Origin of the sequence: Methylobacterium mesophilicum (assembly GCF_022179445.1) — a bacterium.
Classification (GTDB): Bacteria; Pseudomonadota; Alphaproteobacteria; order Rhizobiales; family Beijerinckiaceae; genus Methylobacterium; species Methylobacterium mesophilicum.
The window spans coordinates 1-55,734 of sequence record NZ_BPQU01000031.1 but is presented as its reverse complement, the minus strand read 5'-3'; the positions used below and the strand labels follow the sequence as shown (position 1 = coordinate 55,734).

Below are 55,734 nucleotides of genomic sequence, written 5' to 3'. Positions count from 1 at the left end.
GCTACGAGACCTACGGGGTCGAGCGGGTGGAGGTGCTCAAGGGCGCGGCCTCGGTGCTCTACGGGCAGTCCCCGCCCGGCGGCCTCGTCAACTTCGTCAGCAAGAAGCCCCTCGACGTGCCCTACCGCGAGGTGCTGGTGCAGGGCGGCAGCTACGGGCGCCTCGTCGGCGCGTTCGACGTGACCGGCCCGGTGGATCCGGAGAAGACGGTGCTCTACCGCGTAGTCGGCCTCGGCCGGCTGTCGGATACGATCGTCGACCGCGTGAACGACGACCGCGCCTTCATCGCACCGAGCGTGACGTTCCGGCCCGATGCGGCGACGCAGCTCACGGTGCTCGGCTACTACATCAAGGACGATTCGAAGGCCCTGCAGTTCCTGCCCTCTCAGGGTACGCTCACCCCGAACCCTAATGGGCGCATCCGCCGCTCGACCTTCCTGGGCGAGCCGGGCTACGACGCTTTCCGCCGCGAGCAGTTCGGCATCGGCTACCAGTTCGAGCACCATTTCGACGAGGCGCTGACCTTCCGGCAGAACCTGCGCTATTCCGGCGTCAACGTCGACCTGCCGGTGGTGCGCGGCTTCGGCTTCCCGACCAACGCGGCCGGCGCGGTCACCGATTTCCGCAACGTCACCCGCCGGGCCGTGCGCTTCGACGACAACGTCAACGCGTTCACGATGGACAACCAACTCGTCCTGAACGCCGCGACGGGCCCGCTCGCCCACACCCTCCTGTTCGGCCTCGACGTGCGGACCTTCGATCTCGGCTTCGCCACGCGCAACACGTTGACCACCAGCCTGAACGTCTTCGCGCCGGTCTATCGCGGCGTCCAGCCGCTGCCGCCGATCAACGCCCGCATCCGCCAGAACCTGGAACAGGTCGGCGCCTACGTGCAGGACCAGATCCGGCTCGACCGCTGGGTGCTGCTGCTCAGCGGCCGGCACGACACCGTCACGAGCACGACGCTCCAGCAGGTCGGCAACACGCGCATCGAGCAGACCGACCGGGCGTTCACCTACCGCACCGGGCTGCTCTACGAGTTCGAGGCCGGGATCAGCCCGTACGTCAGCTATTCCACGCTGTTCCAGCCCGCGGTCGGCACCGGCTATAACGGCATCGTCCCGCCGACCGCGCTGGGCGCCGGTTCGACGCCGTTCCGGCCCACCACCGGCGACCAGATCGAGGGCGGCGTGAAGTACCAGCCCCCCGGCACCGCAAGCCTGTTCACCCTGGCCGGGTTCTCGATCGACCAGCAGAACGTGCTGGTGCCCACGACATCCGGGTTCCAGGCCCAAGTCGGCGGCGTCCGTGCCGAAGGGTTCGAGGCCGAGGCGAAGGTGACCGCCTTCGAGGGCTTCGACATCGCAGCCGCCTACAGCTACCTCGACGCGCGGATCACCCGGACCGGCACCGGTCCGACCGCGCCGCGGATCGGCGCGCGAATCCCGGTGACGCCCTACAACCAGGCCGCGCTGTTCGCGACCTACAGCGTCCCGGCCGGCCCGCTTCTGGGTCTGACCGTCGGCGGCGGCGTGCGCGTCTTCGGCGACCATTTCGGCGATCTGGCCAACACAATTCGCATCCCGTCCTACACCCTGTTCGACGCGACATTGCGCTACGACCTCGCCCGCCTGGACCCGGCCTGGGCGGGGGCGACCCTGGCGATCAACGCCACGAACCTGTTCGACAAAGTCTATGTCGGGACCTGCGATACCCTCGGATCCTGCTACTACGGCAATCCGCGCACCGTGCTGGCGAGCCTGAGCTACCGGTGGTAGGCGCCGCAGCGGTCGCCGGGATGCGCCGATGAGGGGGACCTTCCGGCAATCGATGGCCTGGCTGCATGCGTGGTCGGGCCTGGTGGTGGGCTGGGTGCTGTTCGCGGTGTTCGTCACCGGCACGGCCAGTTACTACCGGTCCGAGATCTCGCATTGGATGCGGCCCGAACTCCTCGCGACCGCTGAGCCCGAGGCGGACGCGCTGGCGCGAGCGGCCGACCTGGGCGTCCGCTACCTCGAACAGCACGCCGGCGACGCGACCGGCTGGTCGATCGGCATGCCGCGACCGGATTTCCCCGCGATCGAATTGTACTGGCGCTCGCGGCCGGGGCCGCCCACGGGACATGCCCTCCTGGATCCGGAGACCGGCGCGCCGGCCTCGGTGCGCGACACGCGCGGCGGCGACTTCCTCTACCGCTTCCACTTCGAGTTGAGCTTGCCACCCCTGTGGGGACGGTGGCTCGTCGGCGCCTGCGCGATGATCATGCTGATCGCGCTGATTTCGGGGATCGTCACCCATCGCCGCATCGTCACGGACTTCTTCACCTTCCGCCGGGACCGCTCGGCGCAGCGCGGATGGCTGGACGCGCACAACGTGGCGGGCGTGCTGGCGCTGCCCTTCCACCTGATGATCACCTACAGCGGATTGGGGACGCTGGCCCTGCTGTACATGCCCTGGGGCGTTACCACTGCGTATCGCGGCGACGCCCAGCGCTACTTCGCCGAATCCGGGCAGGTCCTGCCGTCCCAAGACCCGGCCGGCCGCCCGGCCGCGCTTCCGCCCCTCGGGCCGATCGTCCTGCGCGTTCTGGCCGAGAGTTCCCAGCCGCTGGAGCGGGTCACGGTCGCCCATCCGCGCGACGCGAACGCGACGGTGCTGGCGATCTTCGAGGAGCCGCACGGACTGGCCCATCTCCATCCGCAGGTCAGCATCGCGGCCGCCACGGGTGCAATCCGCGCGCGGACCCTCCCGGCGGAACCGGCGACCCGGACCCACGCGGTGATGGTCGGACTTCACGAAGCACACTTCGCCGACGCGATGGTGCGCGCGCTCTTCGTCCTGTCGGGCCTCCTGGGCTGCGCCACGATCGCCACGGGCCTCGTTCTCTGGACCGTGGCGCGGGCGCCGAAGCCGCGTGACGCGCGGTCCCTCGGCCTCCGTTTAGTCGAGGCCTTGAACGTCGGCACGATCGTCGGTTTGCCCGCGGCGATCGCCTGCTATCTCCTCGCCAACCGTCTGGTGCCGAGCGATCTCCCGGGTCGGGCCGTTTGGGAGGTCAGGCTGTTCTTCGCCGGTTGGTTCGCGATCGCGCTCATGGCCCTGCTGCGGCCGCGGGCCCGTCGATGGCACGAGGCGTTGACCTGTGCGGCCGCACTCTACCTCGCCGTGCCGACGGCCGACCTTTTATCCCGGGGGTGGGTCGCGTTCGCGAGCCAGGCGGCGTTCCTGTGGTTCGACGCCGCGATGCTGGCAACGGCAGCGGTTCTCGCGCTCGCGGCCTGCCGCACGGCCGGTCGCGCGACCATGCCGCAATCGCCGATCGCCCGGCCGGCGCCATCTAGGCCTTCATTGTCGTAGCTTTGGGCGCCTCCTTAGAAACAACGCAAAACATTGCGCTAGAAGTGTCGCACACCGTCCGTATGATCCGCGGGGGCGAAAGAGGTTTCTCATGGACAACGGATCGACGTTCATTCAGGCCTTCACCATTCTGTTCCGGGAGGGCCTGGAAGCGCTGCTGGTGATCGCGGCGCTGGCCGCCTTCATGAGGCGGGCCGATACCGCTCACAGGATCGCCCCGATCTATATCGGCGCCGGAGCCGCGGTGATGGCCAGTCTCGGCATGGCGTGGGTGTTCGAGACCTACTACGACGGCAACCACAACGATCTGATCGAGGCCGGCGTCATGCTGCTGGCCGCCGCCCTCATGTTCTACATGAGCGGTTGGCTGTTCCTGCGGCAGGATCCGAAGGCCTGGCAGGCCGATCTCAACCGGCTGGCTGGGCAAGCGCTCGGGGCCGGGACCGTGCTGTCCCTGGCCGGCATCGCCTTCCTGGCGGTATTCCGCGAGGGTGCGGAGACGGTGCTGTTCCTGCACGCCCTGGCCAGGACCGCCGGTGGCTGGGACGGGTCGCTCTTCGCCGGGCTCGGTGCGGCGGCGCTCGCCCTCGTGGTCCTTTTCGTGGCGATGCAGTGGCTCGCGCTGAAATTGCCCCTCCGGCCGATCTTCGTGCTGACGTCGGCCTTCCTGTTCCTGATGGGCCTGAAGCTCGTCGGGGCCGCGATCCAGGAATTTCAGGAGCAGGCGCTGGTCTCGGTGCACGATGACGGCGTCCCGTCCCTCGTCTCGGATCTCGGCTTCAACGGCAGTTGGGAAGCCCTGGGCGCCCAGGGTGCCGTCGTCCTGTTGGCGGTTGCCGGCCTGCTGTTCGTCCGGAGCCGGAAGACCGAGCCGGCGAACCGGATCAATCCGGCCGTCTCACGCTGAGGGCTCGTCGACGCGCGGTTCAGGTCGAAGGCGCAGGGAGACGATGCGGCCTGTCAGTACGCGTCGTCAGGCGACGAGTCGTGCCTCGATCAAGTCGATCTCACGGACGAGCCGTCGCAGAACCACGTCGTCGATGGCGCGGGAACGACGCAGGCGGTAGAGGGCCTGCCGCTCGGCCTCGATGCCGGCGAGGCGCAGGCGCTTCTCCGTGTGCGCCAACTGCTTGTTGCGGCTGAGATCCTTCCGGGGCTCCGCCGTGGGCGCCTCCAGACCTTCGTAACGGTCCATCGCCCGGGCGCCGGCCTCCACCGCGATGGAGGCGTCTTCGTGCTCCTCGACGAAGCGATGCTGCAGCGCCTCGATGGCCTTCACCGCGTCGTCGCGGGCCGCGGCGCGGGCGGCGTCCTCCTCGGTGTCGTGGCTGGGCTCGGGGGGAAGCCGAAGACCGCGCAAGAGCGGCGGCAGAATCGTACTCGCGAGGACGAGCGAGGTCAGGATTACCCCCATCGCCAGGAGGATGACGAGGTCGCGCCCCGGGAACGGAGTGTTGTCCTTGAGGGTGAGCGGCAGGGTCAGGATGCCCGCCAGGGTGATGGCGCCCTTCACGCCCGCAAGGGTCGTGGCGGCAACGAGGCGCCAGTTCGGCGCGTCCCACCCATCGCCCCGACGGCGCGCCTTCACGAGCACGAACTGAAGGGAGACCCAGACCCAGACGAACCGGATGGCCATCAGGCCCAACGTGATGGCCAGGATCCACGCGACGAGCCAGCCGGCCCCCTGGACGTCGGCCTGCTTGACGGCGTGCCCCAGGACCTCGGGCAGTTGCTCGCCGAGCAGCACGAAGATCGAACCGTTGGCAGCCAGCGCGACCGTGTCCCAGACGGCGGTCCGCCGAACCCGCGTCGCGCCCAGGCTGCGGCCCTGGATCTCGACATAGGTCATGGCGATGCCGGCCGCGACGGCGGCCAGGATACCGGAGGCATGGACGTGCTCGGCGGCGAGGTAGGCGCCGAAGGGCGTCAGCAGGCTGAACAGGATCTGGAGACCGGGATCCTCGCCCGTGCGGCGGCGGAGCAGGTCCTGCGCGCCCATGAGGACGAAGGTCGTCGCGGCGCCGATCGCGACGCCGCCGACGGCGAGCCAGACGAACGTGGTGGCGGCCTGCGGCAGCGAGAAGGTGCCCGTGAGGGCGGCGGCGATGGCAAAGCGCAGGCAGACGAGGCCGGTGGCGTCGTTGAGGAGGGCTTCGCCTTCGAGGATGTGCATCAGGCGGCGCGGCACTGGGGCCTGGGCCGCGATGGAGGACACCGCGATCGGGTCCGTCGGCGAGAGGACGGCGGCGAGCGCGAACGCCACGGCGAGGGGGATGCCGGGAATCAGCCCGTGGATCAGCATGCCGATACCCAGGACCGTCAGGGCCACGAGGCCGAGGGCCAGCGCAAGGATGGTCTTGCCATCCCGGAAGAGGTCGCGCTTGGGGATGCGCCACCCGTCGAGAAACAGGAGCGGCGGCAGGAAAACGAGGAAGAAGATCTCCGGGTCGAGGGCCGTGCTCGGGAGCGGGCCGAGTGCCAGGGCCACGCCGATCGCGATCTGGATCAGGGGCAACGGCAGGGGGAGCAATCGGCCGAGGGCGCCGCTGACCAGAACGGACAGCAGCAGGGCCAGTACGACGGTAACGCTTTCCATTCGCCTCGTTCTCGCAGGGCCGGCGGATTAGCACGACGCCCGACCATAGGGTTCGACCGCCTGATCGGTTCCGCGTTGTAGCGGTCGCCCCAGGATCGTGCGTGGACGCGGGCCTCTTATGTCCCTCGGATGACCGCTAAAGCCAGTGCCGCAGGCGGCATCCGCAGCGCGGTGCGAGACGCGGCCATAGGACCAGCTCTGGTCTATGAGGGGGCGGGCGCTTCCCGTTTGCCCGGCCTCGAACCAAATCAGCCGCCGGTGGCTATCTCGATCCGGCCTTGCTGCGCCCGATCCTGCCGCTCACGAGACCCGTCATTGACGGAAAGCGAGCGAGCAGCGGCTTATACGGAAACCGATGACTATTTTATTTCTCGATCGATAATTTCGCAAATGACGTAAATAAATTTCTGCCTCTACATCGAACGCCTATGCTTCGAAGAACAATAATCTTTTCTATAGAAACTGAAGTTTGCTCCGATAACGTCGGGGACCTGCCCTCGCCGAACGTCGCAACATTGCGGGTCGCGACGTTGGACGGGCTGGTCTGCTCGCAGGTCGGGCGGCGGATTTCAGCGCCCGGGGCCGCCCGCTTCGGCCCGGCTGTGGCCGGGCGCCAGGCTGCCACCCCGAAAGCCGAAGGCCATCAATGCAGGATCCACCCGATCAGACAGATCAACGCCGCGGACGCAGCGATGTAGCCACGCATCCGACTTTCCGCACAGGCAGACTGCGGATCGAAACCGTGCGGCGGCTCATGATCTCGGATGTCGTCGCTCAGGGACATGGTCAAAGCTAAGCCGTACTCCGTCTCGGTGGCGGCGAGGCCCAAGCCTGCATCCGCTCGATCCCGCTGCACACCCGGCCGGTGGATCCTGCCGTCCAAAGAGGACGGTCGAGATCCGATCCCGCTCGTCGCGGGCCTGCAAGGAAGATGCTCTGCGGAGCCATGATCGTGTCGATCCCGGCGCCGGCGGTCAAACGAAACGAACGCTTTTATTCGGCCGCTTCAGAGGACAGCGTTCTTCAGATCTCAGGCGGAACAAGCACGCCTTTGCTGAATCGACAGCCCCTCCGCAAAACCGGCTCTGAATTCACACGCCGGCCGGATCGTCCGGAACCGTCGCGGCCCGGGCGGGCGGGCGCGAGCCCAAGTGGTCCCGGAGCGTCCGGCCCTCGTACTCGCTGCGGAACAGGCCGCGGCGGCGCAACTCGGGGAGCACCAGCGCGATGAAGTCGTCGAGGCCCCCGGGCAGGGTCGCCGGCATGATGTTGAAGCCGTCGGCGCCCTTGGCCCGAAAGCGCTCCTCCATCTCGTCGGCGATCTGGGCGGGCGTTCCGACAATCTGCGAATGGCCCCGGGCTCCGGCGATCCGGAGGTAGAGCTGGCGCAGGGTCAGGCCCTCCCGGCGGGCGAGGTCGAACATCAGCTGCTGGCGCGACTTCGCGCCCTCGGCCTCGGGCAGTTCCGGCACGGGGCCATCGGGATCGTAGCCCGACAGGTCGAAGCCGCCGACCATGCGCTCCAGCAGGGCCAGGCCGACCATCGGGTCGATCAGGTCCTGAAGCGCGTCGAACTTCGCGCGCGCCTCCGCCTCGGTGCGGCCCACCACCGGGAACAGCCCCGGCATCACCTTGAGGTCGTCCCGGGCCCGGCCGAACCGGCCCATCCGCTCCTTCAGGTCGCCGTAGAACGCCACCGCCTCGTCGAGCGTCTGGTTGGCGGTGAACACGATCTCGGCGGTGCGCGCCGCCAGATCCTTCCCGGGCCCCGAGGAGCCCGCCTGGACGAGGACCGGCTGCCCCTGGGGCGTGCGCGAGATGTTGAGCGGTCCACGGACCTCGAAATGCTTGCCGCGGTGGTTCAGCGGCCGGAACCCGTCGGGCTTCGAGAACTGGCCGCAGGCGCGGTCGATGATCACCGCCCCGTCGTCCCAGGTGTTCCACAGGCCCAGGACGACGTCGACGAATTCCTCGGCCCGCTCGTAGCGGTCGGTGTGGCGGGCGATCTGGTCGGTGCCGAAGTTGGCGGCCTCGGCATCGGTCGTCGAGGTGACGAGGTTCCAGCCGGCCCGGCCGCCGCTGAGATGGTCGAGGGACGCGAAGCGCCGGGCGACGTTGTAGGGCTCGTTGAAGCTGGTCGAGGTGGTGGCGACCAGCCCGATCCGGCTCGTGACCGCCGCCAGCGCCGACAGCAGCGTCACCGGCTCGAAATGGGCCGAGCGGGCGGTGCGCTCGCTGGAGCGCAGGTTGCCGTCGCGGATGCCGGTGCCGTCCTCGAGGAACACGAGATCGAACTTCGCGGCCTCGGCCCGGCGCGCCCAGCCGACATAGCGTTCGAGATTGAGCCCGCCATCGGCTTCGCTCGACGGGTGGCGCCATCCGGCCACGTGATGCCCGGTGGCGTAGAAGAAGGCGCCGAGGCGAAGCGTATCCTGTGTCATCGGCCCATCGGGGTTGGAGGCGATGCGTTCTGGGGCAAAGGCGGCAAGGTCGCGCGCGGCGTCAGCGCTTCATGTCCCAATGCCGGCCCGTGAGCCGCTCGAACGTCGCGAACACGATCGTCTCGACGATGAGCCCGATCGCGATGTCCAGCAAGGGGCCGGCGCAGACCCGCTCGGTATAAGGCTCGTTGCGGTTCTGGTTGTATGATCCCGCGATGCGGTGGCGCGGGTCGATCCTGAACCGGTCTGGGTCGTTGGTCCAAGCTGAGAGATGGTTTGGAACGGGGTCTTCTTCGGGTTCAGGCCATGCGCGGCGGCAAGGGCGCGGCTATCGTCGTGCGACGCTTGGAACTCGGGTCGTCCTTCGACAGGCTCAGGATGAGGCGCGCGGCGCCGTTCGGGCGATGCCGTGGCGAACTCCAGCCACAGTGCGTCCTCCGCCTCACGCGTCAGCGTCCATGATGCACCATCACGCCGCGGGATGCAGCGCACACCGATGCCACGACAGGGTCCTCCGACCGGGGATGAAGCCTTTGCAAGTTCGTGCCTGTGAGGCACAGCCCCATGCTTCTCATGCAAGAGGCCTTGCCGTGACTGACGAACCCAAACGGTCACGCGACGGACCGCTGGATCGGGCCCTCGCCATACTGACCTTCGTGGCCGAGCAGAAGAAGGCGCTCTCGGCCGCGGAGATCGCCGATGCGCTCGCCCTGCCGATACCGACCGCGCATCGTCTCATCGGCAACCTCGAGGAACGCGGCCTCGTCCAGAAGGCCCTCGGCACCAAGCGGTATGTCGTCGGGAGCAAGCTGGTGACGCTGTCGGCCAAGACCATCGGCGCGGCGTTCCGGACCGTGCGCCGACACGCCGTCCTCAGCGCCGTGGCCGACCGCATCGGCGAGCAATGCGAGATCGGCGTCGTGCGCGACAACGCGGTGATCTACGTCGACAGCGTGCGATCCAAGCAGCATCAGGGATTGCAGTTCAACCCGGGCGATGCCGCCCCGCTCCACTGCACGTCGACCGGCAAGATCTACATGAGCCGGTTGCCCGCCAAGGATCGACACCGGTTGGCTCATGCGCTCCCGTTGGTCCGGTACACCCCGACGACGATCGCCGATCCCGACGCGCTGCTGGTGCAACTCGAAGAGACGCGGCGCCGCGGTTGGGCGAAGAGCAACCAGGAATTCGTGCTGGGGGTGGTGGGCTGCGCCGTGCCCATCGTCTCGCCGGATGGCGACCTGATCGCGTGCCTGGGCGTTTCGGTTCCGATGGCGCGCGTCGGCTTCGACGGGCTGGATGCCTTCATCGGGCCTCTGCAGAAGGCGGCGGCGCTCCTGTCCAGCACCATCCTGAGCGAGATCGAAGAATCAAGAGATTCTCATATTTCGGAATGAAAACTATCGGCGCTCGATGAAGTACCTCGACGCTGCGCGGCTGTCGTGTATCTTTGGCATACACAAGTTAGGCATACAGCTTTCAGACGAGGCCTATCAGGTCTCGCAGCGCTAACGGCACTTATACATTGATGATCTCGAAGCATTCGTCGGATCGGTCCGGCGCGCTGCTTTGGGACGCCCGTGCCGCCGGAGGGATGATGACCCAGCATTACGATGTCGCCGCCGTGCGGAAGGCGTTTCCGGCCGCCGAGTCGATCGTCTACCTCGACTCGGGCTTCCAGACGCCGCTCGCGCGCCCCGTGAAGGAAGCCTACGAGCGCTTCCTGCGCGAGGGCTACGAGACCGCCGGTCCCAAGCAGGTCTGGCTCAACCGGCTGGAGGAGACGCGCACCAAGCTCGCCCACTTCATCGGGGCGCGGCCCGAGGAGGTCGCCTTCACCAAGAACACCTCCGAGAGCATGAACATCGCCGCCAACGCGCTGCCGCTGCGCCCGGGCGACAAGGTCCTGCTGATCGATGGCGACCACCCCAACAACGCCTACGCCTTCCTCAACCTGGCAAAGAAGGGCGTCGAGGTCGCGTTCATCCCGATGACCGAGGTCATCGATGCCGAGAGCTTCCGGCCGCACATCGACGACAAGACCCGCGTCATCTCCATGTCGCAGGTGACCTTCCACGCCGGCCATCGCTTCGACGTCGAGAGCGTCGGCCGGCTGTGCAAGGAGAAGGGGCTCTACTTCGTGGTCGACGTGATGCAGGGCATCGGCGTCGTCCCGCTCGACGTGAAGGCGCTCAACGCCACCTTCGTCGGCTCGGGCACGCACAAGGGTCTGCTCACGCCCCAGGGGCTCGGCCTGCTGTGGTGGGACACGCGCCTGACCGAGCTGGAGCCGGCCTACATGGCGGCGATCAGCCTGGCCGCGCCGCCCGCGGACTTCATCGCCCGCCCGGACAACATGGCGCTCGCCCCCTCGGCGGGCCGGTTCGAGCTCGGCAACTTCAACCTGCCGGCGATCCAGGGGCTCGGAGCCGCCCTCGACCTGATCGCCTCCGTCGGCGTCGAGAAGATCCAGGCCCACTGCTTCGCGTTGGGCGACCACCTGATCGAGCAGCTCGACCAGCTCGGCATCGGCCTGGTCGGCCCGCGCGAGCGGCGGCACCGGGCCCCGCACATCTACGTGGTCGCCCTGCCTGCGGGCGAGTGGCTGGACTACCTCACCCAGAGCGGCATCCGCGTCTCGCCCGAGCGCGACGGCATCCGCGTCTCCCTCGGCATGTTCAACACCGCTGAGGATATCGACCGGCTGATCGAGGCCATCCGCGCCCGCAACGCGCCGTCGATGCAGGCCCGTACGGCGGTGCTGTCCACGCTCGGATAGGCCCCGAACCCCTCCCCGTATCGCTGACGGCGCCCGCGCCGCTAGGCCTCGCAAGACCCGCAACCGTCGAGAGGAGAAAACCGATGTCCCTGCAAGGCGCGTTCGTTCGACTATCCGGCGCGCTCGCGCTCGGTCTTGCCGCGACGGCCGCGTCGGCCGAGAGCCCGACGCTGGACAAGATCAAGCGCACGGGGACCATAACGCTCGGCTATCGCGAGGCCTCGATCCCGTTCTCGTACCTCGACGTCGATCAGAAGCCGGTCGGCTTCTCGATGGATCTGTGCGCGCAGGTCGTGGACAAGATCAAGACCGATCTCAAGCTCGACAACCTCGCGGTCAAGCTCCAGCCGGTGGATTCCGCCAACCGCATCCCGCTCATGCAGAACGGGACCATCGACATCGAGTGCGGCGGCACGTCCAGCAGCGCCGCCCGGCTCAAGCAGGTCGCCTTCACGGTCGCGACCTTCGTGTCCTCGGCCCGGTGGCTGACCAAGGTCTCGTCGGGCATCCACGACGTGAAGGGCCTCGACGGCAAGACCGTGGTGGTCACGCAGGGGTCGAACGCGGTGGGCTTCGCGTTCGGCATCAAGGCCAAGGGCGGCACCTTCACCGTCATCCAGGCCAAGGATCACGGCGAGTCGATGCTGGTGCTCCAGAGCGGGCGGGCCGCCGCCTTCATGGAGGACGACATCCTGCTCGCCAGCCTGAAGTCCCGCGCACCCGATCCGGCCGCCCTCACCTTCCTCCCGGAGACCTACGACCTGGTGGCCTACGGCCTGATGCTGCGCAGGGAGGATCCTGAGTTCAAGGCGCTCGCGGACGGCGTCCTCAAGGGCATGATGGCTTCGGGGGCCTTCGCCACGCTCTACGCCAAGTGGTTCGAGAGCCCGATCCCGCCCCGCGGCGAGAACCTGACCTTCCCGATGTCGGACGCCCTGAAGGAGCGCGTCGCGCACCCCAGCGACGCGATCGAGTTCTGACCGCGCGCCGAGCGTGCTCGTTCCGATGCGGGACGACGAATCCCGATCCGCATAGAGTTCAGTGCGATGCAGACCATCTTCTCGACAGACGGGCTGCCGCCGAAAGATCGGTTTCGCCATTGGCGGGATGTCTGCGAAGACCGTATCGTCCCGATGGAACAATCATGCCTCGGTGACGAAACGTTCGACGCGACGATCGACGGGGCAAGTTTCGGCGGCTTGGACTTCAGCAAGTTTTCGTTGCGCAATCTCAGAGCATCGACGACACCGCGAACGCTCCGGCACGAGAATCATCGGACCGATCATCTCTTCGTCAGCATGGTCCTGTCCGGTACCGTGCGCTCGGATCAGAACGATCGCTCGAGCACGGACAGGGCCGGCGACTTCGCGGTCCGTGATACGAACACGCCCTGGACGATCGAGCATAGCGGCCACAGCGAAGTGTTGGCCATCGCGATCCCCCGGCAGAGATTGGAGAGCGTGCTCGGCCCGGCCCGGATCTTCGCCGGCCTGACCGTCGACGGCGACCGGCCGGTCACGACCCTGGCCCGCTCGTTCCTGACCAACCTGCTGCACCAGGGCGATCGGCTGCCGGCTCACAGCGCCGAGCGCATGGTCGGGGTCGGGATCGATCTCATCGTCGCCTGCCTCGCCGAGCGCCTCGCACAGGAGGTGCCGCGACCGCTGCACGGGACGCTCGTGATCCAGCGCGCCAAGGCGTTCATCGAGGCCAACCTCGGCGACCCGACCCTCGATCCGCCCATGCTTGCGGCAGCCGTCGGCGTCTCGCTGCGGCGGCTGCAGGAGCTGTTCCACGAGCGCGGCCAGCACATCTCGGATTGGATCTGGCAAAAACGCCTGGAGGCGGCCGCCGCCCGCCTAGCCGATCCGGGTTGCACCCACCTGTCCATCGGCGCCCTGGCCTATGGCTGCGGCTTCGCCAACCAAGCCCACTTCGCCCGCCGCTTCAAGGCGCGCTACGGGATGGCTCCCAGCGAGCATCGTCACGCGGCACTGATGAACGCACGACCGGGTCCGACGGCGCCTGCAGCTGCGTCCCGCCGATCGTAGGTCCCTGGAACATCCACCTGCCGGCTCGTGGTCGGGCCGCGTCGAAGGACAGAATCAGACATGCTCGGACGTATTGGCGCGACCATCGCCACCACCCTGTCGGCGGTCATGGCCCTCGGCGGCGCGCCCGCCTCCGCGGCCGGACCGCAGGCGAAGCCGAGGATCCTGGTCCTGGCGACCGGTGGGACCATCGCGCAGACGACCGGCAAGGACTCCGTCCTGTCGGGCTCCGCGCTGGTCGCCGCGGTCCCGGGGCTGGATGCCGCCGCGGACGTCAGCGCCGAGCAGGTCGCGCAGGTCTCAAGCCCGGACATCACCGCCGAGGTCTGGCTGCGCCTGGCCCGTCGGATCGACGAGGTCCTGGCCTCCGGCGCCGCGGACGGCGTCGTGGTCACGCACGGAACCGACACGCTGGAGGAGACGGCGTATTTCCTCGACCTCGTCGTCAAGAGCGACAAGCCGGTCGTGGTGGTCGGGTCCATGCGTGGATCGGGGTCCGTCAGCGCCGACGGACCGGCGAACCTGGCCAACGCCGTGGCCATCGCCGCGGACCCCGCCGCCAAGGGGGCCGGCGTGCTGGTCACGCTGAACGACGGGATCTATGCCGCCCGAGACGTGACGAAGACCAACACCACCGGGTTGGACGCGTTCAAGGCGCCCGATGTCGGCCCCTTGGGCATCATGCAGGGGCGCAAGCCGCATTTCTACCGGACGACGACGCGACCGCACACCGCGGCGACGGAGTTCGACGTTTCCACGCTGCGCGCGTTGCCGCGTGTGGCGATCGTTTATTCCTACGTCGATGTCGGCCCCGCCCTCCTGAACGCGGCCATCGGGGACGGTGCCAAGGGCATCGTCTATGCCGGAACCGGCAACGGCAGCATCCCCAAGGCCGTGCAGCCGGCGGTCGAGGCCGGCGTGGGCAAGGGCGTGGTCGTCGTGCGTTCGTCCCGCGTCAACGGCGGCCTGGTCGAACGCAATGGCGAACACGACGACGACGCCCTCGGCACCGTGACGTCGGACACCTTGAACCCGCAGAAGGCCCGGGTCCTTCTGATGCTGGCGCTCACGAAAACGAGCGATGCCAAGCAGATACAGCAGATGTTCTCGCGATACTGAGTGCAAGCCGGCAAGCGAATGGATGGGACGGTGACGGCCTCGCATCCCGGAGCAAGATCCGTTCGATCGCTTGCCCGCACGCCCTGAGAATCGTCTGAGCGTCAGCCGGGCGCTTGCCGGCAGCCCCGCGGCGATCCACCGGGAGCTGCACGCGCTCGGCGTCCCGGTTTATGACACGGTCCGACCCGCCCTCTGCGGCTTGGCGCCCGGCGGTCGCCGGGCCGGAGCGTCGACCAGCCAGGACCCTCACGATGACCCGGCAAGCCCCCTCGATCCACGGACGGCCACTCGACACGTGGCTCTCCACCCATCCCCTGATCGGCGACCTGATCGCGGGCCGGGAAACCGCGTGGTTCAACCCCGCCATCGCCCCCGCCGCGACCGCGCTCGCCGATGCCGGGCTCACCCTGTCCGACGTCGAGGATGCGAGCGCGCGGTTGGCGCGCTTCGCTCCGCTGCTCGTCCGGTTCTTCCCGGACCTCGCCGCCACCGGGGGGATCATCGAGTCGGACCTCGTCGCTGTGCCCGCCTTCGCGGACGCCCTCCGTCGGCGCTACGGCTACGCGGGCGGCGGCCGGATTCTGCTGAAGAAGGACAGCCACCTGCCGGTCTCGGGCTCGATCAAGGCACGCGGCGGCATCTACGAAGTGCTCAAGCGGGCCGAGACCCTGGCCCTCGGAGCCGGGCTGATCACGACCGGCGACGACTACGCGGCGCTCGGCGGGGCAAGCGCGCGCGTCTTCTTCGCGGATTACAGCGTCGCGGTCGGCTCCACCGGCAATCTCGGCCTGTCGATCGGCATCATGAGCGCCAAGATCGGATTCCGGACCACGGTCCACATGTCGGCGGATGCACGGCAGTGGAAGAAGGACCGCCTGCGCGCCTCCGGTGTCACGGTGGTCGAGCATGCCGGCGATTACGGGGCCGCCGTGGCCCAGGGACGTGCCGAGGCCGAGGCCGATCCGAACTGCCATTTCGTCGACGACGAGCACTCCAAGGATCTGTTCCTGGGCTACGCGGTCGCCGGCCTGCGGCTGAGGCCGCAGCTCGCCGCCCTCGGCGTGCCGGTCGATGCGCAGCACCCGCTCTTCGTCCACCTGCCCTGCGGGGTCGGCGGCGGGCCCGGCGGGGTCGCGTTCGGGCTCAAGCTGGTGTTCGGCGATGCGGTCCGCTGCCTCTTCGCCGAGCCCACGCCCTCGCCCTGCATGCTGCTCGGCGTCTATACGGGCCTGCACGAGCAGATCGCGGTTCAGGATTTCGGCATCTCCAACGCGACCGTCGCGGACGGCCTGGCGGTGGGGCGGCCGTCGGGCTTCGTCGGCCGGGCGATGCAGCGCCTGGTGGATGGCTATTTCACGGTGGCCGACCAGGAATTGCTCGACCTCCTGGCCCTGCTCGAGGCCAGCGAAGGCCTCATGCTGGAGCCCTCCGCGGTCGCGGGCGCACCCGGCCCCTCCCGGATCGTGGCCGACGACGCCTACCGCGCCCGCCTGAACCTCGACCGCGACCGCCTGGAGGCGGCCACGCACATCGTCTGGGCCACGGGCGGCAGCATGGTCCCCCCGGAGGAGGCGCGCGCATACCTCCGGCGGGCCGACACTGGGGCGGCACGTTAGAGCGCTCTCCGACGAAGTGGCTCCGGTTCGTCGCAAGAGAGCGCGTCAAAACAAGAGCTTTGAGCCGTGCAGAGTGTCGCGATTCGCGACGCGCACAGGCGGTGTTGAGGCGATCGACCCGCTCCGACACCTACCGTGCGGCGGGCGCCGGCGCCGTCTCGCGCAGCCACGCGACCACGGCCTCGGTTCCCCCCTCAAGCCCGCGCCCCTCGGGCAGGATCAGCGAGAGCGGGGGACCGAGCAGGGCGGCCGTATCGATCGGCGCCAGCAGGCGCCCGTCGCCAAGGGGAACCTGCAAGAGGCTGCTGTGGCCGATCAGAATCCCGGCCTCCTCGATCGCCGCCTCCACGGCCATGCTGTAGAGCGAGAACGTCGATCCGCGGCGGGCGTCGACCCGCCGGTCGCCGGCATGCCTCAGCCATCGCGCCCAGTCGTTGCGCCACCGCGCGTCATGGAGCAGCGTCATGTCGGCAAGGTTCGCCAGATCCAGCCTGCGCCCAGCCAGGAGTTGGGGCGAGCAGACCGGAAACAACCGGTCCTCCACGAGCGTGTGGGCGGTGCAGTTGGGCAGGCTCCAGTCCACGAAGAACAGGCCGAAATCGAACAGGTCCCGCGTGAAATCGGGCGGGTTCTCCAGCGCGACCACCGAGAATTCGAGGTTCGGGAACGCCCTGCGCATCGCCCCGAGGCGCGGCGAGAGCCAGAGCTGCGCCACGCACGGGAGGGCCGCGATCTGGACCTCCTGCCGCTCGGCGTGCCGACGGAGGCCATGGGCCGCGCCGGCCAGGGCGTCGAACGCCTCGACCAGGCGCGGCAGCATCGCCCGGGCTTCGCTCGTGAGTTGCAGGCCCCGCGCCTTCCTGTGAAACAGCGGCCTGCCGACCCAATCCTCCAGTGCGCGAACCTGCTGCGCGATCGCGGCCGCGGTGACGCAGAGTTCGTCGGCCGCGCCGACGAAGCCCTCGTGGCGGGCGGCCGCCTCGAAGGCACGCAGCGCGTTCAGCGACGGGAGGGACGGCCGGGGCGGAGAGAGGGGCATCTGAGGCCTAGGTGAGCTTGGTCTCGCGGCCACGATATGTCGTTTGCGGACCCTCGGCAAAAACCGCATCCAAGGGGCGATCACGGATCGCGGACGGGCGGTCGCCGGCACGCCCACGCGGCGCCCCGACGGATGCCGACCCGCGTCTTCTTCCTTCTCTGCGGCGAGGGCCTGACGACATGACATACCTGCACAAGGGCTACTTCACGGAAGGCCTCGACGCCGATCCCGAACTCGCGGCGTCCATCCGCGGCGAGCTGCGTCGCCAGCAGAACGGGATCGAGCTGATCGCGTCCGAGAACATCGTGTCCCGCCTCGTCCTCGAAGCGCAGGGCTCGGCCCTCACCAACAAGACCGTCGAAGGCTTCGCCTTCGCGCGGTATTACGGCGGCGCCGAATTCGCCGACGCGGTGGAAGACCTGGCCCTCCGGCGGGCCAAGAAACTCTTCGGCGCGCGCTTCGCCAACGTGCAATCGCATTCCGGATCGAACGCGAACAGTGGCGTCTTCCTCGGGTTGCTGAAGCTCGGCGACACCATCCTGTCGATGAACACCGCCGCGGGCGGCCATATCAGCCACGGCCATCCCGCCACCTTGACCGGGCGGGACTACAACATCGTCCGGTACGGCGTTAACCGCGAGACCGAACTCGTCGACCTGGACGAGCTGCGCGGCCTCGCCCGCCAGCACAAGCCCCGGATGATCATCGCGGGCGGGTCCGCTTACGCCCGGGTCCTAGATTTCGCCGGACTGCGCGCGATCGCCGACGAGGTCGGCGCCTACCTGGTCGTCGACATGGCCCACTTCGCCGGGCTTGTGGCCTCGGGGATCTATCCCGATCCGTTGCCGCACGCACACGTGGTGACCTCGACCACCTACAAGTCGCTGCGCGGCGCCCGCGGCGGCCTCGTGCTGTGGAACGACGAGGCGCTGAGCGACAAGATCAACTACGGCATCTTCCCGGGCGTCCAGGGCTCGGTGATGCTGCACATCGTAGCCGCCAAGGCCGCCTGCTTCGGCGAAGCCCTGCGGCCGGAATTCAAGGGCTACAACCAGGCGGTGCTCGATAACGCCCGGATGCTCGCCGCCACGCTGGCGGAGGCCGGCGTCCGCCTGGTCGCAGGCGGCACGGATTGCGGGCTGATGCTCGTCGATCTGGTCAACCAGGGCATCACCGGCGACATCGCCGCAAAGGCGCTGGAGCATGCGGGGCTGGCGGTCAACAAGAACCAGATCCCGTTCGACGAGCGCCCCCCGGAGGCGCCGTCGGGTCTGCGCCTGTCCAGCAACGCCGGCACCGCACGCGGCTTCGGGGCCGAGGAGTTCCGCGCGATCGGCACCTGGATCGCGCAGATCGTCAAGGCCCCGTCCGACGAGGCCCTCGTCCGCTCGATCCACGGGCAGGTCTCGGATCTCTGCGCCCGCTTCCCGATCTACCCGTAATCGACCCCGGCGCCCCGCGGCTCGCGAAGCCGGGGGCGCCGGATCTCCGGCGACCGTCGCGGTCGCCGTCCTGGAGACATCCAACGGCCGGGCGAGGGCAATGGATCTCACGCGTCTGCGCACGCTCCGGGAGCTGTCCGTGCGCGGGACCATGGCTGCGGTCGCCGAAGCCCTGGGTATCTCGCCGTCGGCGGTGTCCCAGCAGATCGCCCTCCTCGAAGCCGAGCTGGGCATCGCCCTGGTCGAACGGCGTGGCCGGGGCGTGCATCTGACCCCCGCCGGCGCACGCCTCGTCCTGCACGCCGAGACGGTGATCGGGGTCATCGAGGAGGCCCGGACCGACATCGCCGAACTCAAGCGGACCGTGGCGGGCGAGCTGCGGGTCTCGGCGTTTCCCTCGGTCGCCGCCGCCCTGCTCCCCCGGACCATCGTCGCCATCGGGGTGTCACATCCGTCGCTGCGCATCCGGTTCGACGAATTGGAGCCGATGGACGGCCTCGCCGCCTTACGCGGCTGGCGGACCGATGTCGCGCTGATCGACGATCTCACGACCCTGGAGGGGATCCCGGAGGCGACGATCGAGGCGTGGTCCCTCTGCGAGGACCGCCTCTGCGTCGTCCTGCCGGGCCGCCATCCGCTCTCCGGCCGGGCGGCCGTGACGCTCCGCGACCTGCGGACCGAGATCTGGGCGTTGGACAACCCCGACAAGGGTTATTCGGAGGTCGTGGTCGAGGCCTGCCGCGCCGTCGGGTTCGAGCCGAAGATCCACGCGCACTGCCACGGTTTCGAGGTCGTGCAGGCGATGGTGGAGGCCGGCTGCTGCATCTCGATCCAACCGCACCTCAGGCTGCGCGACACCGGCCGAAGCCTGTGCGTGACCGAGCTCGATCCGCCCATCGCCCGCCAGATCTCGGTGGCGTTCCGCCGGGGCGAGGGACGCAACCCGTCGATCGCCGCCTTCCTGCAGGCCTTGGCGCGGGCGACGGATTCCCCATCCCGCGATGCAATGGCGATTTAGGCGGCCGCCGCGATCGGGGGCGGCCCGTCCGCGCCGCATCCGTCGATCGCCGCGAGGCCGCGGATGGCCCGTCACGCTGGCCGGATATCCGGCGGCCGCAGGTCAGCGGCCGACGACGCTCCGGATCGTGAAGCTGGACTGGATCCGGGATACGCCGGGCAGCTTCGACAGCACGGATCGGTGAAGCCGCTCGTACTCCCCGGCATCGGCCACCCGGATTTTCAGCAGGTAATCCGAGCTGCCCGTCATGAGGTAGCAGTCCTGGATGTCCGGGCAGCGGCGGACGGCGGCCTCGAACCGGTTCAGGTAATCCTCCGTCTGCCGCTCGAGCTCGATCTGGGTCATCACCACCAGGCCCGATGCGGCCGATGCGTCGAGCAGCACGGTGTAACCCCGGATCGTCCCGTCCCGCTCCAGCATCCGCAGCCTGCGCAGGCAGGCGGAAGCGGACAGGCCGACGCGCTTGGCCAGGGCCGCATTGGGCATCCGGGCATCCGCGCGCAGGGCGTGGATGATGGCGGTGTCGATCTCATCCTGTGGCATCGCGCAACGACCTGTCGTTCCGTGGCAGTTCCTATCGTTTCATGGCATCCGCTTCGCAGAAACTGCAACACGTTCGCAGCATCGTGCGCGGGTTTCGATGTTCGATACACCTCGGCCGGCGACCGGGCGACGCGTTTCCCGCAGACCCTGCCGAGGACTCCGCGATCGCAGAGTCCCGGGCGGCGGATGAGCGCCGAATGCGGATGTTCGGTGCCGAGGAGAGCGAACATGCGGGTCTTGGTCCTGGGAAGCGGCGTGGTCGGCGTGTCCGCCGCCTATTATCTGGCGAAGGCCGGCCATGAGGTCACGGTGATCGACCGGCAGCCCGCGTCCGGCCTGGAGACCAGCTTCGCCAATGCCGGCCAGGTCTCCCCCGGATATTCCGCCCCCTGGGCCGCTCCGGGCATTCCGGTCAAGGCGATGAAGTGGCTGATGATGCGCCACCGCCCCCTGGTCCTGTGGCCGTCCGTCGAGCCCCGTCTCTACGGCTGGCTCGCCCGCATGCTGGCGAACTGCACGGTGGAGGCCTACACCCGCAACAAGGGGCGGATGGTGCGGCTCGCGGAATACAGCCGCGACGTCCTGCGCGACCTGCGCGACGAGACCGGCATCGCCTACGACCATCGCGAACGCGGCACGCTGCAGCTGTTCCGCACGCGCAAGCAGCTCGATCACGTGGGCGACGACACGAAGGTCCTGGACGCCTACGGCGTCGCCTACCAGGTGCTGGACCCGGCGGGCTGCGTCGCCGCCGAGCCGGCGCTCGACCGGGTGAAGGACAAGATCGCGGGCGGCCTGCGTCTCACCGGTGACGAGACCGGGGATGCCCACCTGTTCACCCAGAGACTCGCCGCCATCTGCGAGGGGCTCGGCGTGACGTTCCGCTACAACGTCACCGTGACGGGGCTCCAAACCTCGGGCGGTCGCGTGACCGGCGTCGCCTGCGGGTCCGAGGTGCTGCGCGCCGACGCCTACGTGGCGGCGATGGGCAGCTTCACCCCGGCGCTCCTGCGTCCGCTCGGGCTGAACCTGCCGGTCTACCCGGTCAAGGGCTACTCCCTGACCCTGCCCGTGACGGATCCGGAGGCGGCTCCGGTCTCCACCGTGATGGACGAGACGTTCAAGGTCGGCCTGACCCGGCTCGGCGACCGCATACGGGTCGGCGGCACCGCCGAACTCGCCGGCTTCAGCCAGGCCTTGCGTCCGCCCCGTCGCGCGACCCTGGAGCGGTGCGTCCACGACCTGTTTCCGGCCGGGGGCGACCTCAGCCGGGCGACGTTCTGGACGGGCCTGCGCCCGATGACGCCGGACGGGACGCCCATCGTCGGGGCGACCCGCTACGACAACCTGTATACGAATACGGGCCACGGCACCCTCGGCTGGACCATGGCCTGCGGGTCGGGCCGGCTCCTCGCGGACCTGATGTCCGGCCGGGCGCCCGACATCGCCCACGAAGACCTCGCCGTCGGCCGTTACGCGGCATGAGGCCCGTGGACGCGCGCATGAGGGATCGGGAGGACGATAGGGTGCAGGCGTTCGACGATGGCGGGCGTCCGCACGCGGGGGCGATGCTGACAGTCGACCTCGACGCCATCGCGGCCAATTACCGGCTCCTGTCACGCCGCCTCGGGACGGCGGAATGCGCCGCGGTGTTGAAGGCGGACGCGTATGGCCTGGGCGCCGCCCGCGTCGCTCCCATCCTGTCCGCGGCCGGCTGCCGAACCTTCTTCGTGGCCCATCTCGACGAAGGGATCGCGCTCCGGCGGTACGTTCCCCGGGGGGCCGCCGTGCGGATCCTGCACGGAGCCCCGCGCGGGGCCGAAGCCGAGTGCCTGGAGCACGGGCTGGTGCCGGTCCTCAATACGCCGGGCCAGCTCGCGCGCTGGGCCGCGCTGGCCCGGACGCGGGCATGCCGGTTGCCGGGGCTGTTGCAGGTCGATTCCGGCATGAGCCGCTTCGGCCTGTCTCCCGCCGAGGTCGCGGCCGTCGCGGATCGGGCGGGCGAGCACGATGCCGTGGCGTGGCGGCTCATCATGAGCCACCTGGCCTGCGCGGACGCCCCCGACAGCGATGCGAACCCGACGCAACGGTCCCGCTTCGAGGATGCGCGGCGCCGGCTGCCGCCCATGCGCGCCAGCCTCGCCGCGTCCTCCGGCATCTTCCTGGGGGCGGATTACCATTACGATGTCGCGCGGCCGGGTGCGGCCCTGTTCGGGGTGGCGCCGGCTGCGGGGCGTCCCAACCCGCTGCAGCCCGTGGTCAAGCTGGAGGCCCGCGTCCTGCAGGTACGCGACGTGCCGGCCGGGACGGCGGTCGGATACGGCTACACCGCACGGACGGCGGTTGCGTCGCGCCTCGCGACCGTGGCGGTCGGCTATGCGGACGGGTTCCTGAGGAGCGCCAGCGGGCGCGGCGCGGCCTGGGCGGGCGGCGCCGCGCTGCCCATCCTCGGCCGGGTGTCGATGGACAGCATCGTGGTGGATGCCTCCGCGCTTCCGGCCGGGGCGCTGGCCGAGGACGACATGGTCGAGATCATCGGGCCGCACCGCTCCCTGGATGCGGTCGCGGCCGATGCGGGCACCATCGGCTACGAGGTGCTGACCGGTCTGGGCGATCGGTACGAGCGCCGGTACATCCACGGGGCGGACGCCGAAGGCGGTCCGGCGTGAGCGACGGGCGACCGGTCGCGCCGGACGGGCGAAGGTCGATGGGCAGACGGCGTGGTTCGGGCCCGTCGATGCGCGCTCGCGCCTTGATATGCGGGGGGCCAGAGCGCACGCTTACCCGGCGATGAACGATCGAGCGCTGCGATACTTCCTGGCCGTCGTGCGGACCGGCTCCGTGCGGGGCGCCGCGGAAGCGCTCAACGTCGCCGCCTCCGCGGTCAGCCGCCACATCAGCGAGATGGAGGCCGAGTGCGGCGAGAACCTCCTGGAACGCCTACCGCGCGGCGTCGTGCCGACGGAGGCCGGTCGCATCGTCGCCCAGCACGCCCAGCGCCAGGCCGACGAGGCCGCGCTCCTCCAGGACAGCCTCAAACGGCTGCGCGGCGTCCAGCAGGGGACGATCCGGCTGACCTGCGGCGCAGGCTTCCTGGTCGACCTGCTCGATAACGGCCTGGCCAACTTCGTCACGGCCTATCCCGGAATCTCGTTTCAGGTCTCCCTTGGGACCACGGACAGCGTGCTGTCGGCGGTCGCACAGGGCGATACGGATATCGGTCTCGCCTACAACCCGCCCGCCCATCCGGACGTGCGCGGCGTCGTGTCGGCGCGGCAGCCGCTGCTGGCGGTTCTCCCGAAGGATCATCCCCTCGCCGGTTCCTCGACCCCCAAGGGCCTGCGCACCTTCGCCTCCGAGCCGGTCGTCCTGCTTCCCTCCGATCACGGCGTGCGCCAGTTGCTGGGACGCGTCGAGGCCGATGGCGGCTTCCGGCTCGTCGCACGGCTGGAGACCGCGTCCTTCGAGATGCACAGGCGCTTCGTGACGGCGGGATTGGGCGTCGCGTTCCTGCCGCGTTTCGCCGTCGCGGCCGAGTTGCAGACCAACGCGGTCACCGTGATCCCCCTGCTCGACCCGGTCCTGTCCGAGGCGAGCGCACACCTCGTCGTGCGCTCGGGACGGCGGCTGCCGGAAGCGATGGGCCGGCTGCTGGGCTGGCTCACCGAACACCTCGTCGCCTTCCAGCCGCAACGCTGAGTGTTGCCTTAACAAGAACGACTTGTTCGAAAAGCAGTTCTTGTAGCAACCGTATCGGCGATCGATACCATCTCCTAAACGGGAGGTATCGAAATGAATATTGAGACGGTGGGTGTCGTCGGGCTCGGCAATATGGGGCTCGGGATGGCGGCGACCTTGGCTCGCAAGGGCTTCAAGGTCATCGGCTACGACATCAGCGACGCCCGGCGGGCCGCCGTCGAGGCGGCCGGCGTCTCGTTCGTCCCGGACCTGGCCGACGTCCTGCGTCGCGCGGACGCCCTGGTCTTCTCGCTGCCCCTGGCCCGCGATGTCGAGGCCGTGGTCACGGCGGAGGGCGGCTTGCTCTCCCGGACCGACCGGAAGGTCGTCGTCGTCGATACCTCCACCTCGGATCCCGGCACCACCCGGCGGCTTGCGGCCCGCCTCGAACAGGCCGGCCATGCCCTGCTCGACGCGCCGGTGAGCGGAGGCCCCTCGGGGGCCGCCGAAGGCACGTTGACGATGATGGTCGGCGGCTCGGAGGCCGACTACGCCCTGGCCGAGCCGGTGCTGTCGGCGATGTCGGCCCGCGCCCCGCATGTCGGGCCGTCCGGCGCCGGCAACATCGTCAAGCTCGTGAACAACCTCCTCGTCGCCGCCCACCTCGTGACCACGGGCGAGGCGATGCGCCTGTCCGAGGCGGCCGGCCTGTCGGCCGAGGAGGCGATCAAGGTCGTCAACACCGCCACGGGGCGCAGCGCGATCAGCGAGGTGATGTTTCCCCGCTGGATCCTGTCGAACACCTTCGACAGCGGCTTTGCCGCGGGGCTGATGCGCAAGGACGTGCGCCTCGCCATGGAGCTGGCCGCCGAGAGCGGCGCCGACCTGCCGCTGTCCGCCCATGTCGCGCAGATCTGGGCGACCACCCGCGACGCCATCCCGGACGCCGCGGACTTCACCCGCATGGCCGATTACCGCAACACGAACGGAGCGAACTGATGTCGACCAGCGTGCAAGGCGATGCGGCGCAGCGCATCTCGGAACTCCTGTCCGCCCTTTCCCTGGGCGGCCGCATCGGCAGCGTCGTGTCCGGCGAGATCCTCGTGGGAACGGGTGAAACCCTCGACCTCGTGAACCCGGCGGACGGCCGGGTGGTGGCGAGCTTCGCGGATGCCGGCGCGTCCGTCGTGGACGCCGCCATGGCGGCGGCCCGGCCCGCCCAGCGGACCTGGTGGGGCATGACGGCGGCGGCCCGCGGCCGGGCGATGTGGGCGGTGGCCGCCCTGATCCGTCAGAACGCCGACGCGTTGGCCGAGCTGGAGACCCTGTCGGCCGGCAAGCCGATCCGCGACACGCGCGGTGAGGTCGGCAAGGTCGCGGAGATGTTCGAATATTACGCCGGCTGGTGCGACAAGCTGCACGGCGAGGTCATCCCGGTCCCGACCTCGCACCTGAACTACACCCGCGCCGAACCGTTCGGCACCGTGGTGCAGATCACGCCGTGGAACGCCCCGATCTTCACCGCCGGCTGGCAGATCGCCCCGGCCATCTGCGCCGGCAACGCGGTGGTGCTGAAGCCCTCCGAGCTGACGCCGCTGACCTCCCTGGCGCTCGGGATGCTGTGCGACCGGGCCGAGGGGATCCCGCGCGGCCTGGTCTCGGTGCTGGCTGGCGCCGGCCCGACCACCGGGGCGGCGGCCGTCGCCCATGCCGACACGCGGCTCGTGGTGTTCGTCGGCTCGGCCGAGGCCGGGGCGCAGATCGCGGCCGCGGCGGCGCGCAACATCGTGCCGAGCGTGCTCGAGCTCGGCGGCAAGTCGGCCAACATCGTGTTCGCGGATGCCGACCTCGACCGTGCCCTGTTGGGCGCGCAGGCGGCGATCTTCGGCGGTGCCGGGCAGAGCTGCGTCGCCGGCTCGCGCCTCCTCGTCCACCGGTCGGTGCACGCGGATTTCGTGGCGCGGCTGTCCCACGCCGCGGGCCGCATCCCGGTGGGCGCGCCCACCGATCCGACGACGCAGATCGGCCCGATCAACAACCGCCGACAACTTGACAAGATCGCCGCGATGGTGAGCCAGGCTGCGGATGCCGGCGCCCGCGTCGCCGCGGGCGGTGCCTGTCCGGCCAACCTGCGGGACACCGGCGGCTTCTACTTCGGTCCGACGGTGGTCGACGGCGTGACGCCCGATGCGGCGATCGCCCAGGACGAGGTGTTCGGCCCGGTCCTGACCGTCCTGCCGTTCGAGACCGAGGACGAGGCGGTCGAGATCGCCAACGCCACGCCGTACGGCCTCGCCGGCGCGGTCTGGACGAACGATGTCGGCCGCGCCCACCGCGTCGCCGCCGCCGTCCGGGCCGGGACGTTCTGGGTCAACGGCTACAAGACGATCAACGTCGCCTCGCCCTTCGGCGGGTTCGGCCGCTCCGGCTTCGGCAGGTCCTCGGGGCGCGAGGCGCTGATGGCCTACACCCAGACCAAGAGCGTGTGGGTCGAGACCGCAGCCCAACCCGGCGTCGCCTTCGGCTACGTGGGCTGAGCCGGACAGCGGCCGCCCATACGCGCTGCCGCCAGACAGACGCTTTCGTCGCCCCGCGGGCCCCTCACGAGGTCCGCGGGAGCCGATGGCGGCGCAAAAACAACAATCAGAACCAGAAGCGCCGCGACCGATCGCAGGGAGGACAACAGCCATGGCACAGGAAGCAATCCATCGAGGGCCGATCCCAGTCGGGTCCGCCCCGGCCGAGAGACCGAGCCGCGTCCGCCTGTTCCTGATCGCCCTGGTCATCGTCGTCATCGCCGAGGCCATCGGCAACATCAACATCCCCGTCGGGACCGGAAAGATCGTCCTGCTGCCCCTGCTCTGGGCCCTCCTGCTCGGCGGAACCCTCGGTCTGGCGAGCCCCCGGCTCCCGGCCTTCCTGCGCCTGCGATCCTCGACGCAATCGGCCGCGGCCGCCTTCCTGCAGCCGGCCCTCCTCGTCTTCATCGCGAAGCTCGGCCTGCTGGTCGGCGGCTCGCTGCCGAAGATCTTCGCGTCGGGATGGTCGCTCGTGTTCCAGGAGTTCGGCCACTTCTTTGGCACCATGGTGTTCGGCCTTCCGATCGCCCTCCTCCTCGGCATCAAGCGGGAGGCCATCGGCGCGACCTTCTCGGTCGGCCGGGAGCCGAGCCTGGCCATCATCGGCGAGCGCTACGGGATGGATTCCCCCGAGGGGCGCGGCGTGCTCGCGGAATACCTCACCGGGACAGTGTTCGGGGCGGTCTTCATCGCCGTCCTGGCCGGCCTCATCGCCAGCCTGAACATCTTCAATCCCCTCGCGCTCGCCATGGGGGCCGGCGTCGGATCCGGCAGCATGATGGCCGCCGCGTCGGGGGCCATCGCGGCGCAGCAGACCCCCGAGGTGGCCAAGGATGTCGCCACCTTCGCGGCGGCGAGCAACCTGATTACCACGACCATCGGAACCTACTTCACGCTATTCCTGTCGCTGCCCTTCACGATCTGGGCCTACGGCAAGCTCGAACCGATCCTCGGACGCAACCGCCCCAACACGGTCCGGGAGCCCTCGGCCGTCGCCGTGACCCCGGCGCATGAGGAAACGACGATCGGGTTCGCCGAGATGCTGGTGGCGTGGCTGCTGATCGGCGCCTACGGGCTCATCGGCAACTATCTGACCTACGGCGTGATCCCCGACGCCGCCGTCGTGGGCGGGATGGCGATCATCATCGGGGTCGTGATCCTCGGCTGGGGCCTCTACGTGCTCTCGGCGCGGAAGCTTCCCGCGGTGATCTGGGTCTCCCTGATCGGCATGGCGCTGACCTATCCGGCGATGCCGTACGCGGCCGAGATCGCCGCGCTGACCGGCAAGATCAACTTCCTCGCCCTGGCCACCCCAATCCTGACGTTCGCCGGCCTGTCCATAGCCAAGGACATCCCCGCCTTCCGGCAATTGGGTTGGCGCATCGTCGTGGTTTCGTTCATGGCGAATGCCGGTACGTTCCTGGGCGCGACCCTGATCGCGCAGTTCTGGATGCATGTGCCGGTGACGTGAGACATGGTTCGATCCGCCGCCGGGCCGGGCTCGGTGGCGGATCGACCGACGCGCAGGGATGGCCGGACTTGGACCTGTGACGGCCAGGGAGCGAACGGCATGAGCATAGACGCGGACATCCTCGATCGCATGCTCGCCTGGCGGCGCGACCTGCACGCCCACCCGGAGCTCGCCTTCGCGGAGGTCCGCACCGCGGATCTCGTCGCACGCGAACTCGCCGCCTCCGGCTTCGAGGTCCATCGGGGCCTGGGCCGGACGGGCGTCGTCGGGACGCTGCGACGGGGGGAAGGCCCGGCCATCGGCCTGCGCGCCGACATGGACGCCCTGCCCATCCACGAGGCGACCGGCCTGCCCTACGCCTCCACAAATCCGGGTGTGATGCATGCCTGCGGGCATGACGGGCATGTCGCGATGCTGCTCGGCGCCGCCAGCCAGCTCGCCCGCGTGGAAGACCTGCGCGGCACGGTCCGGGTCATCTTCCAACCGGCCGAGGAATGCGAGGGCGGCGGCCGGGCGATGATCGAGGACGGCCTGTTCCGGATGTTCCCCTGCGACACGGTCTGGGGCCTGCATAACTGGCCAGGATTACCGCTCGGAGCCTTCGCCACCACCCCGGGCCCGATCATGGCCTCCCTCGACACGTTCGAGATCCGCGTCAGGGGCTCGGGGACGCACGCCGCCATGCCGGAGCGGGGCATCGACACGCTGGTGATCGCCTCCGAGACGGTTCTGGCCCTGCAGACCATCGTCAGCCGCCGGATCGCTCCGCTCGATCCCGCGGTGGTGAGCATCACCCAGATCCACGGCGGCGACGCCTGGAACGTGATCCCGGACCTCGCCACGATCCGGGGGACCGTCCGCTGCCTCTCCGAGAGCGTGCGCGGGACGGTCGCGGCGCTCATCACGGAGATCGCCACGGGCACCGCCCGCACGCATGGCGGCGCCGCCGAGGTCGATTACCACACCGGATATCCCGCGACGGTCAACGCCCCGGACGCCGTCCCACTCGCGCTCGCCGCCGCGTCCCGGGTCCCGGCCATACCGGCGCGGCATGGTGACGTCGCGCCGTCGATGGCCTCGGAGGACTTCGCCTACATGCTGCAGGCCTGCCCCGGCGCCTACGTCTGGCTCGGCACCGACGGCGCCGAGCCCGGCCGGCCGCTTCACAATCCTGGATACGACTTCAACGACGACGCCCTGCCCATCGGGGCCGCCTATTGGGTGGCCCTGGCGACCGGCGTCCTCGAAGCGGCCCGTGCGTAAGATCGCCGGTGCTTCAGGGATCGACGCCCGCGTCTGCGAAGGTGCCGAGCGGCGTCGCAGGCTTGGGATGGGTGGAGCTGTCGATGTCGGGCCCCAAGCACGCGTCCGCGTCTCTGGTTCGACCGATGGAAAGCAGACAGACAGAAAGCCAACCATCGCAGAGCCCGTGTGAGATCCTCCGCCGGCCGTCCCCATCTGTCTCGTGGGCAAACACGAAGTTCGTCTGGCGGGTAGTCCGGCGGTAAAGCCAGCGCGCCGGAGGCTGCCTGGATTACTCGGCACTTGCGGGGTGGGTCGCGCCTGGCGAATGCTGCCAGCGGGCTTTCTGCCGAGGCGCACGGTCTCCGGCAGGTTTCGGCGCTGGATCGAGCGGAGGCTGTTCGAAGTCCTGATGCAGGCATCGGCCCACCGCCAGCCGCGCGATCGCTGACGTCATTCTACGCCGCGGCCGGCGATCGGGGATACCCAGCGCCCGCGATCTCCGACGCAGACCGGCTCCCAGACGGTTCACGTCGAGCATCAAGCATGCGGCTCTGAGGCATGGTTCAGGCTGCAGGCCTGTTCCTCACCGTGGCCAAGAAGGCACCGCCGCGCACCCCTGCGAGGATCGCGCTTCGCCTGCCCCCTTTCGTCGGCGCAGGTCCGAAGTCAGCGTATCGTCGGCCTGGAGGGCCGAAAAACTCGAAGCTTCAGTGGCCTCTTGAACAGTCACGTTCCCGTTTCTCGAAGCTTTTTACAGACCCGACAAACCTGGTGCGCCCGCGCCGACAGGATTCCCGCGCCGGCGGACACGCGGGCTACAGAACCTCGACCCGGGTGCCCACCGGAACACGATCGTAGAGATCCACGACATCCTCGTTCATCATCCGGATGCAGCCCGAGGAGACCGATTGGCCGATGGTGCCCGGCTCGTTGGTGCCGTGGATGCGGTAGAGCGAGGAGCCGAGATAGAGCGCCCGCGCGCCCAGCGGGTTCTCGGGGCCGCCCGCCATGTGCCGCGGCAGGTCGGGGCGGCGGGCGAGCATCTCGGCCGGCGGCGTCCAGTCCGGCCACTCGGCCTTGCGGCTGACGGTCTTGAGGCCGCTCCAGGCGAAGCCCGGGCGACCCACGCCGATCCCGTAGCGCAGCGCCCGCTGCCCGGGCTGGACGAGGTAGAGGTGCCGGGCGGAGGTGTCGATCACGATCGTCCCGGGCCGCTGCGGCCCCGCGAAGGCGACCTCCTGGCGGCGGTATTCCGGGCCGACCTCCCGGGCGATGCGGCCCGGATCCCCCTGCGACGCGCCGTAGGCTTGCGGTGCACCGTAGGCCTGCGGCGGCAGAACCTGCCGCGACATGTCCTGAAGGGGCTCGGGTTCGGCGGGCAGCAGCTCGCCCGAATAGGCCGCGACACGCTGGGGAACCGCGTCGCGCTGCGGACGGCTCCGGGTCCCTCCCCCGGCCTGCCCGGTCATGAGGTACTCGATCAGTCCGCCGCCATAGCCGCCGCCATAGCCGCCGCCTTCGGCGTAGCGCGACGGCTGCGCGGAAACCGGGGCGGACAGCGTCACGGTCGCCAGGACCGCACACAGAGCCAGACGGACCGAACCACGCATCGTCGATGCTTCCTGCAGGAGGGCTGACAGCCCCGATTCGCGCAGTGATCCACCCGCATCCGCGCGTTCCGGTGAATCAACATGGTGAATCGGCCGGCCGGCCCGGCGCCCTCCCCGGCCGCGCGAGATTAGCGTGAATCGCTAGTAAATCGCAGCGGCTCACAACCTCCGATAGGTTAAACGGGCGCGCCGGACAGGAATCGCCGGCCGGCAAGCTTGGCAGTCACAGTCCGCTAACCGATTGTGGTAGACAGTTCGAACGACCGATCCTGAAGGCTCACGCCCCGACGATGACCCAGAAGCGCTATCGCATCGAAGACAGCCTCGGGCTCCCCGCGGTTTTACCCATCGCTCCCGATCCAGGCGTCTCGAACGACCGGCTGGACGAGATCCTCAGCGCGATCATGGATCTGCGGCGCATCACCCAGATGAGCGCCGACGAGACGATCGAGACGTGCCGCCGCGAGCTGCACGACGCCTTGGCGATGCGCTCCGAACTCGACCTGATGAAGGAGGCGATCACCCGGACCAAGTCCGAGCTGGCGACGCTCCACCGGTCGGAGAACAGCGGCAAAGGCATGCGCCGGGCGGCGGACGAGCTCGACGCGGTGGTCGAATCGACCGAGCGCGCCACGACGCAGCTGCTCAACGCGGTCGAGGAGATCGAGTCGAATGCCGGCATGCTCTACACGGCGAACTTGCCGCCGGGCATGAAGCAGCACGTCGACATCATCCAGGAGCGGGTGATCTCGGCCTACGAGGCCTGCAACTTCCAGGATCTGACAGGCCAACGGATCAACAAGATCGTCGGCGTGATGAAGTTCATCGAGGAGCACCTCGATCGACTGATCGCCGCCTGGACGCAGCTCGACAGCTTCCGCGACCTCATCACCGTCATGCCGGTCTCGACCGCGCTGGACGACGAGAGCAGCCTGCTCAACGGGCCGAAGCTCGACGACGATCCGGGGCACGTCGACCAGAACGACATCGACTCGCTGTTCGACTGAGACGGCCGCGCAGGCTCGGCCCGGCAATTTTGTCGGCCGACCCGGTGCCGCTCGGCGCCGGGAACGCTTAGATCTGCGGTATGAACCGCAGAGCCCTCTCAGACCTGCCCCCCGATACCTTCGACGACGGCCGCGACGCCGAGCGCGAAGAGAGCGCTGGCGAGTCCGAGGCCGCGCTGTCCGCCGAGGATGCGCCGGAGATCGATTTCGATTTCGACCCCGGCGCGGTCCAGGCCGGCACCGAGGTGATCCGCCGGTTCTGGTCGACGCTGCCGAACGCGCCCGGCGTCTACCGGATGTTCGACCATCGGGGCGACGTCCTCTACGTCGGCAAGGCCAAGAACCTGAAGGCGCGGGTCGGCTCCTACGCGCGGGGCCAGGCGCACTCGAACCGCATCGCCCGGATGATCTCCCAGACGGCGGCGATGGAGTTCGTCACCACCGCCACCGAGACCGAGGCGCTGCTCCTCGAAGCCAACCTGATCAAGCAGCTCAAGCCCCGCTTCAACGTGCTGATGCGGGACGACAAGTCGTTCCCCTACATCCTGGTCACCGCCGACGGCCCGGCGCCGCAGATCGTGAAGCACCGCGGCGCACGGCGCCGGAAGGGCAATTACTATGGCCCCTTCGCCAGCGTCTGGGCGGTCAACCGGACGGTCAACGCGCTGCAGCGCGCCTTCCTGCTGCGCACCTGCACCGACAGCTACTACGAGAACCGCAGCCGGCCCTGCCTGCTCTATCAGATCAAGCGCTGCTCCGGCCCCTGCACCGGGGAGATCGGCACCGACGACTACGCCGCCATGGCGGATGCGGCCCGGGCGTTCCTGGCGGGCAAGTCCAACGCCGTGAAGGACCGGATGCGCACCGAGATGCAGGAGGCGTCCGAGGCCCTCGAATTCGAGCGCGCCGCCCGTTACCGGGACCGGATCGCCGCGCTCTCGGCCATCCAGGGGGTGCAGGGGGTCAACACCCAGGGCGTCGAGGAGGCCGACGTCTTCGCCCTCGACGAGCAGGCCGGCCAGTTCTGCATCGAGGTGTTCTTCTTCCGCAACTTCCAGAACTGGGGCAACCGCGCCTACTTCCCGAAGGCCGACCGGACCATGACTCCCGAGGAGGTGCTCGGCTCGTTCATCAGCCAGTTCTACGACGACAAGCCCGCGCCCCGCACGGTGCTGACCAGCCACCCGATCGAGGATGCCGAACTGGTCGCGGCCGCGCTTTCGAGCCGGGTCGACTACCGCGTCGAGATCCACCGGCCGAGCCGCAGCGAGCGGAGGAACCTCGTCGAGTACGCCCAGCGCAACGCCAAGGAGGCGCTCGCCCGGCGGCTGGCCGACACCGCCTCGCAGGGCAAGCTGCTCACGGCCCTGGGGCAGGCCTTCGGCATGGACCGGACGCCGCGGCGGATCGAGGTCTACGACAACTCGCACATCATGGGCACGAACGCGGTGGGCGGGATGATCGTGGCCGGGCCGACCGGGTTCATGAAGACGCATTACCGCACGTTCAACATCAAGTCGGAGGAACTCACCCCGGGGGACGATTACGGCATGATGCGCGAGGTCCTGCAGCGGCGGTTCAAGCGCCTGGTCAAGGAGGCGCCGCGCACCGAGCGCGAGGCTGCGGCGGCAGGCGTCGAGGACGGCGCTCCGGAGCTGCCCCCCGTGCCCGCGGAGGATGGCGAAGCGTTTCCCGCCTGGCCGGATCTGGTCCTCATCGACGGCGGCAAGGGTCAGCTCGACGCGGCCCGCATGGCGCTCGACGAGATCGGCGTGAAAGACGTCCCGCTGATCGGCATCGCCAAGGGTCGCGACCGCGATGCCGGGCGTGAGACGTTTTTCGTGCCCGGCCGGCCGCCGTTCAAGCTTCCGCCGCGCGACCCGACGCTCTACTTCGTACAGCGGCTGCGAGACGAGGCCCACCGCTTCGCCATCGGCAGCCACAGGGCCAAGCGCAAGCGTGAGATGGTGAAGAATCCCTTGGACGAGATTGCCGGCATCGGACCCAGCCGCAAGCGCGCGCTGCTGCATCATTTCGGAACCGTGAAGGCGATCGAGCGAGCCGCCTTCGAGGACCTGGCCAAGACCCCCGGGGTGAACGCCGCGACCGCGCGCGCGGTCTACGATTTCTTCCATGCCGGCGCCTGAGGATCCCGCCGTCACGGCCGTGCCCGCGGCCGAGACGTTGACGCCCGGGCCCGGCTCTGATTTCACCCCGGCGATGAACACCGTCCTTCCCCGACGACGGTCGCCAGCCTGGACGCTCGCGAATTGCCTGACCTACGGGCGCCTCGTCGCGGTGCCGGTGATGGTCGCGTTGCTGTTCTGGCCCGACTCGCACACCGCGCGTTGGACCGCGCTCGGCGTCTTCGTGGCGGCGGCGATCACCGACTATCTCGATGGCTATGTCGCGCGGACCTACCACCAGAGTTCCGCGCTCGGCCGTATGCTCGATCCGATCGCCGACAAGCTGCTGGTCTCGGCCTGCCTGCTGATGCTTGCTGCCGACCATACCATCGTCGGCTCGTCGGTCTGGGCGGCGATCGTGATCCTGTGCCGTGAGGTGCTGGTCTCGGGCCTGCGCGAGTACCTCGCCGAGTTGAAGGTTGGCGTGCCGGTCAGCAAGATCGCCAAGTGGAAGACGACGGTGCAGCTCGTGGCGCTCGGCTTCCTGGTGGCCGGGCCTGCGGGCGAGCGGGTCCTGCCCGGGACGGAGCCGATCGGCCTCGCGCTGCTCTGGATCGCGGCCGCCCTCACGCTCTGGACCGGCTGGGACTATATGAGGGCCGGGATCAAGCATGTGATCGACGACCCGCGCTGAACGGGCGGCCGCCGATCCCCTTCCGGCACGGTGTTGCGATGAAGCTCGTCTATTTCGCCTGGGTCCGCGAGCGAATCGGCCGCGCCGAAGAGGAGCTGGCGCCCCCTCCGGAGGTCGCCACCGTGACCGATCTGGTCGCCTGGCTGCGTGGCCGCGGCGAGGAATACGCCTACGCGTTCGAGGATCCGGGGGTGGTCCGGGCGGCCATCGACCGGACCCATGCCAAGCCCGACGCGCAGATCGCGGGCGCCGCCGAGATCGCGTTCTTCCCGCCGATGACCGGCGGCTGAGCCCCCGGCACGTAGTCCGCCGACCTTGAATGCGAGCCCGTCCCGGGGTCCTTTGGGGGGGTCGCTCCGGCTGCGTTCCAAGCCGAACGACGTGTGGGCCGAGCCGCGTTCGCTTACGGGTTCGGCCCGCTTTCCGGCCCCCTCCGCCCGTTGGATCGCCGGCGTTCGGCCGCCACGGCATGGCCCGAACCGTCCACCACAAATTGCGGAACGCTCAAGCTGGAGCCGCCGTTACTCGGGACCGAAATCGAAGACCGGAGTTTTCGTATGCGCCAGATGTTCCTCGCCACCGCCGCCCTGCTCAGCCTTGGCGCCGCCGCCCAAGCCCAGACCACCGTGATCGAGCGCGACCGTCCCGCCGTGGTGGTCGATCGTCCGGCCTCCGAGTCGAAGTCCGTCACCGTGCACGATCACGGCGACGGCTGCGTCACCAAGACGGTGCGCAAGGAGGACGAGATGGGTGATTCCAAGACCGTGAAGAAGGAGACCTGCGACTGAGGCAGGCCCCGCCCCCGGACGGTTCTCCGTCCGGGCTTCCGCTGTGAGCGTCGTCACCGAGAGGTCCGGCGCTTCGGCGATGGCGCGGATCGTTCCCGCCGGTTGTCCTCACGGTTTGTGCGTTTCACCCCGGCTACCTCGGTCTCAGGCCGTAGCCCGGCCGCCAAAGCCTTGTTCATACGCGTCTGCCAGCCGGGGCCCCGGGCTTTGTATGCGGCCAGCACATCCGGCGGTACACGCAGCGAGACGGGGACGGCCTTCGCCGCGTCCTTGGGCCGTCCGGTGTGCTTCAGGAAGGTCTCCGCCATCTCAGGCGGCATCCCGTGTGGACCGGAACGGGCTGAAGCCAATTCGGCCTCGGTCAAAGGGGGATTATCGGAGACCTCATCCCAATCGGCCTGGGTGTACGCTTCGGTCGGGGTGTAACCCGGCGCATTCTCAGCCTTCGGCATAGCGGGCTTTCTCCTTCGCGTTAGCCAGCCGCACGCTGACGACATCGATCGCCTCGGAGCCAAGTGGGGAGACGATGGCGACTACGACGGTCTGGCCGTGCCAACTGCCGATCAGCTTGAACCGTTTGCGCCCAGTGCGGCTGGACTTGGTCATGATGGTCAGAAAGCGGTCGAAACTGAACGCCATCTCGAACTCGGCGAGATCGATGCCGTGCTTGGCGATGTTCGCCTGCCGCTTGGGCTGACCGTAAGTGAAACGCACGCTGTCAGTATATACAGAAACCGCGATTCAGGCCAGTGGTTCCGTCGATACGATCGACCTTCGCGGAGGGGTGATACGCCCTGCGCACGTGACCGTCATTTCTGTAGGCGTCCGACACTGCGGATGCTGGATGGACGACATTGGGTGCGATGGCATCTAGGATGCGGGAAGATTGGCTCGCGTGAGAGCCGCACCAGCCGGGAAGGATATGCGGATGTCGAGCGACGCTCAGGTCGTCGAGGTGCTCTCGAAGGTCACCACCGCCACGATCACCACGATCCTGCTGAAGAAGGGTCTTCGCAACATCTGGCTGCGGGGCACCCGTCCGCTGCGGCCCGGCCAGCCCCGGATCGTCGGCCGGGCCTTCACGTTGCGGTTCGTCCCGGCCCGCGAGGATCTCGCCACGCCGGAATCCTGGTCGTCGCCGATCTCGACCCGGGCGGCGATCGAGGCGATGCCGGAGGGCTGCATCGCGGTGGTGGACGCGCTGGGCGTGACCGATGCCGGCATCTTCGGCGACATCCTGTGCGCCCGGATGGCCAAGAAGGGCGTGGCTGCCCTGGTCACCGATGGTGTGGTGCGCGACGTCGCGGGCGTCCTGGGGACCGGATTGCCGGTCTGGTGCCAGGGCGCGGCGGCTCCGCCCTCCGTGGCCGGCCTGACTTTCGTGGCCTGGCAGCAGCCGATCGCCTGCGGCGGCGTCGCCGTGTTCCCCGACGACCTGATCGTGGTGGATGAGGACGGCGCCGTGCTGATTCCGGCCGCGCTCATCGAGACGGTGATGGAACTCGCCCCCGAGCAGGAGCGCTTCGAGGGTTGGCTCATGGAGGAGGTCGGCAAGGGCGCCGCGCTTCCGGGCCTCTATCCGCCGAACGCCGAGAACAAGGCACGCTACGAGGCCAGCAAGGGCTGACCCACCGCGCCTTCCCCGCCGAAGCGTCGGCGGGGATGCCCCGTGACGGGCGCGCGGTCAAAGCGCCACCAGGACGACGCCCCTGAGCCGGCCTTCGCAGGCGTCGTGCAAGGCGCGGGGCGCCTGCTCCAGCCCGGTCACCGTCGTGCCGGCAAAATGGAGACCGGCGTCGCGCTGCCAGGCGATCCAGGCCGGGAATGCCGCGGCGCTGTCGCGATCGGCACTGTAGCCGCGCAGGGTGACGTCCCTGAGGATCAGCTGGAACGAGTCGAGCTCCACCGGCGCGACGATGATGGCGCCCGCAGCGTTCAGCTCGGCGGTCAGCGCGCCGAGCAGGACGAACCGCGCACCGTCGCGCGCGGCCTCTGCTGCAGCTGCCAGCTGTTCGCCGCCGACCATGTCGACGAACACGTCCACGCCGTCCGGAGCGGCCGCCTTCAACTGATCCACGATCGGGCCTGCGCCGCGCAGGATCACCGCGTCATAGCCGAGCTCGTCCGTCATCCATTCCGCTTTGCCCTGAGTGCTGGTGCTGCCGATCACCCGCGTCGCGCCGAGCTTGCGGGCGATCTGTCCGGCCATCGATCCGATCGCACCCGCCCCGCTCGACACGAACACCGTATCGCCCGGGCGTACCGTGACGCCCCGGGTCAGGGCCGCGTAGGCCGTCCAGCCATGGCCGAGATAAGCCGCCGGCTCGATCGGGGCCGGACCGAGCGCGACGCACCGTCCGGCATCGACGACCGCGTAATCCCGCCACCCCAGGGGATGCGAGACATACGCGCCAACCGCGAACCCGCTCCCGGGCGGGCTGGTGACGACCTGGCCGATCGCGCCGTCCGCCAGCGCGTCGCCGGGCTTCAACGCTGGAAACGGAATGCCTTCGACCGCCTGCGCATCCGGGTTGGCCATGAGCCGGGTCGAAATGGAGATCCGGAACCAGCGATTGCGGACCACGAGATCGTTCGGGCCGATGTCCGGCAAGGCCGTTTCGACGATCGCCAGGTCGCCGGGCTGGATCATCCCGTCGGGGTACGTCCGCAGCCGGACCTCGCGGCACCGTTCGATTGTCCTGTCCATGGCACGTCCCCGGGGCGCGATCCGCGTCCGCCGGGCCCACGCGTCCCGGGCGGCGTCGCGCCATCCATCTAATAAATGACTGGCGGTCAGTCAATTGAAGCGCTGCTCTCATCCGGCGGCGCCCCTTCCCATCCCTGCGATAACCCGTCAGGCAGACGTGAGCGCCCCCCTTCCCGAGACCGCTTCCGTGCCGACCAAGACCAAGCCCAGGACCAGACCGCCGGAAGAGCGGCGCGAGGACCTCATGAACGCGGCCGAGCGCCTGTTCATCGACCAGGGTTTCGCGTCCACCACCGTCGAGCAGATCACGACCCGGGCAGGCATGGCGAAGGGCAGTTTCTACCTGCACTTCGCCTCCAAGGAGGCCGTGGCGGGCGGTCTGCGCCAACGGTTCGTCGACACCTTGCTCCAAGCCATCGAGGCGGAGGTCGAACGCCGGGCCGACGGGGATTGGACCGGCCGGCTGGCCGCTTGGGTCACGGCCTGCCGCCGGGGATACGCTACATCGGTGCGCCTGCACGAGATCGTGTTCACCGATGTGCCGCCGCCGAGCCAGGACGGCCTGACCGACAACATCCTGATCGATCATCTCGCGGGATTGCTCGGCGATGGCAGCGACGCGAAAGCCTGGGCGATCGCGGATGCGCGCTTCACGGCTGCGTTCCTGTTCAACGCGCTCCACGGTGTCGTCCTGGGCGCTGCCAGGACCGGGCGGGCGGACGCGATCGCGTCCCAGGTGGTGGATCATTGCTTCCGGGTCGTCGGCATTGCACCCGCCTGATCGTCCGTCTGCAGATTCGGCGCGCTATCGGCTCCGTCTGCGATCGCCACCCATCAACGAGACCAGTCAGCCAACGCCGTCCCGGGAGGAGCTGTCCCGTTCGGACGTTTCAACCCTATCCTGATCCGCCGGGGCTCGGTGAACGTTAGCTTGGCAGCCCAAGATGGCCGCTTCTTCAAAAGCCTCAGCGCCAGCCGGCGTCGATGAAGTAATTGTGCCCCGTGCACATCCGGGCGTCGTCCGAGGCGAGGAACAGCACCAGGGCGGCGACGTCGGAGGGTTGGATCCGGCCGTCCAGGCACTGCGACGCGACGATCTCGGCCTCGCCCTCCGGGGTGTACCAGCGCTCCTGGCGGGGTGTCTGGACGTTGCCGGGCACGATCGCCGAGACCCGGATGCCGTCGCGACCGAGATCCCGGGCCAGCGCCCGGGTCATCCCCTCGATGGCGGCCTTCGCGGTCTGGTAGAGCGGCATGTCCTTGAGGCCGAGGTGCCAGCTGATCGAGCCGAAGTTCAGGATCACGCCGCCGCCCGCCCGGCGCATCGCCGGCACGGCGGCCTGCGCCGCGAAGAACAGGTGACGCAGGTTCACCGCCATTCGGTCGTCCCAGTAGGCGGGCGTCACGTCCGCGATCGTGTGGCGGTCGTCGTTGCCGGCGTTGTTGACCAGCACGTCGAGGCCGCCGAATTCCGTTTCCACCTCCGCCACCAGGGAGCGGACGGCCTCGACATCGCTGAGGTCGCAGCGGCGGTAGACCGGCGGGTGCGCGGCCCCGTGGGCGAGCCGCGCCACCAGGGCGTGTGCCGGCTCATCGGCTATGTCGCAGAACGCGACGCGGGCGCCCTGGGCGACGAAGGCTTCGACCAGACCTTCACCGATTCCCGAGGCGCCGCCCGTCACGAGCACGCGTTTCCCGCGCAGGGACGGATAGAGGGCGCGCGTCGTGGAAGAGGTCATCGGCAATTCTCCGAAGGCTGAGGCGCCGCATCGTCGCGAGCGACGCGAAAGGACTTCGAAGAATCGACGTTCCGCGCCGCGCGACAATCCTGTCCGGATCATCGGCCGCGTCAACGGCGGTCGGCCGCCATTGTCCAAACGTTAACGCATTCCGAATCAGATCGGCGCGTCTTCTAGAAAGGAACACGCGATGCCCCTGCGCCTGGAACTGAAACCGCTCGAGAGGTTGATCATCAACGGCGCGCTGATTCGCAACGGCGACCGGCGCTCGACCTTCCTGATCGAGACGCAGTGCAAGTTCCTGCGCGAGAGCGAGATCATCACGGAGAGCGAGGCCGACACGGCCTGCAAGCAGATCCACCTGACCCTGACGGTGATCTACCTGGCGGACGACCCGGCCGCGAGCATCGACCTGTTCTTCCGACAGGCCGGGGAGCTGATCCGGCTGGCGCCGGCGGCGGCGCCGCAGGTCGCCGCCATCGCGGAGGCGGTCGAGGCGGGTTCGTTCTACCCGGCGATCAAGCTGGGCCGGAAGCTCGTCGAGTGGGAGGGCGCGGCGTTGGCCCAGGCCGCGACGGTCGAGCGGCCTGCGCCCGACACCGCCGCCTGAGCGCGCCCGTTTCCGGAGCGGAGCCCGCCTTCAGCGCGGGTTGCCCTGGAGGCCGGCGGCGATCTCGTTGTTGATCCCCACGAGGGTGGCGATCTTCTCCGGGGTCGGCTCGATCATCGTGTCGACGCAGCTGCGCAGCACGAACACGCCCAGGTTGCCGATGCCCCGCTTGATATCGGCCGGCAGCGGGTTCTCGTCGGCGGTCGCCTCGGTGGCCAGGATGGTCCAGACGCGCTGGTTGAACGACAGGGCCTCGTTGAGGCGCTTGGTGTCCCCGTCGGCGATCCCCTGGCTGGCGCCGATCAGCTGCTGGGCCGCCTTGAGCAGGACTGCGGATTCGGCTTCGCGCGGTGTCAGCGCGGACCGGGATGTCCGGGCATAGGCGTTGGCGGCGTAGTTCATAGGCGGTCCAGCCCCGTCATCGCACCTGCCACACCGGCGGGCTTGCGTGCAGCTGTCGCAGATCAAGTGTTAAGGCCGCGTGAGCAACAGGTCCGCCATGTTCCCGCCGGGTTGGACAGTGACCAGAGACTGTGGCCCCACCAAGCCGGTCACCGGATCGCGTCAGAGATGCTGAATTTCTTCCTCGGAACCGTCGCCGGCGGCCTGATCGCCGCCGTGCTCACCATCGCGGCGGCCCGTCAGCCGGAGGTCCAGGCGCGCCTCGGCCTGAAGCCGGCCCCCGTCGTCGCGACCCTGGCGGCGGTGGCCAAACCGCGCGAGCCCGATTGCGCCAAACCGGCCGAGGGGCCGACGGTCGGGACCCGGGACATGCTGTTCAACCGGCAGAGGTTCTGGTCGGTGGCGCCGTAGGCTGGAAACCAATTATCGTTTTCACGCAGGCGGTTACAGATCATTATGACCGTGCTCGCCGCGTGCGGAAACAGATCGATCAGCCACCTGGTGGATGTGTCGATTGATGTCGCGACAATCATGTTTTTGATCTATATATTCGTATTGAACGCACATTTATATATGTGAAAATCAATTCTGCGATGACTTGATCAATAAATCTGCGAATTAAATTGTAATTATTTATTTTCTAGCGATCATTTATGCGCAGATATGCTCATGAATAGCCGTTTCGTCAGTCGTTAAGCATGAGATGAGACGGTAAAATTCCGTCCACAGAATCGATGCACGACGCCGTCATCATTCGTCTTCTGTCCTCACCCCACGAACAACCCGGCGATCGCCGCGCTCGTCAAGTTCGCCAGAGTCCCGGCGAGGATCGCCCGCAATCCGTAGCGGGCGACTTCGGCGCGCCGCTCCGGGACGAGGCTGGAGAAGCTCGCGAGCTGGATCGCGATCGAGGCGAGGTTGGCGAATCCGCACAGGGCGAAGCAGACGATCGCCTGGGAGCGCGGGTCGAGGGTGCCGGCGCCGAGGGTCGGCGACAGGGTGGCGTAGGCCAGGAACTCGTTGAAGGCGATCTTCTGGCCGATCGCGCCGCCTACGAGCGACGCGTGTTCCCAGGGCACCCCGAGCAGCCAGGCCAGCGGGGCGAGCGCCCAGCCGAGCACGCCCTCGATCGACGCCCCCGAATAGCCGGCGAGGCCGCCGACATAGCCGACGATCCCGTTCGCCAGGGCGATCAGGCCGACGAAGGCGATCAGCATGGCGCCCACCGAGACCGCGACGACGAGGCCCTTCTGGGTGCCGTCCGCCGCCGCCTCGATGACGTTGGCAGCCCGGGACTCGCCGAACTCCACCCGGGTGGTGGCGATCCGGGTCGGCTCGGTCGAGGGCATCAGGATCTTGGCGTAGAGCAGGCCGCCCGGGATCGCCATCACGGAGGCCGCGAGCAGGTAGGTCATCGGCACGCCGAGTGCCGCGTAGCCGGCCAGGATCGACCCCGCCGTCGAGGACGCGCCGCTCGACATCACGGCGAACAATTCGGCGCCCGTCAGCAGCGGCAGGAACGGGCGCAGCGCCACCGCGATCTCGCTCTGGCCGATCGCGATGGTGATCACCGCCGAGAACGATTCGATCGGCGAGGTGCCGAGGATCCGCCGCAGCCCGGCGCCGAGGCCGCGCGCCAGGGCCTGCATCACGCCGAGATGGTACAGCACTCCGATCAGGGCCGAGACGTACAGGATCTGCGGCAGCACCCGCAGGGCCAGGATGAAGCCCGACCCGCCGAACAGCTCGAACATCTTCGGCTCCACCAGCCCGCCGAACAGGAACGCCGTGCCGCGGTCGCCGTAGGAGAGCCCCGTCACCACCACGTCGGCGGCGGCCCTCAGCGCGGCCTGCCCGGCGGGCAGGAACAGGATCAGCGCCCCGAGGCCCACCTGCAATGCCAGGGCGCTGAGCACGACCCGGGGCCGGATCGCCCGCCGGTTCGTCGAGAACAGGGCGCCGATGGCCAGGAGCAGCAGGATCGCGAGGCCGGCATGGATCAGTCGGTCGAGCATCGCGTCCTTCGGGTTCGAGCGTGGCCGCGCAGATGGAAGGTTCGGGCCACGGACCTCTCAGCCCTGCCGATCCGTGACCAGGTAGGGGGTGAACAGGTCGCGGACCTGCGCGAAGCCCCAGTCGAGGTCGGCCTGGGACAGCGCGGTGCCGCCCTGGAGCCGGTGGCTCATCCAGTGGCTCGACACGATCCAGGCGTTGTCGATGAGCCGCCCGAGCGCGTCCGGCGCGATCCGCAGACGCCCGGCCCGCACCGCCGCCTCGAACACGGCACGGGCCAGCGCCTGGGTCCGCCCCCGCAGGGCATGGACCCGCGGGCGCAGGGCCGGGGCGATCTCCACCATGGCGATGCCGTCGCGGTAGACGCAGCGATAGCGCCAGATCAGGTCGAACCAACCGCGCTGGTAAGCGAGCAGCGCCTCCGGGGCAGCGGGGTCGGCGGGCAGGCGCCCGGCCACCGCCTCCGCCTCCACCTCGAAGACCGCGAACAGCGCCTCCACGAGGCCGCTCTTGCGCGGGAAATGGTACTGGAGGTTTCCCTCGCGGATGCCGCACGCCGCGGCGATCTCCGCGGTGGTGACCCGGCCGAGACCACGATCGTTGAACAGCGCGAGGCTCTGCGCCAGGATCCTGTCGCGCGTGCCGGCACCCCGGCCGGGACTGGCTTCCTGCACCCTGCTGTCGTGGCCCCGCGCCATCCTGCCCCTCCCGGCCTAGGGTGCTCACCCTAGACAATGCCGGGCGCCGGGGCTATCCCGAACCGCCGATCCCGGCCTACCGGGTGACCCAAAGGGGGGCGCAGCTTGGCCCAGACATTCCGACTCGCCGGCGCGGTCGTGCTCCTCACCGGAGCCGCGAGCGGCATCGGCGCCGCACTGGCGCAGGGTTTGGCTGCCAAGGACTGCAGCCTGCTGCTGGTGGACCGCGACGCGGCGGGCCTCGCCACCGTCGCCGGCAAGGCCCGGGCAACCGGCGCCGCGGTGGAGACTCTGGTCCTCGACCTCGCCGACGCGGAAGCGATCAAAAAACTCCCCGATTGGGCCGCCGACCGGTTCGGCCGGCTCGACGTGCTGATCAACAATGCCGGCGTGGCGCTCGGCGGCCGTTTCGACGAGTCGCATCTCGAAGATTTCGAGTGGCTGATGGACATCAACCTGCGCGCCGTCGTGCGGATGTGCCACGCCTTCCTGCCGATGCTGAAGGCTCGGCCGGCAGCCCAGATCGTCAACCTGTCGAGCCTGTTCGGACTGATCGCCCCGCCGGGCCAGGTCGCCTACGCGACGAGCAAGTTCGGGGTCCGGGGTTTCACCGAAGCCCTGCGGCACGAATATGCCGGCAGCGGGCTCGGGGTGACGGTCGTCCATCCCGGTGGCGTCGCCACCGCCATCGCCCGCAGCGCGCGCGGCACGCGTCCGCCCACCGACCCGGAGGCCGCCGAACGCGCCCGCGTCGAGGACGAGAAGGCCCGGGAGGCATTCGGCAAGCTGCTGACGCTCTCGCCGGAGGAGGCTGCGGCCGCGATCATCCAGGGGATCGAGCGCCGCCGCCCCCGCATCCTCATCGGCAAGGACGCGAAGAGCGCCGCGCTGATCCAGCGGCTGATGCCGGTGGGCTACTGGAAGACGATCGTGCGCCTGTCCGGCGGGAAGGTCTGAGATGGCGAGCCTGCGCGCGTATATCGGCACCTGGATGGTACGCACCAAGGTGCGCGGCCCCCTGTCGAAGGCCCGGGACGCCGCCGCGTTCCGCCGGATCTTCGAGGCTCCGGCCTTCCCCGATCCGAAGGGGGTCACCTACGAGCCCGGCACGGTCGGCGGGGTGCGGGGGGAATGGGTCAGGCCGAAATCCGGGCCCGGGCAGCGGATGCTCTACCTCCATGGCGGCGGCTTCATCGCCTGCTCGCCGCGCACCCACCGGCCGGTGACCGGCGCGCTGGCCAACCGCGGGTTCACCATCTTCGTCCCCGATTACCGCCTCGCCCCCGAGCACCCGTTCCCGGCGGCGATCGAGGACGTGACGGCGGTCTGGCAGGCGTTCGGGGCCGAGGGACCGGCCTGCATCGCCGGCGAATCGGCCGGCGCCAACATGGCCCTGGTTCTGATCGGCGAGGCGCGGGCGCGGGGCCTGCCGACGCCCTGGGCCGCCGCCCTGTTCTCGCCGGCCACCGACTTCGTCTCCGAGGACGGCTCGCGGCGCACGAATGCGTGGCGCGACGCGATGTTCGACCCCGGAGCGCTCGCGGTGATCCGCACGATGTACCTCGGCACCGCAGACCCGGCCGATCCCCGGATCTCGCCGATCAACGCCGACCTGACCGGCTACCCGCCCCTGCTGTTCCACGTGGGCGAGCGCGAGGTCCTGCGCGACGATTCGGTCCGCATGGCCGAGAAGGCCCGTGCGGCCGGTGTCGTGACCGAGCTGAAGCTCTTCCCGGTCGTGGCCCATGCCTGGCAGTTCGCCGCCCACATGCTGCCGGAGGCGCGCGCCTCCCTCGACGGGGCCGCCGCCTTCCTGAAGGCCCACGCACCGCCGAATGCCGCCGCGTCCACGGGGGCTTCGCGATGACCGCGCCCGCGTCCACCCCGGAGACCCTCGAAGTCCTGATCGTCGGGGCGGGCTTCTCCGGCCTCGCCATGGCGATCCGCTGCCGGCAGGCCGGGATCGGGCCCCTGCGGGTGATCGAGAAGGCCGCCGACATCGGCGGGACCTGGCGGGAGAACACCTATCCGGGCGCGGCCTGCGACGTGCCCTCGCACCTCTACTCCCTGTCGTTCGCCCCGAAGTCCGACTGGTCGCGGATGTATGCCCCGCAGCCGGAGATCCAGGCCTACCTGCGCGAGACCGCCGAGCGCCACGGGCTGATGCCGCTGATCCAGCTCGGCACCGCGTTCACCGGGGCGACCTGGGACGAGGCCCGGGCCCTCTGGCACGTCGAGACCGATCGCGGGCCGCTGACGGCGCGCGCGATCGTCTCGGCCATGGGCGGCCTGCACCATCCCGCCTATCCCGACCTGCCCGGCCGGGACGCGTTCGCGGGGCCGGCCTTCCACACGGCGTCCTGGGATCATTCCGTCGATCTCGCGGGCAAGCGCGTCGGCGTGATCGGCACCGGGGCCAGCGCGATCCAGGTCGTGCCGGAACTGGCCAAGCGTGCCGCGCACCTCACCCTGTTCCAGCGGACGCCGCCCTGGATCATGCCCAAGCACGACCACGCCATCCCGGAGGCCACCCAGGCGCGCTACCGGCGGCTGCCGTTCCTCCGGCGGCTCGAGCGGGCGCGGCTGTTCTGGCTGCACGAGCTGCGCGCGCTCTTCGGCTTCACCAAGGTCTCCAAGCTGACCAAGCAGGCCGAGGGACTGGCCCGCCACCACCTCGCCAAGGCGGTGCCCGACCGGGCGTTGCGGGCGAAGCTGACGCCGAACTACCGCCTCGGCTGCAAGCGCGTGCTGATCTCCGACGAATACTACCCGGCGCTCCAGCGCCCGAACGTGACGCTGGAGACCGGCGACATCGCCCGGATCACCGAAGGCGGCGTGACCACCGCGGACGGCCACGCGCACGCCCTCGACGCGATCGTCTACGCCACGGGCTTCGACGTCACCGGGAGCTTCACCCGGATGAACCTCGTCGGGCGCGATGGATTGCGGCTCACCGATGCCTGGGCGGACGGGATGGGCGCCTACCAGGGCATCACGGTCGCGGGCTTCCCGAACTACTTCATGCTGCTCGGCCCCAATACCGGGCTGGGCCACAACTCGATCATATCCATGATCGAGGTTCAGGCGCGGCACGTCCTCGACTGCCTGGGGGCCCTGCGCAAGGGCGCCCGGGCGATCGAGGTCCGCCCGGAGGCGCAGGCGCGCTTCCTCGACCGGATCCGGACGCGGCTGGCCGACAGCATCTGGCAGACGGGCGGCTGCCGCAGCTGGTACCTCGACGCCGACGGGCGCAACACCACCCTGTGGCCCGATTCGGTGATGGCCTACCGCCGCAGCGCCCGGCGCGCCCGGATGGCGGATTACCGGCTGGGGTGAGGCGGCAGGCCTGTCAGGCCGCCTGAGTCCGGCTGGCGGCGAACAAGGTCGCCTCCAGTTTCTGCACCGGCATCGGCCGCCCGAGATGGTAGCCCTGCAGGAACGGGCAGCCCATCGATTGCAGCATCTGCAGGTCGTCCGGCGACTCGACCCCCTCGGCCACGACCTCCAGCCCGAGCAAGGTGCCGAGGCCGAGCACCGCCAGGACCAGCCCGCGCTTGTCGTCGCAGGTGCTGAGGCCGGTGACGAAGCTGCGGTCGATCTTGATCCGGTCGGCCCGGAGCTGCCGGAGCGAGGACAGGGACGAGTAGCCGATGCCGAAATCGTCGAGCGCCACCCGGATGCCGGCGCGCGAGAGCGCCTGGAGCTTGCCCTGGACCGCGCCGAGATCGAGGGCGGTCTCCTCGGTGATCTCGATCTCCAGGAGTGCGGCCGGCAGGTCGAGGGCGGCCAGGCGCGCGATCACGATCTCGTCCACCGGGATCTGCGCCATCTCTCGGGGCGAGACGTTCATCGCCACCCGGACGGTGCCGAGGCCCCGGGCCCGCAGGATCTCCATCATCCGGCAGACCTGATCGAGGATGAAGCGCAGGAGCGACTCGGTCAGGCCGGCCATGCCGGCGGCGGCGATCAGGTCGGGGGGCGCGATCCAGCCCAGGCGCGGGTGGTGCCAGCGCACCAGCGCCTCGAGCCCGACCAGCGTCCGGGCGTCCAGGGCGTAGATCGGCTGGAACCAGACTTCGAGGGCGCACTCGACCAGCGCGTGCGACAGGTCGCGCTCCAGCTCGCGCCGCATCTCCAGGCAGTCGCGCAGGCCGGCGTCGAACAGCCGGAAGCGGTTCCGGCCCGCGGCCTTCGAGGCGTACAGCGCCTCGTCGGCGCAGCTGAGCATCGCCATCAGGTCGGGCTCGGGTTGGGCGTGGACGCCGATGCTGACCCCGAGCCGCCCCTCGTCGAAGCCGTCGAACGGCTGCGCGACGGCCGCGATCAGGCCGGCGGCGAGATCGGCGTAGGGCATGCCCGCCGCGACGGGATCGTACAGCACCGCGAACTCGTCCCCGCCCAGCCGCGCGGCGAGTCCGCCCGGCGGCAGGGCGGCGCGCACCCGCCGCGCGACTTCGACCAACACCCGGTCTCCGGTCTGGTGTCCGTAGACGTCGTTGACCGACTTGAAGCCGTCGAGGTCGAGCAGCAGCAGGCAGGCGGTGCCGGCGCCGAACCGGATCCCGACCGCGCCGGTCGAACCGGCATCCGAACGCGTCCCGAGGCGGTCCTCGGCCTGCTGGATGAAGCCGGCCCGGTTGAGCAGGCCGGTGAGGTCGTCGTGGGTCGCGCGCCAGCGCATCTCCTCCACCAGCGCGGTGGCGCTGGCCTGCGCCTCGGCGCGGGATCGGGCGAGCGCGGTGGCGTCGTTCTTCAGCCGGCTCGCCTCGCGGAACCCCGCCTCGCTCTGGAACGCGGTGCGGGACAAGGCGGCGAGATAGAGCAGCACGCAGGCCGCCAGGCAGCAGCGGTCGAACCCGCCGGCGGCGAACAGGCAAAACGCCACCGACAGCAGCGGCAGTACGATGAAGCTGAACGGGATCCGGGCATAGGCCGTCCCGTGGGTGACGGCCCCCGCGGTGATGCCGCAGGTGATGGTGAGGTAGAACAGGGTCTGCGCCGAGGTGTAGCCCGCGCATAGCAGCGGCTGGAACGCCCAGACCAGCCCCGACAGGAGGGCCGCGGCGGTGCAGGCGCGCAGGTGTCCCTCCACCGAGCGCGAGGCGGCCCCGGCCATGTCCGGCGGCATCTCGGCCGTCAGGGCGAGCCCCGGACAGGGCGCCCGGCACAGTCCGATCCGCACGAGGTTGGCCGCGGTCGAGGCCGCGTACCAGACCATCCCGGCGCGGCCGTTGCCGCCCTGGAACGCCACCAGCACGCTCGCCAGCCCGAGCAGCATGTTGACCGGAATCGCGGTGAGGACGCTGCCGCGCACGGCTTCGAGCTGATCCCGGCGGACCAGCGCGTTCAGCCGTGCCGGATCGCCGGAGACCGCCGTCCCGGGGGCTGCGTCCTCCAGGTCGTGAATCGTCATCGCGCATCCAATCAGAGGCACGCAATAATCAATCAAGAGTCGTAAGAGAGTGTTGAAATTACGCGTCCATGGAATCGACCGCCGCGGACCATTGGGACCGCACGTCGCAAGCCATTCCGGTCCCGCCGCCGCGCGCCATATCGCGGGTCGGGCCGCAGCCGGGCCCCGGACGCAGCATGGCCCTCACCAGCGACCTCCTCGACATCCGGACGATCTACCACGAGCCCACGGTGGGCGATTACCCAATCGGCCGGGAGATCCTGGCGCGCTTCCCCGACGCGGAGCGCATACCCGTGCCGTCGCACTGGAACATCCCGGCGCTCCACGGCAACGCGGGCTCGGTGGAGGACTGGGTCCGGATCAAGCGCTCGACCCTGGTGCTCGGCGTGAAGAAAGGCCTGACCATGCGGCCGAACGGCCGCAGCGCCCACTTCATCGCGCCCTCGACCTCGAACGGCTGCGCCATGGCCTGCGCCTATTGCTACGTGCCGCGGCGCAAGGGCTTCTCGAACCCGATCTCGCTGTTCGTGAACATCGACCAGGCCTGCGCGGCGATCGCCCGGCACGCGGACCGGCAGGGCCCCCTGCCGGAACCCGACACGATCGACCCGGAATACTGGATCTACGACATCGGCGAGAACGGCGACCTGTCGGTGGACGCGGCGGTGAGCAGCGGCGTCCGCACCTTCGTCGAGCGGTTCCGCACCCTGCCGAACGCCAAGGCGTCCTTCGCCACCAAGGCGGTCAACCGCGATCTCCTGGCCTACGACCCGCAGGGCAAGACGCGGATCCGGTTCTCGCTGATGCCCGCGCGGATCGCCAAGATCGTGGACGTGCGCACGACGCCGATCCCCGAGCGGATCGCCGCGATCGACGACTTCGTGGCCGCCGGCTACGAGGTCCACGCCAACTTCTCGCCGGTGATCCTCTACGAGGGTTGGGAGGCCGATTGGCGGGCGCTGTTCGCCGAGATCGACGCCACGCTGTCGGACGCCGCCAAGGCGCAGCTCAAGTGCGAGATCATCATGCTGACCCACAATGCGGGGTTGCACGAGGTAAATCTCGGCTGGCACCCCAAGGCAGAGGACCTGCTGTGGCGGCCGGACATCCAGGAGGCGAAGGTCTCGGAGGGCGGCGGCACCAACCTGCGCTACCGGACCGGCTGGAAGGGTCGATGGCTCGCCCGGTTCAAGGCGCTGCTGGCCGAATCCCTGCCGTACTGCACCGTGCGCTACGCGTTCTGAACTCCGGGCCCGGCGGCGCGTTGGCGCGCGGGTTCAGGAAAAGGCGCAGGGATGTCCGAGCACGAGAGCTATATCCGCGAGGCGGTCGCGCTGGCCGAGGCGAACGTTCTGGCCGGCGGTTCTCCGTACGGCGCGGTGATCGTGCGCGACGGCGCCGTGCTGGTCCGGGCCGCCAACACCGTGCACGCCACCAACGACCCGAGCGCGCATGCCGAGATGGTGGCGCTGCGCGAGGCCAGCCAAGTGCTGGCGCGCCGCGACCTCTCCGATTGCGTGATGTACGCGAGCGGGCGCCCCTGCCCGATGTGCCACGCGGCGATGCGGCTCGCAGGCTTCCGCGAAGGCTACTTCGCCTTCTCGGCGGAGGAAGCGGAGGAGCACGGAGCCGGCAGCGCCAGCATCTACGCGGAACTGTGCCGCCCCCTGGACGAACAGCCGATGCGGCTCAGCCAGCTCCGGCCGGCGGGTGAAGCGCCCTACGCGGCCTGGCGGGCGCGCCGCGGATCCTGATCGCCCGCGCCCTCGGGCGCGCTGGGGCGCATCAGTGCGTCCAGGGCGCCGTGCGGTTGAACTTGAAGTTGTCCGAGTAGGACAGGCCCTTGCGGAAGACCGGCTTGGCCGGCTGCTCGACCCGGTAGGCGATGCCCTCGCGCTTGGCATAGGCCACCGCCTCCTCCTCCGTGTCGAACTCCAGGCGCACCTGCTGCATCATGTCGGCCGATCCGTTCCAGCCCATCAGCGGATCGATCTCGCGCGGGCTGGTCTGGTCGAACTCGAGGATCCACTGCTTCGTGCGGGCCAGGCCCGACTGCGTGGCGTCCCGGGAGGGGCGGAAGATGCGGGCGCTCGGCATCTGAACTCGACAAGCTCCTGATCGAATGGTCGGGGCGATAGGATTCGAACCTACGACCCCCTGGTCCCAAACCAGGTGCGCTACCAGACTGCGCCACACCCCGACACCCCGTTACGGGCTCAGATCCGTAGCGTTTCGCCGGTCCGGGCGCAACGGGGCAGCGGGCCACAGGTGGGCCGGGATTGCGCGGCCGGCTGTCGAAAGCCGCTTCAAACGGCATCGCCTCACTTGTCAGACAATTCAGGCGCGCGTACGGTCTTCCTTGGGACGGCGAGGGCTGATTCTCGCACCGACGAACCGAACTGCATTCCATTGGGGGGCGGTGGAGACGCGGCGCGGAGATTGGCGGTGGGGGATCTTGGTCCTCGTCGCTCCCGCCGAGGCGAAGCGCCGACTGACGATCTCGTCCGGCCGCCATCCTCCGCTTCGCATCCGGGGCACCGACTTGGCGATCGCTTGAAGGACCGCGCTCCGCGCACCTCTGTGCCCTGGCGTCGCCCGATCGTTCCTGTATCGCGGTTGCCCTGCGCCCGGATCGGCGCGCCAGCGGCAGGAGCCCAATCCCGTGTGGACGCCGAGCGCGTGCTACCCCGACCCGGCGGTCGAGATCCTCGACGCCTCGTTCGCCCGCTACCGGGTGTTCAGCGCGGCGGTCGAGCGCCTCGCCACCGGCTGCCGCTGGAGCGAGGGGCCGGTCTGGTTCGGGGATGGGCGCTATCTCCTGTGGAGCGATATCCCGAACAACCGGATCCTGCGCTGGGACGAGGAGACCGGCGCCGTCGGCACGTTCCGCAGGCCGTCGGGATTCGCCAACGGCAACACCCGCGACCGGCAGGGGCGGCTCGTGACCTGCGAGCATGGCGGCCGCCGGGTGGTGCGGACCGAGTATGACGGGTCGCTCACCGTTCTGGCCGACGCCTTCGAGGGCCGGCGCCTCAACTCACCGAACGACCTCGTCATCGCGCGCGAAGGCGCGGTCTGGTTCACGGATCCGACCTTCGGGATCGCCAGCTACTACGAGGGCGAGCGCGCCGAATCCGAGTTGCCCCAGAACGTCTACCGGCTGGATGCGGAAACCGGCGCCCTCGAGGTGGTCGCGCACGCCATCGCCGGGCCGAACGGCCTGTGCTTCGCGCCGGACGAATCGCGGCTGTACCTCGTGGAATCCCGCGGCGAGCCCACCCGGCGCATCGTCGCCTTCGACGTCGTCGGCGGCCGGACCCTGCGCGACCGCCGGGTGCTGATCGACGCGGGGCCCGGCACGCCGGACGGGATCCGCTGCGATCAGGACGGCAATCTCTGGTGTGGCTGGGGCATGGGCGAGGACGCGCTGGACGGCGTGATGGTGTTCAACCCGGATGGGCGCCTGATCGGCCGCATCCGCCTGCCGGAGCGCTGCGCCAACCTGTGCTTCGGCGGCCGGCACCGGAACCGCCTGTTCATGGCGGCGAGCCAGTCGCTCTACGCCCTCTACGTGGAGACCCAGGGCTGCCTCGGCGGATGAGGCCGCGATCGCTCCGGACGATGCTTGACCGGACCGCCGCAGAGACCCACCTCCCCACCGCCGGGGGCTCGGAGCCTCCTCTCGGACACCCGGTCCACGAGGCGGCTCCAGAGCTTTGTTTTTGCGTCATCTCTTCCGAAAGCCGGCACCCACCGTCCAGGATGACGCGTCAGCGGGACACAATCCGATGATCGATCTGTACTATTGGCCGACGCCGAACGGCCACAAGGTCACGATGTTCCTCGAAGAGGCGGGCATTCCTTACCAGATCAAGGCGATCAACATCGGCAAGGGCGAACAATTCAATCCGGACTTCCTCAAGATCGCCCCGAACAACCGCATGCCGGCGATCGTGGATCACGAGCCGGCCGGGGGCGGCGCTCCGGTTTCGCTGTTCGAATCGGGTGCGATCCTGTTGTATCTCGCCGAGAAGGCCGGGCGCTTCATTCCGAGCGACTTGCGTGGCCGGGCCGAGGTCTTGCAATGGCTGTTCTGGCAGATGGGCGGGCTCGGGCCGATGCTGGGGCAGAACCATCACTTCTCGCAATACGCCCCCGAGAAGATCGACTACGCGATCAAGCGCTACGTCAACGAGACCAACCGCCTCTACGGCGTGCTCGACCGGCGGCTGGCCGATCGCGCCTTCGTCGCGGGCTCCGAGTACTCGATCGCCGACATGGCCTGCTACCCGTGGATCGTGCCGTGGGAGAAGCAGGGCCAGAACCTCGACGCACATCCCAACCTGAAGCGCTGGTTCACAGCCATCGCGGAGCGGCCCGCGACCCAGGCGGCCTATGCCCGGGCGCCGGAGGTGAACCCCGACCACGGCAAGACCATGAGCGAGGACGCCAAGAAGGTGATGTTCGGCCAGACCGCCGCCACCACCCAGCGCTGACCCGCTCATGACCGGCTCGCAGACCGCCCTGCCCCTGCGGGTGATCCACCGGGGCTGGAACACCTTCGGCATCGCCACGCTGACCCAGCCCGACGGCAGCACGGTGCCGCGGGCCCTGGAGGACCACGGCGAGGCGGCCTGCGTGCTGCCCTACGATCCCGAGCGGCGGGTGGCCCTGCTGGTCCGGCAGAGCCGGGTCGGCCCAGCCTTCTGGGGCGACCCGCCCGCCCTCGACGAGGCGCCGGCCGGGGGCCTCGACGGCGGCGAGCCGGAGGCGACCGCGATCCGCGAAGCGATGGAGGAGGCGGGCGTGCGGCTCGAGCGGCTCGAGCGCGTCACCCATGCCTACAGCATGCCGAGCGTCTCCTCCGAGCGCCTGTGGCTTTACCTCGCCCCTTACCGTCAGGCCGACCGCGTCGGCCCGGGAGGCGGGTTGCCCGGCGAGGGCGAGCAGGTCGAGGTGCTGGAGGTACCCCTCAGCGCCCTGGCGGATCAGGTCCGCGCCGGGCGCCTGTCCGATCTCAAGACCCTCGTCCTGGTCCAGGCGCTGATGCTGCGCCAGCCCGCGTTGTTCGCCGCATGATCGCACCCGACGCCCCGGTCGGCGATGTCCTCGCCGCAATGCTCGCCTTCACCGAGGAGGCCGCGCCGCTGGCGCTCGCGATGCGCGCGGAGGGCCTGGCGATGACCAACAAGGGGCCGGACCTCGGCCAGGCTCTGACCGAGGCGGATCTCGCGGTCAGCCGCCTGCTGCACGCGCGCTTCGGCCCCGACCTGATCGAGGAGGAGACGGCCGACGAGCTTGGCCACGCGGCCGCCAAGGCGATGCTGGCGCGCGACGCCTGGACCTTCGTGGGCGACCCGATCGACGGCACACGGCCGTTCGCGGGCGGCCTGTCGGGCTGGGGCGTGATGGTGGCGGCCTGCCGGTCGGGCTGGCCCCGCGCCGGCGTGATGAACCTGCCGGCCTGGAACGAGGACCGCTCCGGCCCCGCCCGCACGGAGAATGCGGAGACCGCCGCGGGCATCCTGTTGGCCGTCTCCGAGGGCCGGGCATTCTGGGCGCCGACCCGGTGCGGGCGCCGGACGGAGGCGCTGCGGCCGTTGGCCCCCTCACCCCGCCGGACCGGCCATGTCGGCTGGCTCGCCGTCGCGGCCCAGCGCTTCACCCTGGATTACGGGCGGGCCTGGTTCCCCTGGAGCGAGGGCGGGTCGATCTCGGACGCGGCGCTCCTGGCCACCGGGCGGCTCGACGCGACGGTCGTCAACAGCATGCTCTGGGATCTAGCGCCGATCCTGCCCCTGTTCGAGGCGCTGGGCTTTCGCCTCTATCACTGGCCCGACCTCGCTCCCCCGCCCGCCGCCTTCATCGACCTGTTCGATGCGGAGCTGTCGGCCCACGACGACCTCTGGCTGGTCTGCCGGGATCGAGACCAGGCGGCCGACCTGGCGAGGGCGATCCGCAAGGCCTAGCGGATTACCCTGTGAGTCGGTCGTGCCGTTGGGCATCCACGCCTGATCGCATTCGGGTGCCAGCCCCTTCACGGGCCACTGCACTCGGCCAATCTGTTGATCTGACCGGCCTGGATGAATGGCGAGCGCTGTAGCGAGGCGGTTTCCTCATCGAGAAGAACGGCATTCGGGTAGGTGATATAGCCCTGCATCATTAGGGCCTCGGAGCGGCATTGGCTCGTTTGACATGCGGGTGAACGATCCGGATGCCTCAAGCCAAGCGTGTGCAACAGTTCGTGCCCCATTCCGCCGATCCAGCGGCATCGTCCTGCGATCTCGGCACCGTTGGCCTTCTCGCAGGCGGGTACGATGGCTTCCCCGCTGATCCCCCTGAGATCATTGGCGGACACGACCGCGAGTCCGTTGCCGCCGGCTCCCGATTGCCCGCAGGCGTGATCAGCGTCGACGTAGACGACGTATCGTGCCTCCGGATCGTTCAGCTTGGCAGCTCCCAGACGCGTCAGCTCATCGAGCGCGTTGCGATAGAAGGCGTCGAACCCGCGGTATTGATCGACCGCGCTGAACCACCGGGCCGGCTTATCGGAACGCAGGATCCTCACCGCCGGATGACCCAGACGGACCGTGCGACCCTCGAGCTTCTTGCCCAGCCACGATTGGAAATGGTGCGCCGCTTCGGCGATGCGGCTGGGATAGATCGACGAGATCGAGCGATCGCTTGGCACGAGGTAAATGAAGCGGACCTCTCCCGTAGTGGGAGACCGGAATGCTTCGCCGAGCGCGGCGCGATCGACCGGCAAGCCCAGCACGGCAACAAGGGCGAAGAAGAAGAGGCGCATTGACGGCATGGCGCGCAGTCTCGCGCGCGAGAGGTGAACAACCTCACCGGCGCTCGGTCCTTTACGCTGCAAAAACTGAGCGAAACACGGGACTAGAGCTGTTCCCACTTATGTAGCGACGGCCAAGTCGTCCTCGTATCCGGCGGCG

The 55,734-nt window shown here is 69.3% G+C and carries 53 protein-coding genes and 1 tRNA gene (1 of these 54 only partly in view); 37 read left to right on the top strand and 17 right to left on the bottom strand.

Going from position 1 to position 55,734, the window contains the following annotated elements:
- The 3 genes from MFF40_RS23215 to MFF40_RS23205 form a co-directional block, all read left to right on the top strand.
- Positions 1-1,778 carry the 3' portion of a TonB-dependent siderophore receptor gene (locus tag MFF40_RS23215; protein ID WP_238262391.1) on the top strand. The gene continues 469 nt to the left of window position 1, outside the view, so the window shows 1,778 of its 2,247 coding nt (coding positions 470-2,247); its start codon lies beyond the left edge, outside the window; it ends in the stop codon at positions 1,776-1,778.
- 28 nt (positions 1,779-1,806) lie between these two features.
- Positions 1,807-3,357: a PepSY-associated TM helix domain-containing protein gene (locus MFF40_RS23210; RefSeq protein WP_238262389.1), complete on the top strand. Its 1,551-nt coding sequence runs from the start codon at positions 1,807-1,809 to the stop codon at positions 3,355-3,357.
- Between the two features lie 91 nt (positions 3,358-3,448).
- Entirely contained in the window at positions 3,449-4,264 is an 816-nt protein-coding gene (locus tag MFF40_RS23205; RefSeq protein WP_147853500.1) for an FTR1 family iron permease, read from the top strand.
- A gap of 66 nt (positions 4,265-4,330) precedes the next feature.
- On the opposite strand, the gene MFF40_RS23200 is transcribed toward MFF40_RS23205, so the two are convergent.
- The 3 genes from MFF40_RS23200 to MFF40_RS23190 all read right to left on the bottom strand — a co-directional run bounded on the left by MFF40_RS23200 (position 4,331) and on the right by MFF40_RS23190 (position 8,394).
- Positions 4,331-5,953, bottom strand: coding sequence for a Na+/H+ antiporter (locus MFF40_RS23200; RefSeq protein ID WP_147853499.1), 1,623 nt, complete (start codon positions 5,951-5,953; stop codon positions 4,331-4,333).
- A gap of 643 nt (positions 5,954-6,596) precedes the next feature.
- Positions 6,597-6,782 carry a hypothetical protein gene (locus MFF40_RS23195; protein ID WP_147853498.1) on the bottom strand — a complete coding sequence of 62 codons (186 nt, stop codon included), beginning with the start codon at positions 6,780-6,782 and terminating at the stop codon, positions 6,597-6,599.
- A 262-nt stretch (positions 6,783-7,044) separates the two neighbouring features.
- Positions 7,045-8,394: an LLM class flavin-dependent oxidoreductase gene (locus MFF40_RS23190; RefSeq protein ID WP_147853497.1), complete on the bottom strand. Its 1,350-nt coding sequence runs from the start codon at positions 8,392-8,394 to the stop codon at positions 7,045-7,047.
- A 590-nt stretch (positions 8,395-8,984) separates the two neighbouring features.
- Here MFF40_RS23190 and MFF40_RS23185 point away from each other — a divergent pair.
- The 6 genes from MFF40_RS23185 (at position 8,985) to dsdA (ending at position 15,959) form a co-directional block, all read left to right on the top strand.
- Positions 8,985-9,791: an IclR family transcriptional regulator gene (locus MFF40_RS23185; protein ID WP_147853496.1), complete on the top strand. Its 807-nt coding sequence runs from the start codon at positions 8,985-8,987 to the stop codon at positions 9,789-9,791.
- 200 nt (positions 9,792-9,991) lie between these two features.
- The gene (locus tag MFF40_RS23180; RefSeq protein WP_187277633.1) at positions 9,992-11,173 is read left to right on the top strand and encodes an aminotransferase class V-fold PLP-dependent enzyme; all 1,182 of its coding nucleotides are present in this window, start codon (positions 9,992-9,994) and stop codon (positions 11,171-11,173) included.
- Between the two features lie 83 nt (positions 11,174-11,256).
- On the top strand, positions 11,257-12,153 hold the full coding sequence (locus MFF40_RS23175; protein WP_147897220.1) for an amino acid ABC transporter substrate-binding protein: 897 nt from the start codon (positions 11,257-11,259) through the stop codon (positions 12,151-12,153).
- A 66-nt stretch (positions 12,154-12,219) separates the two neighbouring features.
- Positions 12,220-13,224, top strand: a complete 1,005-nt coding sequence (locus MFF40_RS23170) for an AraC-like ligand-binding domain-containing protein (RefSeq protein ID WP_147853493.1) — start codon at positions 12,220-12,222, stop codon at positions 13,222-13,224.
- A 60-nt stretch (positions 13,225-13,284) separates the two neighbouring features.
- Positions 13,285-14,343 (top strand): asparaginase, encoded by a 1,059-nt coding sequence (locus MFF40_RS23165; protein ID WP_147853492.1) that lies wholly within the window; start codon positions 13,285-13,287, stop codon positions 14,341-14,343.
- Positions 14,344-14,594: 251 nt separating this feature from the next.
- Positions 14,595-15,959 carry a D-serine ammonia-lyase gene (gene dsdA, locus MFF40_RS23160; protein WP_147853491.1) on the top strand — a complete coding sequence of 455 codons (1,365 nt, stop codon included), beginning with the start codon at positions 14,595-14,597 and terminating at the stop codon, positions 15,957-15,959.
- Positions 15,960-16,089: 130 nt separating this feature from the next.
- Here the strand turns inward: dsdA and MFF40_RS23155 are convergent, their stop codons facing one another.
- Entirely contained in the window at positions 16,090-16,998 is a 909-nt protein-coding gene (locus tag MFF40_RS23155; RefSeq protein ID WP_238262386.1) for a LysR substrate-binding domain-containing protein, read from the bottom strand.
- Between the two features lie 179 nt (positions 16,999-17,177).
- Here MFF40_RS23155 and glyA point away from each other — a divergent pair, with 179 nt between their 5' ends.
- Positions 17,178-18,440 carry a serine hydroxymethyltransferase gene (glyA, locus tag MFF40_RS23150; protein WP_147853489.1) on the top strand — a complete coding sequence of 421 codons (1,263 nt, stop codon included), beginning with the start codon at positions 17,178-17,180 and terminating at the stop codon, positions 18,438-18,440.
- 100 nt (positions 18,441-18,540) lie between these two features.
- Complete coding sequence (locus MFF40_RS23145) at positions 18,541-19,458, top strand: LysR family transcriptional regulator (RefSeq protein ID WP_147897217.1); 918 nt, start codon at positions 18,541-18,543, stop codon at positions 19,456-19,458.
- Between the two features lie 102 nt (positions 19,459-19,560).
- Here the strand turns inward: MFF40_RS23145 and MFF40_RS23140 are convergent, their stop codons facing one another.
- On the bottom strand, positions 19,561-20,001 hold the full coding sequence (locus MFF40_RS23140) for an Lrp/AsnC family transcriptional regulator (protein ID WP_147853487.1): 441 nt from the start codon (positions 19,999-20,001) through the stop codon (positions 19,561-19,563).
- A 228-nt stretch (positions 20,002-20,229) separates the two neighbouring features.
- Between MFF40_RS23140 and MFF40_RS23135 the strand changes: the two genes are divergently transcribed.
- The 8 genes from MFF40_RS23135 (at position 20,230) to MFF40_RS28985 (ending at position 29,422) form a co-directional block, all read left to right on the top strand.
- Positions 20,230-21,486 carry a D-amino acid dehydrogenase gene (locus MFF40_RS23135; RefSeq protein WP_147853486.1) on the top strand — a complete coding sequence of 419 codons (1,257 nt, stop codon included), beginning with the start codon at positions 20,230-20,232 and terminating at the stop codon, positions 21,484-21,486.
- Between the two features lie 17 nt (positions 21,487-21,503).
- A complete protein-coding gene (alr, locus tag MFF40_RS23130) occupies positions 21,504-22,670 on the top strand; it encodes an alanine racemase (protein WP_187278075.1) in 1,167 nt (388 codons plus the stop codon).
- A gap of 121 nt (positions 22,671-22,791) precedes the next feature.
- The gene (locus MFF40_RS23125) at positions 22,792-23,700 is read left to right on the top strand and encodes a LysR family transcriptional regulator (RefSeq protein ID WP_147853862.1); all 909 of its coding nucleotides are present in this window, start codon (positions 22,792-22,794) and stop codon (positions 23,698-23,700) included.
- 93 nt (positions 23,701-23,793) lie between these two features.
- Positions 23,794-24,678, top strand: a complete 885-nt coding sequence (locus MFF40_RS23120; protein ID WP_147853863.1) for an NAD(P)-dependent oxidoreductase — start codon at positions 23,794-23,796, stop codon at positions 24,676-24,678.
- Positions 24,678-26,216, top strand: coding sequence for an aldehyde dehydrogenase family protein (locus tag MFF40_RS23115; protein ID WP_147853864.1), 1,539 nt, complete (start codon positions 24,678-24,680; stop codon positions 26,214-26,216). Before MFF40_RS23120 ends, MFF40_RS23115 begins: the two co-directional genes overlap by 1 nt.
- A gap of 151 nt (positions 26,217-26,367) precedes the next feature.
- A complete protein-coding gene (locus MFF40_RS23110) occupies positions 26,368-27,729 on the top strand; it encodes a DUF3100 domain-containing protein (RefSeq protein ID WP_147853865.1) in 1,362 nt (453 codons plus the stop codon).
- A gap of 99 nt (positions 27,730-27,828) precedes the next feature.
- Complete coding sequence (locus MFF40_RS23105) at positions 27,829-28,992, top strand: M20 aminoacylase family protein (protein ID WP_238262384.1); 1,164 nt, start codon at positions 27,829-27,831, stop codon at positions 28,990-28,992.
- Between the two features lie 202 nt (positions 28,993-29,194).
- Positions 29,195-29,422 (top strand): transposase, encoded by a 228-nt coding sequence (locus MFF40_RS28985; protein ID WP_368858854.1) that lies wholly within the window; start codon positions 29,195-29,197, stop codon positions 29,420-29,422.
- Between the two features lie 367 nt (positions 29,423-29,789).
- On the opposite strand, the gene MFF40_RS23100 is transcribed toward MFF40_RS28985, so the two are convergent.
- Positions 29,790-30,584 (bottom strand): L,D-transpeptidase, encoded by a 795-nt coding sequence (locus MFF40_RS23100; RefSeq protein ID WP_147853867.1) that lies wholly within the window; start codon positions 30,582-30,584, stop codon positions 29,790-29,792.
- Between the two features lie 290 nt (positions 30,585-30,874).
- Between MFF40_RS23100 and MFF40_RS23095 the strand changes: the two genes are divergently transcribed.
- From MFF40_RS23095 to MFF40_RS23075, 5 genes are all read left to right on the top strand, one after another.
- On the top strand, positions 30,875-31,591 hold the full coding sequence (locus tag MFF40_RS23095; RefSeq protein ID WP_147853868.1) for a protein phosphatase CheZ: 717 nt from the start codon (positions 30,875-30,877) through the stop codon (positions 31,589-31,591).
- Positions 31,592-31,671: 80 nt separating this feature from the next.
- A complete protein-coding gene (gene uvrC, locus MFF40_RS23090; protein WP_238262382.1) occupies positions 31,672-33,738 on the top strand; it encodes an excinuclease ABC subunit UvrC in 2,067 nt (688 codons plus the stop codon).
- Positions 33,739-33,811: 73 nt separating this feature from the next.
- The gene (pgsA, locus tag MFF40_RS23085; RefSeq protein ID WP_187193748.1) at positions 33,812-34,411 is read left to right on the top strand and encodes a CDP-diacylglycerol--glycerol-3-phosphate 3-phosphatidyltransferase; all 600 of its coding nucleotides are present in this window, start codon (positions 33,812-33,814) and stop codon (positions 34,409-34,411) included.
- A 38-nt stretch (positions 34,412-34,449) separates the two neighbouring features.
- The gene (moaD, locus tag MFF40_RS23080; RefSeq protein WP_147853871.1) at positions 34,450-34,701 is read left to right on the top strand and encodes a molybdopterin converting factor subunit 1; all 252 of its coding nucleotides are present in this window, start codon (positions 34,450-34,452) and stop codon (positions 34,699-34,701) included.
- A 267-nt stretch (positions 34,702-34,968) separates the two neighbouring features.
- The gene (locus MFF40_RS23075) at positions 34,969-35,199 is read left to right on the top strand and encodes a hypothetical protein (RefSeq protein WP_147853872.1); all 231 of its coding nucleotides are present in this window, start codon (positions 34,969-34,971) and stop codon (positions 35,197-35,199) included.
- Between the two features lie 53 nt (positions 35,200-35,252).
- On the opposite strand, the gene MFF40_RS23070 is transcribed toward MFF40_RS23075, so the two are convergent.
- On the bottom strand, positions 35,253-35,651 hold the full coding sequence (locus MFF40_RS23070) for a BrnA antitoxin family protein (protein WP_147853873.1): 399 nt from the start codon (positions 35,649-35,651) through the stop codon (positions 35,253-35,255).
- Entirely contained in the window at positions 35,638-35,913 is a 276-nt protein-coding gene (locus tag MFF40_RS23065) for a BrnT family toxin (protein ID WP_147853874.1), read from the bottom strand. The genes MFF40_RS23070 and MFF40_RS23065 overlap by 14 nt, the downstream gene beginning before the upstream one ends.
- A 214-nt stretch (positions 35,914-36,127) precedes the next feature.
- Between MFF40_RS23065 and MFF40_RS23060 the strand changes: the two genes are divergently transcribed.
- On the top strand, positions 36,128-36,826 hold the full coding sequence (locus MFF40_RS23060; protein WP_147853875.1) for a ribonuclease activity regulator RraA: 699 nt from the start codon (positions 36,128-36,130) through the stop codon (positions 36,824-36,826).
- A 57-nt stretch (positions 36,827-36,883) separates the two neighbouring features.
- On the opposite strand, the gene MFF40_RS23055 is transcribed toward MFF40_RS23060, so the two are convergent.
- Positions 36,884-37,906 carry an MDR family NADP-dependent oxidoreductase gene (locus tag MFF40_RS23055; protein WP_147853876.1) on the bottom strand — a complete coding sequence of 341 codons (1,023 nt, stop codon included), beginning with the start codon at positions 37,904-37,906 and terminating at the stop codon, positions 36,884-36,886.
- A gap of 157 nt (positions 37,907-38,063) precedes the next feature.
- Here MFF40_RS23055 and MFF40_RS23050 point away from each other — a divergent pair, with 157 nt between their 5' ends.
- Positions 38,064-38,687, top strand: a complete 624-nt coding sequence (locus tag MFF40_RS23050) for a TetR/AcrR family transcriptional regulator (RefSeq protein WP_238262378.1) — start codon at positions 38,064-38,066, stop codon at positions 38,685-38,687.
- 184 nt (positions 38,688-38,871) lie between these two features.
- On the opposite strand, the gene xylB is transcribed toward MFF40_RS23050, so the two are convergent.
- On the bottom strand, positions 38,872-39,645 hold the full coding sequence (gene xylB, locus MFF40_RS23045) for a D-xylose 1-dehydrogenase (RefSeq protein WP_238262376.1): 774 nt from the start codon (positions 39,643-39,645) through the stop codon (positions 38,872-38,874).
- Positions 39,646-39,835: 190 nt separating this feature from the next.
- Between xylB and MFF40_RS23040 the strand changes: the two genes are divergently transcribed.
- Complete coding sequence (locus MFF40_RS23040) at positions 39,836-40,255, top strand: flagellar biosynthesis repressor FlbT (protein ID WP_147897211.1); 420 nt, start codon at positions 39,836-39,838, stop codon at positions 40,253-40,255.
- A gap of 30 nt (positions 40,256-40,285) precedes the next feature.
- Here the strand turns inward: MFF40_RS23040 and flaF are convergent, their stop codons facing one another.
- Positions 40,286-40,657 carry a flagellar biosynthesis regulator FlaF gene (gene flaF, locus MFF40_RS23035; protein WP_147856647.1) on the bottom strand — a complete coding sequence of 124 codons (372 nt, stop codon included), beginning with the start codon at positions 40,655-40,657 and terminating at the stop codon, positions 40,286-40,288.
- 168 nt (positions 40,658-40,825) lie between these two features.
- Between flaF and MFF40_RS23030 the strand changes: the two genes are divergently transcribed.
- Entirely contained in the window at positions 40,826-41,068 is a 243-nt protein-coding gene (locus MFF40_RS23030; RefSeq protein WP_147856648.1) for a hypothetical protein, read from the top strand.
- Between the two features lie 356 nt (positions 41,069-41,424).
- On the opposite strand, the gene MFF40_RS23025 is transcribed toward MFF40_RS23030, so the two are convergent.
- Complete coding sequence (locus MFF40_RS23025; RefSeq protein ID WP_147897210.1) at positions 41,425-42,672, bottom strand: NupC/NupG family nucleoside CNT transporter; 1,248 nt, start codon at positions 42,670-42,672, stop codon at positions 41,425-41,427.
- Between the two features lie 57 nt (positions 42,673-42,729).
- Positions 42,730-43,368, bottom strand: a complete 639-nt coding sequence (locus MFF40_RS23020; RefSeq protein ID WP_147897209.1) for a TetR/AcrR family transcriptional regulator — start codon at positions 43,366-43,368, stop codon at positions 42,730-42,732.
- 105 nt (positions 43,369-43,473) lie between these two features.
- Between MFF40_RS23020 and MFF40_RS23015 the strand changes: the two genes are divergently transcribed.
- Genes MFF40_RS23015 through MFF40_RS23005 form a run of 3 tightly spaced genes read left to right on the top strand, consistent with a single transcriptional unit; the run spans position 43,474 to position 46,704 of the window.
- Positions 43,474-44,325: an SDR family NAD(P)-dependent oxidoreductase gene (locus tag MFF40_RS23015; protein WP_147897208.1), complete on the top strand. Its 852-nt coding sequence runs from the start codon at positions 43,474-43,476 to the stop codon at positions 44,323-44,325.
- A 1-nt stretch (position 44,326) separates the two neighbouring features.
- Positions 44,327-45,235: an alpha/beta hydrolase gene (locus MFF40_RS23010; RefSeq protein WP_238262374.1), complete on the top strand. Its 909-nt coding sequence runs from the start codon at positions 44,327-44,329 to the stop codon at positions 45,233-45,235.
- Positions 45,232-46,704, top strand: a complete 1,473-nt coding sequence (locus MFF40_RS23005; protein ID WP_238262372.1) for a flavin-containing monooxygenase — start codon at positions 45,232-45,234, stop codon at positions 46,702-46,704. Before MFF40_RS23010 ends, MFF40_RS23005 begins: the two co-directional genes overlap by 4 nt.
- A 13-nt stretch (positions 46,705-46,717) precedes the next feature.
- On the opposite strand, the gene MFF40_RS23000 is transcribed toward MFF40_RS23005, so the two are convergent.
- Complete coding sequence (locus MFF40_RS23000; protein WP_238262370.1) at positions 46,718-48,781, bottom strand: putative bifunctional diguanylate cyclase/phosphodiesterase; 2,064 nt, start codon at positions 48,779-48,781, stop codon at positions 46,718-46,720.
- Between the two features lie 176 nt (positions 48,782-48,957).
- On the opposite strand from MFF40_RS23000, the gene MFF40_RS22995 reads away from it, so the two are divergent.
- Positions 48,958-50,025, top strand: coding sequence for a spore photoproduct lyase family protein (locus MFF40_RS22995; RefSeq protein ID WP_147856012.1), 1,068 nt, complete (start codon positions 48,958-48,960; stop codon positions 50,023-50,025).
- Between the two features lie 51 nt (positions 50,026-50,076).
- Positions 50,077-50,535 (top strand): nucleoside deaminase, encoded by a 459-nt coding sequence (locus MFF40_RS22990; RefSeq protein WP_147856013.1) that lies wholly within the window; start codon positions 50,077-50,079, stop codon positions 50,533-50,535.
- 31 nt (positions 50,536-50,566) lie between these two features.
- Here MFF40_RS22990 and MFF40_RS22985 read toward each other — a convergent pair whose 3' ends face one another.
- Both MFF40_RS22985 and MFF40_RS22980 read right to left on the bottom strand, forming a co-directional pair.
- Positions 50,567-50,878 carry an ETC complex I subunit gene (locus MFF40_RS22985; RefSeq protein WP_058191156.1) on the bottom strand — a complete coding sequence of 104 codons (312 nt, stop codon included), beginning with the start codon at positions 50,876-50,878 and terminating at the stop codon, positions 50,567-50,569.
- A 26-nt stretch (positions 50,879-50,904) separates the two neighbouring features.
- Positions 50,905-50,981 (bottom strand) — tRNA-Pro (locus MFF40_RS22980).
- Between the two features lie 462 nt (positions 50,982-51,443).
- Here MFF40_RS22980 and MFF40_RS22975 point away from each other — a divergent pair.
- The 4 genes from MFF40_RS22975 (at position 51,444) to MFF40_RS22960 (ending at position 54,750) form a co-directional block, all read left to right on the top strand.
- Positions 51,444-52,382 (top strand): SMP-30/gluconolactonase/LRE family protein, encoded by a 939-nt coding sequence (locus MFF40_RS22975; RefSeq protein WP_238262368.1) that lies wholly within the window; start codon positions 51,444-51,446, stop codon positions 52,380-52,382.
- Between the two features lie 187 nt (positions 52,383-52,569).
- Positions 52,570-53,277: a glutathione binding-like protein gene (locus MFF40_RS22970; protein WP_147856015.1), complete on the top strand. Its 708-nt coding sequence runs from the start codon at positions 52,570-52,572 to the stop codon at positions 53,275-53,277.
- A 7-nt stretch (positions 53,278-53,284) separates the two neighbouring features.
- Positions 53,285-53,860 carry an NUDIX domain-containing protein gene (locus MFF40_RS22965; protein WP_238262367.1) on the top strand — a complete coding sequence of 192 codons (576 nt, stop codon included), beginning with the start codon at positions 53,285-53,287 and terminating at the stop codon, positions 53,858-53,860.
- Complete coding sequence (locus tag MFF40_RS22960; RefSeq protein WP_147898114.1) at positions 53,857-54,750, top strand: inositol monophosphatase family protein; 894 nt, start codon at positions 53,857-53,859, stop codon at positions 54,748-54,750. The genes MFF40_RS22965 and MFF40_RS22960 overlap by 4 nt, the downstream gene beginning before the upstream one ends.
- 68 nt (positions 54,751-54,818) lie before the next feature.
- On the opposite strand, the gene MFF40_RS22955 is transcribed toward MFF40_RS22960, so the two are convergent.
- Positions 54,819-55,595: a hypothetical protein gene (locus MFF40_RS22955; protein WP_147855165.1), complete on the bottom strand. Its 777-nt coding sequence runs from the start codon at positions 55,593-55,595 to the stop codon at positions 54,819-54,821.
- Between the last annotated feature and the right edge of the window lie 139 nt (positions 55,596-55,734).

What these genes read in the sequence shown, in the direction of transcription:
- MFF40_RS23210 (WP_238262389.1), top strand. Translation starts at nt 1,807, where the DNA reads ATGAGGGGGACCTTCCGGCAATCGATGGCCTGGCTGCATGCGTGGTCG.
- MFF40_RS23205 (WP_147853500.1), top strand. Translation starts at nt 3,449, where the DNA reads ATGGACAACGGATCGACGTTCATTCAGGCCTTCACCATTCTGTTCCGG.
- MFF40_RS23200 (WP_147853499.1), bottom strand. Translation starts at nt 5,953, where the DNA reads ATGGAAAGCGTTACCGTCGTACTGGCCCTGCTGCTGTCCGTTCTGGTC.
- MFF40_RS23190 (WP_147853497.1), bottom strand. Translation starts at nt 8,394, where the DNA reads ATGACACAGGATACGCTTCGCCTCGGCGCCTTCTTCTACGCCACCGGG.
- MFF40_RS23180 (WP_187277633.1), top strand. Translation starts at nt 9,992, where the DNA reads ATGACCCAGCATTACGATGTCGCCGCCGTGCGGAAGGCGTTTCCGGCC.
- MFF40_RS23175 (WP_147897220.1), top strand. Translation starts at nt 11,257, where the DNA reads ATGTCCCTGCAAGGCGCGTTCGTTCGACTATCCGGCGCGCTCGCGCTC.
- MFF40_RS23170 (WP_147853493.1), top strand. Translation starts at nt 12,220, where the DNA reads ATGCAGACCATCTTCTCGACAGACGGGCTGCCGCCGAAAGATCGGTTT.
- MFF40_RS23165 (WP_147853492.1), top strand. Translation starts at nt 13,285, where the DNA reads ATGCTCGGACGTATTGGCGCGACCATCGCCACCACCCTGTCGGCGGTC.
- dsdA (WP_147853491.1), top strand. Translation starts at nt 14,595, where the DNA reads ATGACCCGGCAAGCCCCCTCGATCCACGGACGGCCACTCGACACGTGG.
- MFF40_RS23155 (WP_238262386.1), bottom strand. Translation starts at nt 16,998, where the DNA reads ATGCCCCTCTCTCCGCCCCGGCCGTCCCTCCCGTCGCTGAACGCGCTG.
- glyA (WP_147853489.1), top strand. Translation starts at nt 17,178, where the DNA reads ATGACATACCTGCACAAGGGCTACTTCACGGAAGGCCTCGACGCCGAT.
- MFF40_RS23145 (WP_147897217.1), top strand. Translation starts at nt 18,541, where the DNA reads ATGGATCTCACGCGTCTGCGCACGCTCCGGGAGCTGTCCGTGCGCGGG.
- MFF40_RS23140 (WP_147853487.1), bottom strand. Translation starts at nt 20,001, where the DNA reads ATGCCACAGGATGAGATCGACACCGCCATCATCCACGCCCTGCGCGCG.
- MFF40_RS23135 (WP_147853486.1), top strand. Translation starts at nt 20,230, where the DNA reads ATGCGGGTCTTGGTCCTGGGAAGCGGCGTGGTCGGCGTGTCCGCCGCC.
- alr (WP_187278075.1), top strand. Translation starts at nt 21,504, where the DNA reads ATGAGGGATCGGGAGGACGATAGGGTGCAGGCGTTCGACGATGGCGGG.
- MFF40_RS23125 (WP_147853862.1), top strand. Translation starts at nt 22,792, where the DNA reads ATGAACGATCGAGCGCTGCGATACTTCCTGGCCGTCGTGCGGACCGGC.
- MFF40_RS23120 (WP_147853863.1), top strand. Translation starts at nt 23,794, where the DNA reads ATGAATATTGAGACGGTGGGTGTCGTCGGGCTCGGCAATATGGGGCTC.
- MFF40_RS23115 (WP_147853864.1), top strand. Translation starts at nt 24,678, where the DNA reads ATGTCGACCAGCGTGCAAGGCGATGCGGCGCAGCGCATCTCGGAACTC.
- MFF40_RS23110 (WP_147853865.1), top strand. Translation starts at nt 26,368, where the DNA reads ATGGCACAGGAAGCAATCCATCGAGGGCCGATCCCAGTCGGGTCCGCC.
- MFF40_RS23105 (WP_238262384.1), top strand. Translation starts at nt 27,829, where the DNA reads ATGAGCATAGACGCGGACATCCTCGATCGCATGCTCGCCTGGCGGCGC.
- MFF40_RS23100 (WP_147853867.1), bottom strand. Translation starts at nt 30,584, where the DNA reads ATGCGTGGTTCGGTCCGTCTGGCTCTGTGTGCGGTCCTGGCGACCGTG.
- MFF40_RS23095 (WP_147853868.1), top strand. Translation starts at nt 30,875, where the DNA reads ATGACCCAGAAGCGCTATCGCATCGAAGACAGCCTCGGGCTCCCCGCG.
- uvrC (WP_238262382.1), top strand. Translation starts at nt 31,672, where the DNA reads ATGAACCGCAGAGCCCTCTCAGACCTGCCCCCCGATACCTTCGACGAC.
- pgsA (WP_187193748.1), top strand. Translation starts at nt 33,812, where the DNA reads ATGAACACCGTCCTTCCCCGACGACGGTCGCCAGCCTGGACGCTCGCG.
- moaD (WP_147853871.1), top strand. Translation starts at nt 34,450, where the DNA reads ATGAAGCTCGTCTATTTCGCCTGGGTCCGCGAGCGAATCGGCCGCGCC.
- MFF40_RS23075 (WP_147853872.1), top strand. Translation starts at nt 34,969, where the DNA reads ATGCGCCAGATGTTCCTCGCCACCGCCGCCCTGCTCAGCCTTGGCGCC.
- MFF40_RS23070 (WP_147853873.1), bottom strand. Translation starts at nt 35,651, where the DNA reads ATGCCGAAGGCTGAGAATGCGCCGGGTTACACCCCGACCGAAGCGTAC.
- MFF40_RS23060 (WP_147853875.1), top strand. Translation starts at nt 36,128, where the DNA reads ATGTCGAGCGACGCTCAGGTCGTCGAGGTGCTCTCGAAGGTCACCACC.
- MFF40_RS23055 (WP_147853876.1), bottom strand. Translation starts at nt 37,906, where the DNA reads ATGGACAGGACAATCGAACGGTGCCGCGAGGTCCGGCTGCGGACGTAC.
- xylB (WP_238262376.1), bottom strand. Translation starts at nt 39,645, where the DNA reads ATGACCTCTTCCACGACGCGCGCCCTCTATCCGTCCCTGCGCGGGAAA.
- MFF40_RS23040 (WP_147897211.1), top strand. Translation starts at nt 39,836, where the DNA reads ATGCCCCTGCGCCTGGAACTGAAACCGCTCGAGAGGTTGATCATCAAC.
- flaF (WP_147856647.1), bottom strand. Translation starts at nt 40,657, where the DNA reads ATGAACTACGCCGCCAACGCCTATGCCCGGACATCCCGGTCCGCGCTG.
- MFF40_RS23030 (WP_147856648.1), top strand. Translation starts at nt 40,826, where the DNA reads ATGCTGAATTTCTTCCTCGGAACCGTCGCCGGCGGCCTGATCGCCGCC.
- MFF40_RS23025 (WP_147897210.1), bottom strand. Translation starts at nt 42,672, where the DNA reads ATGCTCGACCGACTGATCCATGCCGGCCTCGCGATCCTGCTGCTCCTG.
- MFF40_RS23020 (WP_147897209.1), bottom strand. Translation starts at nt 43,368, where the DNA reads ATGGCGCGGGGCCACGACAGCAGGGTGCAGGAAGCCAGTCCCGGCCGG.
- MFF40_RS23010 (WP_238262374.1), top strand. Translation starts at nt 44,327, where the DNA reads ATGGCGAGCCTGCGCGCGTATATCGGCACCTGGATGGTACGCACCAAG.
- MFF40_RS23005 (WP_238262372.1), top strand. Translation starts at nt 45,232, where the DNA reads ATGACCGCGCCCGCGTCCACCCCGGAGACCCTCGAAGTCCTGATCGTC.
- MFF40_RS23000 (WP_238262370.1), bottom strand. Translation starts at nt 48,781, where the DNA reads ATGACGATTCACGACCTGGAGGACGCAGCCCCCGGGACGGCGGTCTCC.
- MFF40_RS22995 (WP_147856012.1), top strand. Translation starts at nt 48,958, where the DNA reads ATGGCCCTCACCAGCGACCTCCTCGACATCCGGACGATCTACCACGAG.
- MFF40_RS22990 (WP_147856013.1), top strand. Translation starts at nt 50,077, where the DNA reads ATGTCCGAGCACGAGAGCTATATCCGCGAGGCGGTCGCGCTGGCCGAG.
- MFF40_RS22985 (WP_058191156.1), bottom strand. Translation starts at nt 50,878, where the DNA reads ATGCCGAGCGCCCGCATCTTCCGCCCCTCCCGGGACGCCACGCAGTCG.
- MFF40_RS22970 (WP_147856015.1), top strand. Translation starts at nt 52,570, where the DNA reads ATGATCGATCTGTACTATTGGCCGACGCCGAACGGCCACAAGGTCACG.
- MFF40_RS22965 (WP_238262367.1), top strand. Translation starts at nt 53,285, where the DNA reads ATGACCGGCTCGCAGACCGCCCTGCCCCTGCGGGTGATCCACCGGGGC.
- MFF40_RS22960 (WP_147898114.1), top strand. Translation starts at nt 53,857, where the DNA reads ATGATCGCACCCGACGCCCCGGTCGGCGATGTCCTCGCCGCAATGCTC.
- MFF40_RS22955 (WP_147855165.1), bottom strand. Translation starts at nt 55,595, where the DNA reads ATGCCGTCAATGCGCCTCTTCTTCTTCGCCCTTGTTGCCGTGCTGGGC.